We start from the raw sequence: 57,671 nt of genomic DNA on the forward strand, positions 1-57,671 counted from the left end.
ACACTACTTTATGCCACCAGGATAAATCGCATACCAAACGTTTTATCACGATCGATCGACTGCTACACTACTTCCATCCTACATTCATGTCACATCTGACCATGGACCGGGAAAAAGCCGCTGCGAGTCTGCGCAGTCTCGCCCTCAACAGCCCCAACCGCAGCAAGGCCGCCCGCCTTCGCGCAGTATTGCCCGATGTCGAAGCGGCCCTCTCCGCTGGCGTCCCGTCAGCGGAAATCATCACCGCGCTTGCAGAAAATGGGCTGGCGTTCACGCCCCGCACGTTTCATGGCACGCTCTACCGTCTTCGCAAAAACGCCCGCCCGCCAACCCCGCACGCCCCGCGTCCTGCAATGAACGCGGGAGATGCATACGCCCGATCCACTGGCGATGCACCGTCCGCCATTTCGATGACAGGTACAACGGACCGTATCAAGACGATTGAACAACTGCGCGCCGAACACCCCACGATGCCCCAGTTCGAGCTAACAAAGCTGTACGCGCAACAGTACGATCAGCCCGCGTTCACGAGCGCAGACATTGAAGAACTGAAACGGAAATACCCGCCCAGGCCGAAGGCCTGAGCGCATCGCCCCGGCGCACTGCACCGGGTCAGTCCGCTCCCCTATGCTTCCAGCGCGGTTCTCCATGGCCTCGGAACGGGCGCGCGGCGCGCGCATATGCTCAACGTCCACAACCTAGAAGGCTGCTTTCAGAAAAAGGGCGGCTTCAGTGAATCACATGCGGTGCCGTAAACCGGGTTACCCGGCTGGTCACCCGATTAGTCCGGCGTGTGTTAGTGGAGCCGGACGTGCGAGCGGTCCCGGCTCTTTTTTCGGCGAAAGGAAAAGCCGCCCAGGCATTCGCCTGGACGGCTATGTGACAATGAACGCTTACCGGATGTCGGGTCAGGCGGCTTCGGTTTCCTCGGCCTCCCCGTCTGACGGCGAATCGCCCGTCTCGACCGACGCTGTTTCTGTTTCAGCTTCGTCGCTGGTTTCGCCGTCATCGTCCCAGCGTCCGTATGCGTTCCGCTCAGGTACATCGCGGTTACGCAGCACTTCCGGCAACCAGCCCGAGTCCGTCATGCGACGCTCGGCAGCCGCGGCTGCATCACCCTTCTTCATGCCGCGCAGTTCACCCGCAGCCTGAGCCGAAACGGTCTCGCCAACAACGGTCACGATGCGGTCCTTCGGTACGTGCTCGAAGTATCCCGCGCGCGTCGCCTTCCAGTAGCGCGTGAGATCCACTTCAAGCGTGTTCGCCAGTTCGTTGACCGGGTGCGCGCGATCCGCAGGGCTGATGCCGTCCACCGTCGCCGCCACACAGAACGCAAAGAGGCTCGACATCACGTCCGAGTCCTGTTGCAGCAGCCACGGCAGCAGTTCTTCGGTCCGCTTTGGCAGCATCCACGCCCACTTCGCACGTTCGCCTTCAAGCGCATTCCACGCAACGCTGTCGGCCATGTCATCGGCATTGGACACCAGTGCATCGCGCGTCGTATGCACCTCGATTCTTACCGCCTGATCGATATAGGCACGGCCATACACGTCATCAAACACAACGGGAATCATGCGGTACATCAGCGCGGCCAACGCAACACCAGGCTGCCGGGCAAGCTCGATCTGTACGGCTGCGGTTCGGTGTGCAGTCAGCCGCTTGCACAGTTTCTCGCCGTGCAGGGGCCGCTCCTTCGGTGTCCGCTCTCGCGTCGCCGCCTGATGGACGGCGTGCGCACTCGCCGGTTGACCCGGTGCGCTGTCGCGCCGGACCAGTCCCCGCTCGATGCACACCTGTCCGTCATCATCGAGATAGACGAATGCCCCGCCCCTATCATGTCGTCCGCATCGAACGATTCGAACCTTTCCGCATACTGGTCAACGGCATAGGTCGCAGCGGTAACAGCAGCATCGAGCCGGTCCTGCCTGGCTTCATCCGGTTCGCCGTCCTCGTCGTAGTACGCGTTAAGTTCCATATGCGCGGCATCCCGTTTTGCGACCAGCGCCGCAAGTTCGTCCGCTTCCGCCTGCGTCGGCTGGCGTGTGGTCGAGGGGATGCGATCGTGACGCATGATCTCCAAAGCTTCATATCGCGTCCTCGTTTCGACCCAGCCCCAGCCTTCGGCGCAAAGGCCCTGGGACAGTTCGATCAGGCGATCCGTCGCGAGCCGGTGCAGCAGATCGGCATCTTCGATGTATCCGGCGTTGTGGTCGTCACTGAACAGATCGCGTCGAATGTACCCGCCAGCCGCCTCATAGGCCTCCAGGCCGACAAATTTCGCCAGCGCATTGTCGCGCGCGTCTATTGCGGCGGTCGTGATCGCCGCACGCAACTCCGAAGGGCGTTGTTGCCACGCGTTGTGTGCGTCGTTCCATACACGCTCCTGTGTCACGTGATCGTCGGCCAGGACAAGCACCTTCGCCTGTTCATAGTCGAGCCTGTCGTCACGCAACAGGTCAAGCAGTACCGGCGACAGGTTCGCGATTTTCAACGCGCGACGCACCGCAATGTCTGGCACCTTGAACAGTGCCGCGATGTGCGCCACGCTCTTGCCCTCCTCCGTCAGCAGCCGGAACGCCACGCATTCGTCCGCGATATGCATCGCCTCGCGTTCGCGGTTCTCGATCAGCGACGCGGCCAGCGCTTCGCCTTCGCTCACGGTTAGCACCGGCACCAGGTAATCCTTTGTGATGCGCCCCTGCTCACACAGCAGATCGAGCGCAGCCAGGCGGCGCTGACCCGCACATACGCCGAGTTTCGGCACCTTCGTCCGGCCTTTTATCTCATGTGCGACCAGGTTCTGCATGACGCCCTTAGCGTCAATGGTTTCGGCAAGAGACTCGATGCCCGTCGGCTGCCTTTTGCGCACATTCAGCGGCGACAGGCACAGCCTCCAGTATGGCACGTACGCAATCTGCGTTTTTGCTTCGTCGGCCATTTCGGAAGTTATTTTCGCAATATTGTTTGTAACGTCTTTACGCACGGTTATCTCCGGTTCGAGCCGCAGCGGTGTGCCGGGCATCACTAACTACATTAGGTTCTTTAAACCTAATTACAAGCATAATGTTTTATCGTTTTTATGCGGCACGCGTTTGTTTATTAGGTGTTTTTAACCTAATATAAAGGCGTTGCCCGGCACACCGCTGTGGCTCAAACCGGAGATAACTGTGAGTACTACTGATTGCATCATCACCTCGTCTGTGGTTCCCGACGAACTTCGCCTGAATGTGCTGCCTTGCTATCTCGGTCGCCACTACATTATCGGCGAATCGATGGTCTATGACTGGGCTGCGCGCCTGTGCAGCAGTTACGAGGGCGGATACTGGAACTTCTTCACGCTGTCCAATGGTGGTTTTTACATGGCCCCGTCGAACATGGGTCGTGTGCATGTCCGCTGGCACATGAACGGCTACAGCGACATGATGGGTGCGGACGCCTTCGGCATTACCGTCACCCTGTTCGCGCTTTGCCACCTCGCGGAACATACGCTCGATGACGTCATCGTCACGCGCTATCACCAGTTGCGGGAGTTCGCCGTGCATCACGCGGAAGCGGCCAACATCCTCCGCGCTATCGACTGATTAACTGGCCCCGGCCTGCGGGCCGGGACTGCTCCTTCTCTGGAGACGTCAATGAATATGCTTGCAAGCCGTTTTAGCCGTAACGCCCTCGCCCTGCGCTCGGATCACCCCCTCTCGAATGACGAAATTGCCGAGGTTGCTCCTTCCATCCTTGCGCACTCTGCGCACGAAAGCCGGTCAGAGCGGTACAGCTACATTCCGACCGTTGATGTCCTCGATGCCCTGCGCAAGGAAGGTTTTCAGCCGTTCATGGTTTGCCAGACCCGCGTGCGGGACGATGGCAGACGTGCATATACGAAGCACATGCTTCGCCTGCGTCACGCAGACCAGATCAGCGGATCTGAGGCGAACGAGATCATCCTCCTGAACAGTCACGATGGTACGAGCAGCTACCAGATGATTGCGGGCATGTTCCGGTACGTCTGCAAGAACGGCATGGTGTGCGGCGACAACGTGAGCGATATCCGCGTGCCGCACAAGGGCGATGTGGTCGGTCAGGTGATCGACGGGGCATTCAAGGTACTGGACAGCTTCGAGGGCGTGAAGCAGCAGCGCGAAGGCATGGCGACGACGATGCTCGATGAGGGCGAGCAGACGGCCTTCGCCCGAGCAGCACTCGCCCTGCGCTATGACGACGACAAACCCGCGCCGATCACCGAACGGCAGCTTCTCGCACCACGTCGCGTTGAGGATCATGCATCCGATCTCTGGAGGACCTTCCAACGGGTTCAGGAAAATATGCTCCGTGGTGGCCTTCACGGTCGCAACCCGAACGGCAGGGTGACCACGACCCGCGCGGTCACCGGCATTGACCAGAACATCCGTCTTAACCGCGCCCTGTGGGTGCTCGCCGATGAACTGCGCCGCCTGCGCGGCTAACCGGTTTCCCCGGCCTGCGGGCCGGGGCATCCCGACCAGGAGACATTCATGAATACGCTCAATATCCGGCCGACATGGCTAGCTGCCCTTCTCCCCTTGCTGGCGATGTGGCAGTACGGAGACCGGAATATCGTTCGGGGCGAACTGTATCGCATGGCGCTGTCGGCTGATGCGGCAGCACAGTCAGCCGACGCACTCAGGCGCATTGCTAGCATGCTGGATCGTGACGGCAACGCCATCGACATGCACCGCGAAGAGTTGCGTTCGATTGCCCGGACCGCTCTGGCGGAGTTCGACCGCGTGCCGCCCTCCGCACCCGCTGCGATGCTCGTCGAACATAGTGTCTACCTTCAATAAGGCACGCGAGACCGACTGACATGTAACGCCCGCGAGGTCTACAGCGCGGGTTTTCGAGGCTTCCACAACGACAAGCTTTGACCATGGCCGAACGCGAACAGACCTCAACTGCCGGTGCGCCCGGCAGGCTCCCGAGACGGCTGAGGCGTCATGCGCGAGGGCGTGTCTGCTGGCTGACGTTTACGGGACTGGTGACCTACGAGCATTCATCGCGTTTATCGAGGTGTCACAATCCACCCGCTGCATAGAGAGACGCCATTCGCGTGTCGCTGTATCGCCGGCAACTGCCGCTGCGACGGTGCCTCGGGTCGTCAGCGGTGCTCGTCACAGAGCTGTAGATCAACCCAAGTGATCCTGGCAGTCGCGCGGCACCCGCCCTACCGTTCCTCCTGCGAGCCCGAAGTCGGATAATCACGGGTGCGTCGCGCGCGCCGCGCGCCCGGATCGAGGCACACAGGGACCCGCGCGGGACGCGTGGGGAGCGTGCCGGCGCGCCGCGGATCGCGGCGGGACGATCCGGCTTCGGACGAAGGCGGACCGCAGGTTGGGGTCGTCAAGCGTCCGGAGGACGCGTGTATCCCCCGCAGCGATGCCGTGGGGGCTCGATAACAATGTAAGGGAAACCGATGAGCGATCAACCACGTGTCGAGATCCGCGATGAATGCTTGCGGCCGGCAATCTACTGGAGTCAACCGACCGGCGCGGAGGTGCAGGAAGTATTGCGACGCGCCGGATTCACCGGCAGGCTCGGCGCCGACTACCTTGATCTCGCCGACAAAAGTGGACGGCAGGTCCGTAAGTGGATCAGTGGAGAAACCCGAATTCCCTACGCTGCGTGGGCGCTGCTGTGTTACGCAGCAGACCTCGGTACGATCTGGCAGATCGATACGGATGAAATGCGCAGCTTCAGGCGCGCGCATCCAGCCGAAAAGAAAAACCTGCGTCGGGACGGACCAGATGACCCGGCGGGTCACGATGAACCGGTCGCGTGAGCTGAAATACAAATGTGCAAGCGATATGATCTATAGTCCAACAGATCCGAGCCCGAGGTACCTTGGACGGCGCGATGGGATGATGAAAGCTTCCCGCCAACCTATGGCAGCGCGGAGGCCGTCTTCTTCAGTGAAACGGCTCGAGGAGCTCCTCAAGTCTTTGTTTCAAGAGGAAACGAAAGAATTGGACTAGCGACTCTTGCCAGTCCTTGACCTGTTGAACACATAGCCAGCGAATCCGTCTTTCAGATCGGGAAACTTCTGAATCATGGCCTCGGATAGATCAGTCATTGGATCAATGCCCAAACGACGCAGCGTCAGCTTGCCAGCCGGCGTCCCTTTGTAGGTACGTCGCCAGTCCTCCCGCTGCTTAGAAGTCGCAGCTTCGTATGCGTCCCAACCACGGCGGATTTCGTCCACCATTCGATCCTGTGCATGCACGTCCTGCGCGGCGATCCGCAACGCCGTATGAGTTTGAGCCTGTTCTTTTGCTTCCAACTCACGTTTCTCCGTCAGAGCAAGCCCCTCCTGAATCTGGACCATCTGGCGCTCGGCGTCGGAAACGATCCACTGTTCCTTCAATGCCTTCATGAAGAATCCCGCCGGGCTCTTCGATATATTGCCCAGCTTCAGACTAAAACGAGTGCGCTCGATCGCCTGTTCCAAGCGTTCATCCGTGTATGTGTCCCGATCCGCCGCAATCTGATTGAGCTGCGCGCTGGACAAGCCGAACTCCTGCTTCAAAGTCTTGTAAAGTGCTTGGGCTTGTTCGTGTGTTTGTAATGCACGCTCGGCCAACTGTTTCCGCTCGATGCGAAACCGTAGGCGCCCGATCTTGCGAGAGCCCGGCTCGTTTCGAGTCTCATATGAAAGCGTCAGGTCAGAAACTTCATTGATCTGCTCCACGGCCGGTGCGAGCCAATCTCGCTTGAAATACTTGAATTCGTGCGCCTTGGTGCCCATTGCCCCTTGCCAGGCGCGCAACTCGTCGAGTTCGAACCAGTCGGTAATACCCCCATCTGCGTAAGGCAGAAGGTGGTCATACATCACTCGCGCATAGCTGAGCGTAAACAGCGAGGTTATTCGCAGGCTTAGCCAGTGCGACTTGCCTGGACCACGGATTATTCCGATCAGATCTGGCGGAACACGGAACTGGAAGCGTCCACCCGCGTAGGAAATCCGGCCGATCAACTGCACCGAACCAAATGGCTTCGATCCGTCGGCATCCGGTGTTGTGGTCGCTTGGATCAGTGCTCTTTGCGCCTCGGTGATGACCTGTTCAAGGTGAGTGTTGTTACGGCTCGAGTAGCGCATGAGCCACTTGAAATAGTCCAACTCCACGTCGTACAGGTCGCGAACTTGCGCTTCCTGCGCGACGATGAAATAAGCGGCGTCAATCAAGCGTCGAGCGGCAACGCCCAAATCAATAATGCGGATTAAGACGTTCTTTCGGGCGAAACCTATGTCCGAGCGGGCGGCATCAACGGGCAAGTCTTCGGCGTTCGCATCGTCGAATAAGGCCAGTGCCAGTTGCCTGGACGTGGTCACTTGCCCTGCTGTCGCCATTCGGCCTCCCGCCTTGTTCTTCGTTGATATGGAGCGGTAAGGTACCGATCGCAAGGTGCCATGTCAACACAGTTCACCTCACCTTGCCTGCGCCCCGACACAAAACGTCTCACCTTTGCGCCCGTCCAAACTCAATTCACCTCACCTACTACCGCCCAAATACCTCACCTTTCCAACAAATGGACTCACCTACCAGTGGTAAACACCTCACCCAAGTGCTCAATTAACAGCACCTGTAACACAGAACGCCTCACTTTGTGCGCATAAGTCTCTGATTTTTAAAAAATATTCTTTCTCCGTTAGTGGTGGGTTGGTTCTATCGTTTATAAAACACAACGAACCCAGTCAAGCCGATTTGTAGAAAAAGACGGATTGTCCACGAAGACGACAAGGACGGGGCACGGATTTTTACTTAAGACATGCGGAGGCAAGTGCCGGATTCGCGGGACGTGAGGAAGGTGAGGAAGGTGAGGCGAATTGTGTTTGTCCCAGGATGCGTGTCAAATGTGTTGGCTTTCCCGAGTCCAAGGTGAGGCTTTCTGTGATGGTCCTTTGCAGCGAAAAGCGTTCGGATCTGTCCCTCTTCGATCAAAGGTTTCGTGCTGAGACGCTTCAAATCATTGAATGCATGAGACTTCTCGCCCGACGCGCGGCAAAGTGCGGGTCCTACTAGATTCCGATAGCTATTCTTCGATGTGGCGAGTATTCTACGGTTCGGCAGTTATCACGCCAGAAACCGTAGAAATGAATGGTGAGCGTCGACAAAACATCTCACCGTCGACAAAAAGGAACGTCCTAAATGAACTTGAGCGAGTTGCCCGGCATCGACCGACGCGTGAAGCTCTCCAACCTTGGGGAGTTTGCTGAACGCCTGTCAGTTATGACGAACGAGCTGCGCGATCAAATCTTAGCACCCCGGCCGCGCAAGACACCTCCAGTATTCACGATCGGCGAGCTGTCAGAGCTCTGCGGCATCGACCGTCAGAAAATTAACTATCTGGCAACGAAGGAACGAGGCGATCTGCCGCCGGGTGAAGCTCACGGTTCCGGAAGAGCGCGCATATTTTCTCTGAAAGACGTACGTACTTGGGTGCAGCAGGTATCCGATATCTACCAGACTCCGCTGGTCACAGGTACGCGTGAGCATCGTGGGCGCGTCTTGATCACGGCCAACTTCAAAGGTGGCTCGTGCAAGACAACAACAACGATGTGCATCGGACAAGGTCTGAGCCTTCGCGGTCGCAAAGTACTCGTGATCGACCTCGATCCACAGGCCTCTTTGTCGGAACTGTGCGGGTTGTATGCGGAGAAGGACGTGACGTGGGAGGACACCGTGCTCCCGTACATCTATGACCCGACGATTGAGGGCGGGCTCGATTCAAAAGTGCAAAGCACGTATTGGGATGGGCTCGACGTTATTCCCGCGCATAACTACCTACACGACGCAGAGTTCCATCTGCCGACAGCCCAAAAAACGAACCCGGGTTTCGAGTTCTGGTCCGTGTTGCGCAAAGGAATCGAGCCGTTGCGCGCACAATATGACTACATCATCCTTGACACTGCGCCCTCTCTCTCTTACATGACTCTCAACGGGTTGATGGCTGCGGATTCGATGGTAATGCCTCTGGTCCCTGAGAGTCTTGACTTCATTTCATCGGTGTCGTTTTGGTCGCTGTTCGCTGAAGTTGCGAATGGTTTCGTGGAACATGAAGTAGATAAGACCTACGACTTCATCTCCGTTCTTCTGTCGAGAGTGGACTACGGCACTACGTCATCAGCGCCCGTTGTGCGCTCTTGGTCCCAGCGCGCATATGGCGATTGGCTTCATACAACCGAAGTTCCGGCAAGTTCCGTGATGAGCAATGGTGCCTTGGCATTTTCGACGGTTTTTGATTTGTCGCGGTCTGATGCCGTGGCAAAGACGTTAGCGCGGATCAAGCAACCGCTGCTGGACTATTGCCAATGGATCGATGACCAGTACGTGGCGCAATGGAGGGCCGGACAATGAGTAACATGCGCGAACGCATGATGAACAAGACGGCCGAGGTTCGGGCAGCAAAAGATATTAAGCTCGAGCCGCAGCAAGACAGACCGACTAGTCCACGTACTGCCCCAGGCATGGCGGGCGCGTTGGCCCAAGCGCAGCAACGCATCGTTGAACTCGAAAAGGCAGGTGCGGCGTCAGAGGTTCGGGTGACGGATATCGTTCCAAATCCGTGGCAACCACGCCAGCTGTTCAATGAAGCGAAACTAACGCAACTCGCGGAGTCGATTCGTGAAGCTGGTCTGGTTCAACCGATTGTGGTGCGGCGTGCGGCGCACGGTTATCAGATTGTGGCTGGTGAGCGGCGCTGGCGCGCGCATAAGATGATCGGCAAAGAGACGATCAAGGTTGTCATTATCGAACTCTCAGACGAAGAGATGGCGATGTTGGCACTCGTGGAGAATGTAGCGCGTGAAGACTTGTCGGACTATGAGATTTCGCGCTCTATCCGAAGAACCGAAAAAGAATTTCCAAACCGTAAGCGCATGGCGGAAGCTATGGGAGTCTCACGCTCGGAACTCTATCGATACTTGGCATTTGGCGATTTGCCGGACTTCGTGATCCACGATTTGGACATCCAGCCGCGGCTGATGGGTGCGCACGCCGCGGAAGACGTGGTGTCAGTGCTGCGCGACAAGAATGCACAGGCGTTTGAAATTGCGCGTGGGGTTTGGGCGAGAGTTGTAGCTGGCGACTTGGATCAAACCAAGTTAGCGAGAGTTATCAAACAGGCTATCGAAAGTGACAACAACTCCTCCGGCGGCGTCAGCGACCGGAGCATCGAGAAGATCTTTTCGGGCAAGAGTCAGGCGGGGTCGATTACGAAGGACGCTGTCGGCTTTACCGTCAAGATCAAAGCGGGAATGCTGTCTGCGGACAAGGAGCAAAAGATACGGACGCTTATCGCGCAGCTTTTTTCGGCGGGCAGCGCTGGCGGGGAGTAATTGCGTGTCCCCATTGGGGACACGCGTACTGTACGCGGCGGACAGGGCGCTGGCACATTACCCACCGATTCATCTCTCGTGTCCCCATTGGGGACACCCCGATCCCTACGTCTGAACTCCTCCACGAAACGAATCACCTATTCCACGTTCCAAGTGGGGACGCCTCGATCTCGCGCCCGCCGTCCGTCTAACTGATAGAAAATTCATACTGACTGTCAATTCGGAAGGGCGCTCTCGAAACCCGGTCGACGAACTATATCTGTCAGTCAATTGACTGTGCTTACAGGACGATGCTAAGCCCGGTGAGCCCACTACGTGCAATACGGCGTTCCTGATTGCCGTTTCAGGGCATGAGGGACCCGCAAACGGTTCGTGTGCAAGAAGGGCACGCGCCGTCGGCGGACATTCGCCTGCTGGCACAGGGGATAGTGTGCTTGCGTCCCCTCTCAACCATGCGGGCCCTCCGAGAGCGCGATGCCCCGTAGCGACTCACCGCGGAAGGGGGCACTGACTGTGCGACCTGCGGAAGGAAGCTATACATCAGCAGGTCGCGGGAAAGTTTGGCCTCCCGGTCCTCACGCGCAAGCTCGGCCGTTGGGTTGATCGAGGATGCCGCGTCTCCCAAAATATGGGCGCGCTTTCAAGGCGCATGCCGTTGGCGACCAGATGCGACACGAACGTGTGCTGCAGCCTGTGAGGCTGACCGCAGCAACGCCGCGTGTACGCATGGAGGCGTCGCGCAGGGCCACAAGCATTCGCTTTCTCGATGATGCGCTCGATTGCCATGTAGATCTGGTTGCGGTGGGTTGGTCCTCTCCAGTTGGCGAGGGCGTTCAGCGCTTCGCCCAGTCGGTGCCGTGCGCCCTAAATATCCGGCCGGGTCCAACGAGGACGGTGGGCGACGGAACCGGGAGTGACTAGTGGGCGCAGCGAAGCCACGGATCTAAGGAGTGCACCCGGACGAAGAAAGTATGAGCGTTTGCGACGTCACCGACGAATTCGGCATCCGATAGGCAGGCGGCGATTGGGACTTGATCCCACTACGCCGTGTCGTTGGCAAGAATGCGAAGGAGTTAAGCTCGTATGCGGACCGCGTCGTAAAGAGTCGGGCGGGGCGTATCTCGTTACCATGACATTCATCATAGGCTAGCGGCGCGCCAAACTGTACGGAACCGTCGGCAAAAGCGTTCCGATCTTTGAGAAGGCGTTGGGGTCAAGGCGCTGCCGTATTGACAAGATCGCAGAGAATTTTCTTCAGGTTATCAGTGCAACTTGGCAGCGCTTGAGTGCTATTACTTGTTCTTCGTTTCTGGTTGCGGTCCGCGCCGCTCGATCCGTTTAGGTCTGGGAATCAGGAAATCCTTCAATGGCACGACCGCCCGTGACAGCCTCACGGTCCTGCCGTAGCACAGTAAGCCCGCGCTCCGACGGATGCGGCAGCGCACGCCGTAAGATTTTCAGGTCATCGACGACGTGATAGTGTTGCAGCGACGCGGTGATACGACGCGCTGTTGTCGCCAAGGCGCGACGGTGCCGGTACGAGCCGATCGTCAACATCACGGTGTCGGACAGGCGTTGCGGCCGTCGCGGCTGACCTCTGCTTGGCGCTGAACACTTCGAGGAATTCCTTCTCCGTAAGGCATCAGGATTGTGCGGGCGGCGAATTTGTGCAGCGATGGCGTGCCGGATTCATATGGCTATCGGCCGGGCAAGTCGGCTAAACAGGCGATTGCCGTGACGCGTACGCGTTGCTGGAGATATGACTGGGTTGTCGAGTTTGACATCAAGGCAGCATTCGACCAGATCGACCATGCGTTGCTGATGAAAGCGGTGCGACGCCATATCAGCGCGAAGTTCTGGCGTTTGCGCGCCGTTGCGACAAGGGCCACCACCAGCCAGCTGCCCGTGGATGATGTCCCCGTTGATTCAGCACTCGTATGGCCACGATGGAAGCCGTTTAGTTTGATATGCGGAGCGAGCGACGAAGGCGTCCTTCTGCTTGCGTTCGCTGCCTCTCGATCGAAGGGAGCTAGCCCTTTCCAGAGCCATTGATGTATAGACGTATAGACATCTACACCAACTTTTGAAGAAACGCGTGAAATGTCGCGTGTGTCAGGATCAATCAATCGTGAAACATTCCCTTGAATTCGCCTATTTCAACGAGAGCCAATAGATACGGGTGTTTGAGGGCAATTCCCACGAGCCTTTGGATAATGTTTCACACGCAAGAACGTTATGTGCGCGCCGGAACCCTTGTGGATTATCCTGACGCGCGCTTGCTCCACCCTTTGTGGTGGGAATGTAGTAAACGTTACGTATTTCGTAACCCGCTTACCAATTCATATGTTTTCGCCCCAAAAGGAATCCCCTTGACGCGCGTTGTGAGCGCGGATTAGCAGAGGCATACTTGGGTGCAATCAACCTCCCATTAGTCAACAACGTGTGGTCGCGCTGCGCGGTCTACGAAAACAGCCCGCGACGAACAGATCTCTAATCCGATTTCCTCCGGATACCGTCAAATTGTGGATAACTGACCCGAAAGGAATAGGGTCATTTCTCCACGTTAAAACTCGTAACAAACGTCGCGACATAGCGGGAAGAAAATGTAGTTTTCGTCGGATGATAGAACCTGACGATGACGTGCTCTCTTTGATGAGAGCCCAATTTGGGACTTCCAGTCCACGTTGGAGGCTCGCTGCGGATAGCGATGCGTTGGAGCTGAGTCCCCTCACCGGTCCTGCCGCCCAAGCGATCGCGCTTCAATCCGGGCAGGCTGCGCGTGTGCGCACAATCGGGGGTGTGACAGGCAGCGTCACCGTTGATACCCGACTGTTTGGCCACAATCTCCGGCTTCATCTTGTCGGCCGCAAGGTCGACCGTGGTGTATGGGCCGGTACCTGTTCTCCGAGCGTCAGTTCCGAGAGCGTCGCCATTGACCTTGCACGCGGGCTTTCCTTTGCAGAGACTATTCTCTCTGAAGTCAATTCGCTCGTAGTCGTTCTTACACGCGATGGACGTATTCAACGTTTCAACCGTGTGGCTGAAGAGCTTGCTGGGCTCAAGGAAGAGGACGTTATCGGAAAGAGCGCGTGGGATCTCTTCATGAGCGATGAGGAAGCGCATGCATCCCGCAAGAATATTGAAGCGTTTTTTGAATGCGGAGATCCATACCAGGTCGAGCGCGTCGTCAAAACGGTAAAAGGTCCAAGGCTCTTTCTCTTCCGCAACAAGTTTGTACGGACGGGCGCCGGCGAAGATGAGAAATTCCTGGTGTGCTCAGGCGCGGACATCACTGAGGAACGCCACGCTCAGCAGCGGCTCGCAAGGCTCGCAAATGTCGATGGTCTGACGGGACTGGGCAACCGGAACTATCTGCTTGGAAAACTGCATGCGCTACTCGCCGACTCACGCATTGTCGGTACGTTGGCGATTCTTTATGTGGACCTCGATAACTTCAAGCGCGTCAACGATACCCTCGGACACCAAGACGGCGATGTTCTCTTGAAGAAGGTCGCCAGACGTCTTCAGCATCTCCTTGAGTCGGGGCAAGAACTGACGCGGATCAGTGGCGATGAATTTGTCATCCTGTTGCAGGGTGCGTTTGCGCACTACATGGCAAGCGATCTGGCCAACAGAATTATCAGAGACTTTGAGCTCGCATACGTGCTTCGTAGCAGCAACTACCGCATGCGCGCGAGCATCGGCATTGCAGAACACGTACAACATGGGACGTCCTCGTTTGACCTGCTAAAGCAGGCAGATCTTGCGATGTACGCAGCAAAGGCTGAGGGCAAAAACCGAGACGTCAGCGTCGTTCGGCGCTTCACGCCTGATCTTGCCGACAAGGCGACGCAGCGTCTTCAGGTCTACCAGTCATTGCAGTACGCGTTTCTAAGAAGAGAAATCTGCTCGCGCTTCGACTGCTTCCTGTCGTGCGACGGAAGGACACGAGGACTCCGGGCATCTCCTCAATGGGCGCGGCCAGACGGCACACAAATCGCCGGTGCTCAACTGATCGATCTTGCCGAATCGGCCGGGTTCGGTGTCCAGTTAGGTGAGTTTCAGCTGGCCGATGCAAGCAAACGCCTTCGCGCGTGTAAAGATGAAGACCTTGGAATTCAGTACGTCTCGGTGACAGTTCCCCTGTCGCAGGTACTTGACGGAGACTTGGCGGGGTGTGCGTTCAGTTGCCTTAGAGAGTACCGTCTTGATCCGGGAGCGTTACGAATTGTTGTGCCGCACGGCATTGATCAAGCGTCACAGTCTGTCCTGGACAAACTCGCGGCCCTGAGATCAACAGGGGTGCGTGTGCTGGCAGAAATCAGCGGTCACTCTGCGTTTCCAAATCTCGGAACTCTTCCCATCGATGGCCTTTGTATTACTGAGGATCTAACCGCACGCCTGCCCGGTGATCCGGTGACGCGCGCAGTTATCACAGGGATCGTCAATGTATGCGGGGAGATGAGCCTCGATGTTCTTGCCTACGGGGTCGAACGTCCTGACCAGCGGGAATGGTTCAAGCCGTTCAGGCACGTTGATGCGCAAGGAAACTTCTTGCGCGAAGAGGCGCACCAGAGCCAGTGAAGAACCCGGGTACCACGATGGAGTTTCGATTCACTGAAGCCACCAGCAGCAGGATCCTGCATGAGGCTTCCTATCGCGTCTTTGACGAGCGCGTGGATTTTTGCCTCGCGTTAGACAAGATCTGCGTTCTCGTTCGGCGATTGGTGCGCCAGGACGGCGCGGCCTTCAGCCAGGTGCTCGAGGCAGAAAGCGAGTCCTTGTTCGAACTGGCGACCGCTGATCTCTACGAGCAGAGGCTGGAATCATGCTACTCGATGCTGTCAAGAAAGTGTGAGGCGGCGGCCGCCGACGTCGATCGCTCAGTTCCACACGTCACCGATCCGGGCGATGCCATAGATGGTCTGAACGGGTGCGTCGGCGAGGGGGAGTTGCTTGCTCGTGTGCGCGCAATCGTACATCGTCTGGGCGCTACCCAATTTACGTATCAGTGGTTGCGCTTCGATGGCGTGTCCCCGACAAGTGGTGATCTCGTGGAGGCTCGTTACCTGGTTGGCTGCAGGCCAGCATGGATGCAGCAATATATCGCGCGGCTCTGGTATATGAACGATCCTTACGTGATATATGCACGCAGCAACATCGCGCCTGCCTTGAAATCGCATGTTGCCGTACATCGTGCTGACCACTGGCTGTACGCCGAGGCGCAGGCACATGGATTCTCGAACACACTTGTCGCGCCGGTCCATCACCATGGACATGGAATGATTGGCCTGCTTCAGGTGGGAAACGACATCGGTGGGATCGATGGTGAGAGGTTGCTCTGGGGACACCGGCGCCATTTCAGGGCGCTGTCATCGGAGCTGCTTGACTGGTACACCGAGCAGGCCCGTCGGCAGGCAGTTAGTGAGTTCCAATTGAGCGAGTCGGAAACAGATGTCCTGCGGACCCTTCGGGACGGAGGGCAGGCGAAACATATCGCGGACCAACTCGGCGTATCCATACACACCGTCTATAAGAGCGTATTTCCCAGTATCAACAAAAAACTTGGGGCAGGGCGTATCACCGAGGCTGTCGAGATAGCAGGTGGGTACGGCCTGCTAGACTGAGCGTCCTGAAAAATAACTCCCTTCATCAATATTCATACGTACTGCGAAGGATACTAATTCCCGCCCTTGAATTGGTATCGACTGGTAGTTCATAGTGTCATTAATCCAGTTGGGGGCGATACGCGACGTCACGCCGGCCGACGTGGACTTGGGTCACATCTCGTGCTCGCACGCAACTGAGCTCTGCCGACACGCGGGTCGGTGGAATTTGCGTTTCGCCGGCGGTGCCCGAGTTTGTGGTTACGGTGGCCCGGCATGGTTGGTTCATGCGAGAAGGTCAATAGCCTTCTGCACAACGAGGGGATCGACCGAGCCAGTTTCGGATGATGCCTGGTAGATAAGGGAACACAGCCGCGCTTTACTGTTCACGTCCAAGGCGCAGTTCGTCGACTGCAGACACGCTTCGATCGCGGTTAATACGCTGCACAAGAGTTCTATGTCGATCGCTCCATAGCGGGAAGTCCGCTTTGCTGTGAGCAGGTATGACACGTCGAAGTCATGCTCCAGCAGGGTCATGAGATAACGTGCATCTGGATATCGCTGGTCCTTTTCATATGCCGATTGGGTTCTTCTATTGATATCGGTCCATTCGCAAATGTTGGTCTGCGTAAGTCCGAGCCGGTCGCGCTCCTCAAGAAGGCGCGAGCCAAAGGTTGATGTCATAAAAATTGGTCGTAAAGCTTGAAAATGTGATAAAAATATCCCATTATTATCGCAGGTCGCTTCAGGCAAACAGTATACGGGTCACCATATGGCACTGAAAACGATGGTGAAGATCCTCGTAGAATTTGACGGGTGACCTGTCGACTCTGACGGAGGACAGACAATGGTGAAACTTGCATCGCTGGTCGTTCGACGCTGACAGGCGAAATCATGCTCGATTTCGCCATCTTGGCCCAACAATGCGCACCGGCCGTTCACCCCGTAACATTGCGGGCGATCGTCCGCGCGGAGTCTGGCTTCAACCCGAACGCGATTGGTGTGGTGGACGGTCATCTGACGCGTCAACCACGTAATCGTGATGAAGCCGTTGCTACCGCAAAAACCCTCGCTGCTCAAGGCATTAATTTCAGCATAGGGCTTGGCCAGATCAACAAGGCGAACCTCGCCCGCTACGACTTGACCTACGAGACTGCCTTCGATCCGTGCGCAAACCTTCGGGCCGGCAGTGCAATTCTCCACGACTGTTACGAAAGGGCATCTGTAGCGATGGGAGAGAGGGCAAACGCGCTCCGTGCAGCGATCAGTTGTTACTACAGCGGCAATCTCACGCGTGGTCTGACAGCGGACTCTGACGGAACAAGCTATGTCCAGCGAGTGGTCGCCAACGCTCCGCCGTCAGCTGACTCCACCAGTGTCGTCCCGGCAATTCCTGTTGTTATGGGGCGCACTTCCCATGTTCCGGGGCGCGCTACCCATGAAACAGTCCTAATGCCCGGCATGAGGAAGACAGCAGCCTCAAGCGGTAAGCGCGGTGATCCACACCCGGTATGGGATGCCTTTGGCGACTACCAATGCGACGGTGAATCGTGCAAGTGATGTAGCCGGCCCTCCGAGCGCCGGTTTGAAATGACAAGCCGATGGAGAAATTATGTATCGATATACGAAGTCTTCGATTATGCAATTAGCACAACTTAGAAATGGCGCGTTGTGCGTCTGGGCGCACCGCTTGAGCGAGGCAGTGAGCAAAGCATGTCTGGCGGGCACGATCGTCGGCCCACAATTCGCGTTCGCCGGCGGCGGTCTGGATTCGGCGACGCAGGGTGTCAATACCTTCAGGATCTGGCTCTACACCTTCCTTGGGGTCTGCGCGTCGTGTGTGTTGCTATGGAAAGGCGCCGAGTGCTGGGCGGACCGCGCGCACTGGAGCGAATTCATCACGCTCGGGGGCAAGGTCGCGGTCGTAGGCGCCGTAGTTGGAGTGCTCGCGCCCTATCTCTGGAATCTGTTCACCTGAGCACCTGCCATGCTGGACGAAAAAGCCCGCTATCCTGGCTTCAACGGTCTTGGCCGCACCGCGACCATCTGGGGCGTTCCCTACATGGCGATGCTGGTGGTGGTCGTATCGTCGATGTTCGCTGGTGTGCTCACCGCCCTTATTGTCGGCCCCGGCGGCCTGCTGTTCGTGTTTCTCGGTGTGCCGGTGCTGATGTACTTCAAGCACATCTGTGAGACGGACGACCAGGGCCTGCGCATCATGTGGCTCGAAATGCGCTGCCGTTTCTATTTCCGGATGCTGAAGGTTCGCGCGTTCACCAACGCCAACCGGTTCGCACCGCGCTTTGGCAATACGGCAACGCTTGCACCCCTTCGCTATGGTCGGCAGCGGCGGGTCTACCGCAATTTCATCGAACCCGTGTCTGGCGGCATGCGTCGCCTGCGCGAGCTTGAGCCGGAAGAGTCATGACACGCAAATCTGAAATATCGAGCGAGGTGCTCGGCAGCCTCGGCGCAATCGAAGACTGGATGCCGAAGTTTGGTCATCCGGTGACGAAGCACGTGCAGCATCTCGAGGGAACACGCTTCATGGTGACGCTTGTCAAGAGAGGCGTGCCGTTTGAAGTGCATGAGAACGTCGCGATCGAGCGCATGTTCGACCGCGACACCGAAACGTACAGCAAGCTCGGACGTGACCTTGGTGGGCGCCTGGGTTATCACGCCACCTTTACCCGCCGGCGCGTAAGGTTCGACCGCGTGTACAGATTCAGTCCTCGTTTCATGAAGTGGTTCTCGCGGGAATATGTCGGGCGGTTCAATGAAGACAGGTTCTACGAAAACCGCTACTACCTGTCGCTGATCCTGAAATACGACGACTTCGATGACGGACTGAAGGAAATCGAATCTCTTGCGCAGCAGGCGCTGCTGCAGTTTGCGGACTACGAGGCTGAGCTGCTGGAAGTATACGAGCGTCAGCACATGAACGGCATGAAGATGCTGTTCTCAAGGCACTACGGTTTTGTGAGCGATCTGGTTAACGCCGCGTGGACTGATGTGCCGGTCGCTGCCGAACCGGGTACCGATGTGATCCCGTCCAGCTGGCTGCATTTCGGCTATAACACGGTCGCGATCCGTGGGCCTGGCGTCTCGGCGTCTCGGCAGTTTGCGACCTGCCATGACCTGCGTGGTTTTCCAGACAAACCAGGCTGGGGACAGTTGAATCCGTTGCTGACGCTGCCGTTGGAATTCACGATCACGCAGTCCTTTAACTGCCTGACCGGGTTCGAGGCCAACCGCACCATCGATTCCGCGATTAACAAACTGGAGTCCGCGGGCGACAAGGCGAGGCATCAGGTCAGGGAACTGCGCGAAGCGCAGGGGTATGTCAATACGGGCGAACTGAGCTTCGGCGAGTATCACGGAGCGGCGGTGATTTATGGCGAGACGGCGAAGGAAGCGATCGCGAATGGCGATCTGTTCACGTCCCGCTCGCTGAATGAGTGCGGCGTCGAATGGATGGCCGCGACCGGTTCGGCGCCGTTCACGTATTTTTCCCAGGTGCCCGGTGCTAAGGTCAAATCGCGGCCGAAGGTTCAGTCGTCGCGCAACTTCGCCGCGATGCATGCGTGTCACGACTATTCGACAGGCAAGGCTGAGGGCAATCCGGTCGGTGACGGTTCGGCAATCATTCCATTTCGCACCAACGCTGGCAATGTCTTCAATTTCAACTTCCATGCAACCCGGCTCGGTGACGTCAACGTAACCGAGAAGCTAGCCGGACACTTCGAAGCCAAAGGAACGACGGGCACAGGCAAGACAACGCTCATCGCAGCCGCCATCGCGATGCTGTTCCGGTTCGAGCCGCTGCTCTATGTGCTGGACAAGGGACGCGGCTGGGAAGTGTTTATCCGCGCGATGGGCGGTGCGTATGTGTATCTGGAAAAGGGCAAGCCTACGGGCTGGGCACCGTTCGAGCTGGCCGATACGCCCGAGAATCGCGAATTTCTTTACGGTCTGGTCGAACTGTGTGGCCGCAGGAATGGTGTCGACCACCAGGGCAAGCCGATCAGGATCGACCTGAGCGCCGCTGAGAAAATGCAGTGTCGCAACGCGGTCGACGCCGTGATGGACATCGAGGACGTGCGTCTGCGCCGCTTCAGCCTCCTGTTGGACAGCATTCCGGACGAGGGCGACGACAGCCTGCGCGCGCGGCTGTCGATCTGGTGCAAGTCGGAAGGGGGACGCTTCTGGTGGGTGTTCGACAACCCGCCCAACCTGTCGCTGAACATGAGCGGGCAGCGCTGCATCGGCTTCGACGTCGAGGCGTTCCTTGTCGAGAACTATGAACCGTCCGAACCTGCGTTCGCCTGGCTGTTCCACCTGAAGAGGCTGATGCGCCAGGAAGGCGCGCTGATGGCGACGATCATCGAGGAATACTGGCTGCCGATCCGGTTTCGCCCGATCCGGGAGCAGATCGAGGAGACCCTCGCCAGCGGACGTAAGGAAGGCGAGTTCATCGGCCTGGTTACGCAGCAGCCGGAGCAGGCGCAAAAGGCAGCGGACCTGTATCCGGCGCTACGCAGCCTCGTCGCCACGAAGATCTATCTCGCGGACCCGGCCGCCGAAGAGGCGCCGTATCTGCGCGATGGCATGACGCGAAAGGAATTCCGGGAGTTCAGGAAACTCACGCCGCAGTCGCGCCGCTTCCTGATCAAGCAGGGCAACCAGTCGACCTTCGCCAGTTTCGACCTGAGTGGCCTTGATGATGCGATCGCGGTCTTCTCGGGCGACCGGGAAAACGTGCTGATCCTCGACGGCGTGCGCGTCGAGATGGGCGACGACCCGGATGCGTGGCTGCCGGTGTACCTGCTACGGGTATTCGAGCGCAGGCAACGCACGCGTCTGACCGCAAAGCACGGTGCTGATGAGCAACTTTGGATGAATGAATTGCGGCACGCGCTCGAGCGTAAGCGTGCTGAACTCGCCGCGATCTATCCGCCTGTGAATCAGGAGGTGGCCGCTGTGGCTGTCGTCTGAACCTCTAACCTGATGGAGGGAGCTGTGAAACCCATCCTCGCTGTGCCGGCCATGTGCCGGACCATCTTTCGCCGCATAGTTGCGGCAGCATCAGTCTTCTGCGCGGCGGCGACTGCGCATGCCCAAGGCGTGCCAACCATCTCGCCAGCCGAGCTTGCACAGCTGATGGTGATGGTGCAGCAACTGATCCAGCAGGTCCAGAATCAGGAAGCGCAATTCCAGGCCCTCACCGGTAACAGCGGGCTGGGCATGATCAACAACAATCCGGCACTGCGCAACTACCTGCCCGAGGAATGGCAGGACGTCTACATCCAGGCGAAGCGCGGCGGGCTATCGGGCGTCAGCTCGTCGATGCGGGTCATCGAGCAGCAGGAAGGAATGACGGGCGCATCGACCGTTGGACAGCAACGTTACTACGACACGCTGGCAACCAACAAGGCGATGAACGAGCAGGCGTACACCGCGATCATGGCACGTTTCAACAACATCCAGTCGCTCATGCAGCAGTCGAACCTGACCCAGGACCCCGCGCAGAAGGCTGATCTGCAGAACCGCATGGCAGCTGAGGAGGCGATGGTCACGAACGACCAGACGCGGCTGCAGCTGACTGCACGTTTGCAGGAGGACGAACTCGGGCTCGCACAGGAGCAACGCGACCGTGAATTTGACAACTCTTTTTTGGGGAAAACCAATGGTCAATAAGACACTTCTCTCCGCCATAGTCGCCTTGCTCGTCGCGGTCGCGGGCTATCTGGGCTACCTCGCCTGGGATCGTCACCAGCACAACCTGCAGGAAGAGGCCCAGCAGCAGAAGGAGCTCGAGTTCGATGCTGCGATGCTGGGGAAAACTCCGACGCAGCTAGCTGCAGAGCGCAAGGCACAGAGGATTAACGCGTCGAGTGAAGACGCTGAGGCAAGCGCAGCCGGTCTGAAGTGATAGGTTGCATGCGTACAGAACACTGAGTGAAGGGGAATGACTGTGGCGGATGTGCACATTTTTTCTTTAATGGTCAGCTATTTTGACCAGAACGTAGTGAACACAATCAGCACCGGATCGACGCGCATTATTTCCTTGATCTCGCCACTAATGGCAGTGTGCTTCAGTATCTACGTACTGCTCATTCTTTGGACGTACTGGCAGGGTAGGAACGACGAGCCAATCAACGACTTCCTGATGCGGATGGCAACATGGGCGGTCATCCTGACGGCTGGGATGAATATCCAATTCTATACGGAACACGTAGTCCCGTTCTTCAACGATCTTGGCGAACAGCTCGCTGGTGCGGTGACGGGCGGAGGCAACGAAGTCTCGGGACTCGACAGCCTGCTAAACGCGTACGTTAATGCGGCGCAGGCGATCTACGCTCAAGCCAGTGGGATCAAGATAATCGCCGCGATCTGGACGATTGCCCTGATGATCATCTTTGGTGGACCGTTTATGGCGATCGGCATTGCCTACATCATTCTCGCGAAGTTCGCGCTGGAACTTCTGCTGACGCTGGGACCGCTGTTCATCTCTGCGGCGCTGTTTCCGCCGTCGCGACAATTCTTCTGGAACTGGGTCGGGCAGTGCATGAACTACGTTCTACTCGTCACGTTGTTCGCTGCGGCATGCGCGCTAGAGGTGAATTTTGCGATGGGGATCATTCCAGTGAACAATGGTTCACCATCGATCGCGCAGATTATAGAGCTCGACATCATGGGACTTTCGTTCTGGGTCATTTCTCTGAACCTGCCGGGTCTCGCGTCGGCTCTCGCTGGAGGGGTTGGCATCTCTACGATGGTTGGCAGGCTCGGCGGGGTGGCGAGAATGGCAATGTCGCTCGCGAAATCCGGCGGGGGTGGTTCCCGCGCAACGGGTGGTCGTATCAGTGCATGAGGGGGAGGAAATCTCATGTCTCGATTGCTTACAAGACTGGGCCGCCTGTGGCTGATGGCGGCGATCATCGCCACCATAGGGGCGATGATGTCGATTAAGCTCTTTAGCTGACTGTCATTCTCCGAAGTTAGGCGCATCAAGGTCGCAGAGGGAAGTATTGAAACAGGTGGACATGACCATGAAATCGAGAATCGCGATCCTGGTAGTAGCAGTTGGATTGCAGGCTTGCAGCTCGCCGCCTAAACCACCTGAACCCACCGGCCAATGGATACCCGTTAACCAGCCCGCGCCACAACTGAGCCGCGCGGAATCGAAGTGAGGATGCAATGCCGGCACTGATCAGACAGTGGTTTGCCGCAGCGACGACCGGACGCCGCCGGTTGCCGGTCAGCGCACCGGCTGTCACCACGGAGCAGCTGCAGGCGAAGGTGACTGCCGACGAGCGCGATGCAGTAATGTGGTATCTGAAACAGGCGCAGGATTTCGAACGGTCCAAAGTGCAGGCTGCTGAAGAGAAGGCCCGAATTGCGGACCGGCGCTCGATACTCTCGGGTGGCATTGCGCTCGCGGCTGTTTTTGGCATGGGTGCATTAGGACTACTAAAGCGACCCAATCCGCCCGCCGTGCTGCGGGTCAACGATGTCACCGGCAAGGTAGACGTACTGCCCACCACGGCAAACGGCCGCGTTTCCTTCACCGAAAAAACGGACCGTCACGACCTGCACACGTATGTCGAGTTGCGAGAGAGCTACGACTGGGAGACGATCCAGGACGCCCACAGCGCCGTCATGCTGATGAGCGCTGACCAGGAGAAGAGCGCCTACGACACGTTTATTCGTGGACCGTCGGGACCGCTCAAGATGCTGAAGGACAAGTGGCGCGTGATCGCAAAGGTGGGATCCATCACCTTCGTCGGTTCGACCGCGCAGGTTTTCTTTTCCCGGCAGGCGATTCCGTTGAACGTCGCGGTCCGCCGTCCCGATCCGACGTACTGGATTGCGACGGTCGCCTTTGCACGTGTGAATGTGCCGGAAAAGCAGGATGAGCAGGACATTGATCCGGATGGCTTTCGCTGTACGAGCTACACCGTCACACGGGACTGGACACGTGCACCTGCCGATGCAACTCCCGACGGCGCGGCTTCGGGGGCGGCAACTGCGCCGCCGGCCGGAGGCGCGACATGACGATGTACCCGCTTTCCGCCCGAACTGCGATCGCGTTGGTCGTTACCGCCGGCGTCGCCGCGACCAGTCCGTCCGCTCTGGCACTCGATACGCCACGCAGTTGCGGCGCTGACCCACATGTCCAATGCGCATCCTACGACCCCGACCAGGTGTATCGGGTGGCGACCATGCCTGGACGTGCGGTAATGATCCAGTTCGAGCCGGGTGAGCACATCGTCGACCACGGCGCGGGCATCGGTGACGCAAAGGCGTGGCACATGGCGATGAACGAAAGCGGTGCGCTGCTGAAGCCTGGCGCCATGCAGCCGGAAACCAATCTTGTGCTGGTCACCAACCGACGCACCTACACGCTGTCTCTCGCCGACGTATCGACATTGCAGCCCGCCACGTGGGTCTTGCGTTTCGACTATCCGGACACGCGCGCGAGGGCCTCTGCCGCGCAGTTGCGGCGACAGCAGGCCGTGAGTGCGGCGCTCGCCGGCAGTGTGGCGAAAGTGCCGCCGTCGGCGGAGCCAGCTGCAATGCCGCCGGCAGCCGCAGCGAACGCACCAACCGCACCGACCACAGCAGGCGGCAACGCGACACAGACGTCAGTAATGGGCAACAGCGCGAACATGCAATACATGATGCGCGGCGATCGCGCGCTTGCGCCGACGGCACTGTGGGACGACGGGCGCTTTACCTATTTCAAATACGCGACCGCGCGAGATCTGCCCACCATCTTTACGAAACTCCCGGACGGGGGTGAGGCGGCCGTGAACTTCCACATGGAGGGCGACACCGTGGTCGTGCACGAGGTCTCAAGGGATTTTGTGGTCCGTTACGGTCAGTCGGTGCTGGGCATCCGCAATGATGGATACGCGCCGGATGGCCGTTACAACGGATCCGGCTCATCCCTGCCCGGGACCGCGCGTCTGCCGCGTGACCATGCCGGATCCGGTAGTGCCAATGCCGGTAGCTGATCACGGACGAATGAACATGAATGAACCCAACGAACTCTCGAACGCATCACCGCCCGACACCGTGCCTCAGGCATCACTCGATCTGCCGGGACGCCGCAAGACCCGGGTCGGCAAGGTGCGGCTCGCACTCGTGGCGCTCGCGGTCATCGCACTGGGCGCATCGGGCGTGACGATTTACCTGCAGCGTCTGTTTCAGCAGCATCAGGACGCGAAGCAGGCGGCGCTGAACAAACCGAAAGATTCAGCGAGCAGCGAGATGGGCGCGGATCTCGAGACGCAGAAGGCGCGCATCAAGCGCGATGAGCAGGAGCACGACCGTGAGGCCTCGGAAGCGGCGGCGGCTGCTGCTGCCGCGTCGGCCGCGCGAGCGAGCCTCGCGGTACCCGCGGGTGCGCCCTCGCAACCGTCTGCGATTGGCGTTCAGATGAACACGAATAATCAGCCGCGACCGCAGACGCCAGCGGAGCGGCGTCTGAGCGGCAGTGTGCTCGCGTCCCGGTCAGATGATGCCGGCGCCGATCGCGCGGATGGTGCTGAAAGTGCTGAGGGCAGCGGCCCGGTTGCGTCCGACGAAGGGCGCGGCGGTTCGGGCGGCGGAGGCGGCGATGCGGGAGCTGACAGTGGGCTACAGGGCATGGCCAGGTCGATGGGTCTGTCCGCGCTGCGTGGTGGATCCGGACGGGGCGCGAATGCCGATGCCCGTGGAAGTACCACCCGCAGTCACGGCAGCAGTAATGGCAGCAGCGACAGCAAGGGCACGTCGTTCGACCAGTCCCTGCAGCCTTCGAAACTGCAGCCAATGCAGGCTTCGTTCCGCCCTGACCGGCACTACCTGATCAGCCGTAACACGATGATCCGCTGCGGGCAGGCCACGGCGATCCGGACTGACCGGCCCGGCCTGATTGGCTGCCCGATCGCACAGGATGTCTGGTCGGACGACGGAACGACCTTGCTCGTACGCAAGGGAGCATTGGCCAAGGGTGAACAGCGCGATGCGGTCATACAGGGACAGGGCGTGATCGGTGCAATCTGGGACGAGATCGACGATGGCGATGTCCGTATTCCCCTGAATTCGCCGGCGACTGATCCGCTTGGCGCGGCCGGGATTCCTGCCTACGTCGACGAACACTTCTGGCAGCGCTTCAAGGGCGCGCTGATGGTGAGCCTCATCGGCGACTTCGGTCAGGCATTGGCCAACAAGGCGATCGGAGCGGGACAGACGATCAACTTCTCGAACAGTTCGAACGCCACGCAGGATGTCGCTGCCGAGACGCTTCGCAGCACCATCAACATTCCGCCGACCGCGTATTCGAATCAGGGCTCGGTGATCAACATCTTTGTTGCGCGCGACGTTGACCTGCGCAGTGTGTACCAGAACGTGGGTCTTGACGGAAACGAGATTGGCCGGACGAACCAGCAATGAGCACGGGCGAGGACATGACGATGCAATCGCACATCCATTTTCCGGAGAACTTCCCGCTCCGCGGCATTGAGCGCGACGCGTTCGACACGAAGCTACGCAACGCCCTGTACGGCCTGTTCGACGGCAGCCGCGTGAGGCAGTTCGCCGACCAGGTCGATGCACGCCGGTCGTTCCACTCCCCCGGCGTGCTGCCGCTGTGCCGCATCGGTGACGGGTACACATTCGAGCAATGCATGGCGCTCGACTGTTGCACGTTTGGTGATGTGCCGGCGGCGCTGTGCCGCTTCATCGTGCGCGCCGTCCGCGCGCGTCCGGGCCTCGATCTGACAGAGCCACACTTTGCAGCGGACCGGGTTAGCGAAGAGGGTGATGCAACTAACCGTCTGTCGCCATCGTCGCTCTCAAACAACGTCCAGCATCCACGGGCAGACGAGCCAACAAAACCCGGTCGCGCAGTGATGCTCGCGGCAACGGCTGGCGGTGCTGCGGGAGGGGGATGCGCGACCCGTCGCGGCGCCGATGGTTGGGACGGTGGTCTCCACGTCGCCCGCCCAGACGCTACGCGCATTCGCGGGCAGCGCGCCGGATGCCCGGCGGCCGCATCGCATATCAGTGAGGGTTGAGCCACAGGTCAACGTACCGGCGGCGCACTGACGGGTCTTCAGTGTCATTCATTCCGGTTGTTATGAAACCAACGAAAAGGACTACTGATGAGTGCAGTTGTTATCGATGTGATAGAGAAAGGGACGGTCGCCCGCAACTTTCTGAAGCAGATGGGCATTGCAAATTTCTTCGATGGCAGTCTGACCGAAGTAGCGATCAACCGACCGGGCGAGATCTGGACGCAGGGTTCCAGTGGATGGAAACGGCACGACGCGCCCGCCTGCACGCTCGATGCGTGCTTCAAGCTGGCCAATGCGCTGACGGTCATGAAGGGTGGCAAGTTTTCCACAAAGGAGCCCGTCCACCCGGTGGTGTTGCCAGATGGCCAGCGCGCACACGTGTTGATGCAGCCGGCATGCGAGCGGGACACGATCTCGATCACGATCCGTATTCCGCCGAGCGCGCGCTTTTCTGTCCATGAGTATGAGCGCAACGGCTGGTTTCAGGGGTTTCGCGACGTGTCGCCGCGTCGCACCGTTCCTGACGGTGTGGACCTGCAGCCATTCGAGGTCGAGATGATCGACGCGAAGTCGCGGCGCGACGTCACCCGCATGCTTGAACTTGCCGTGGCCAACCGGCTGAACATCGTGCTGGCGGGTGGTACCGGCTCGGGCAAGACGACGCTGAACAAGGCGCTGTCCGATCTCGTGCCGTCCTGTGAGCGGATTGGCACGATCGAGGACACACCGGAGCTGTCGCTGCCGAACCACCCGAACCGCGTGCACATGTTCTTCAGTGACACGTTACCCGCGAAGGAAATCGTGCGCTCAACGTTGCGCATGAAGTTCGACCGCGTACTGCTTGCCGAACTCCGGGGCGACGAGACGTGGGACTACATGACGCTGCTGAACACGGGCACGCCGGGCGGCATCACCACGATCCACTGCAACGATGCGCGGTCCGCGGCTTCGCGTGCCGCGACGCTCATCAAGCAGAGCGCCGTTGGCCAGACGCTCGAATGGAAATTCATTCTGGACCAGGTGCGCATGACGATGGACCTCGTGCTCTTCATGCGCGAAAAGCGGCTCGCTGAAATCTGGTACGACCCAGTCGGGAAATGGGAACTGCTGGGCGGACAGGTACGCGGAGGTATGGCATGAATGCGAACCCAGACATGCAGGTTGTCGAGCAGTCCCTGATCGGCGTGTGCGGTGCGCTCGCCGTCTTCCTGTCGCAGGACAGTCGTCCACGCTGGCGACGCTGGGCCTGCATTTTCGGGCTGGCCGCGCAGCCGTTCTGGTTCGACATGGCGTGGCGTGCACATCAGTATGGTGTGCTGGCGCTGAGCGTTGTCTACGCCGCGTCATGGGCGCGTGGCCTCGCGGCGCACTGGCTCGTGCGCGGGGAGGGGCGGTCATGAACTACGCGATCAGAGACATCGAAGCCGCAATCGGGGGATGGCGCCTGCGTGCAGCGTCCGACGAAGCGTTCGCCGCGAGTGCGGAGGCCTGTGCGCTCGCACGGCTTTACGGCGCCGTGATCGTGTATGGCTGTGAGGCACTCGCCGATGTTGAACTCGACGATGCACAGCGCGACGCCTTGCGCATTCTGTCCACACCGCCCATCGGTAAATCGTCACCTTCAACGCACTGAGATCCGTCATGCCGAAATATCTCCGCATCCTGATCCCATGCCTCGTGGTGCTGGTACTCGTCGCCGGGGCCACGGCCCTCGGCCAGTATCTCGGCGGCCTGCTGTTCGCCCGCATGCAGAAGCTGCCGCAGGACACCGTGGGTGTGTTCACGCTGTTCGACTACTGGCAGGCGTATGGCGATGTGCCGGCAGTCAAGCGCGCACTGTCGGTCTGCACGCTCCTGTCGGCCGTCATTGGCGGGATGCCCGCCGTAGTAATCACGATGGCGCTGCTGAAAGCTCGCGGACGCATCGCGCAGTTCGGCAACGCGCGCTTCGCCACACGCCGCGACATCGTGAAAGCGGGCCTGCTGGAAAAGTGAACGTGATGAACACCGTGGCCGTCAGTCTGACCGGCCTTCAGTTCGCACTTCGAGAGAACACATGTCACACATGTATCCACCGTTCATTGTCGGCAAGTACAAGGGCGAATACCTGAAGTACCGCGGCCAGGATTTTCTGATGCTGGCGGCCGGCACACGCTCGGGCAAGGGCGTCTCGATGGTGGTCCCGAATCTTCTCACCTATCCCGATTCAGTCGTCGTCGAGGACATCAAGGAAGAGAACTACCTGTACACGTCCGGCTACCGTCGCAGATGCGGTCAGGAAACCTACCTCTGGTCGCCGTTTTCGGAAAATGGCCGCTCGCACGCCTACAACCCGCTCGAATTCATCCAGCGCAGGTCGCCTTACACGCGGGTCGGCGACGTGCTGACGGTTGGGGAGCACCTGTATCCGTCGAGCGTGGACGCGAGGCTGAAATACTGGAACGACAACGCGCGCAATCTCTTTACTGGCATTGTGCTGTACCTGCTCGAGACGCCGTCCCTGCCGTGCACATTTGGTGAGGTATTGCGCCAGGCCTCGGGCAAGGGGAGGGCCGTGCGCGAGCACATCTCTTCCATCGTCAGCACGCGCTCGCATGCGACGGACGCGCTGCCACCGCTGAGCTTTGAATGTCTGGATGCACTTAACCGGTTTCTGTCGCAATCGAAGGAAGCGTTCGCCAATATCGTGTCCACGATGACGGCGCCGCTCAATGTGTTCAGCAACCCGATCGTCGACGCGGCGACGAGCCGCTCGGACTTCGACCTGGGGGACGTACGCAGGAAGCCCATGTCGATCTATGTGGGCATCAAGCCGGGCGACCTGAAGGCGGGTGCGCTGCTCATCAACCTGTTCTTCTCGCAGCTGATCGACTTGAATACCCGCGAGCAGCCCGCGGAGAATCCGGAGCTGAAATACCAGTGCGCGCTGATGATGGACGAGTTTGCCGCACCGGGCAAGATCGACATCATCGACACGGCCAATGCATTCATTGCGGGCTTCAACCTGCGGCTGATGCTGATCTTTCACGGCATGTCGCAGCTTGAAGATCCGAAGCTGTATGGCAGGCATGGTGCGGAAACGCTCGCCATCAACTGCAAAATGCGCAGCCTCTTTGCGCCGCGCACGCTCAAGGATTCGGAGGAGTACTCGAAGCTGCTGGGGACCTTTACTCACCTGTCGCGCTCGCGCAGCCGAAGCCGCGGCCGCAGTGCCTCAACCAGCACGAACGAGACCGAACACAGCCGGGCGTTGATGCTGCCGCAGGAACTGCGGGCACTGCCCGGCCGCCAACAGATCATCACGATGGACGGGTGCGAGCCGATCCTGTGCGAGAAGGCGTACTTCTACGAAGACCCGGAACTGGTCGACCGGCTGGTCCAGCAAAGCCCCTACCTGCAAGGCGTGATGGCGAAGCTCGAGAAGACCAATCGCCGACGCGCGTGCTTCGGCTTCGGACCGAAGCTGCCCGATGAAGAGCAGATGAAGCACGCCGCGTTCGTCGCACGTGAATTGAGTGCCCCCGTGCCGCAGATCGATGTCGAGCGGTGGTGGCAGGCACAGAACGCCGCCCGCCGCGCACAGGGTACGGCGGCGCCCCCGGCTACTCCGGTGACAAACATCGTGCGTGACGTCCGCGAACACGAGATCGGCGTGCTGGGTGCCGCCCACTTCGCCAACCGGTCCCGCATTCGCGCATCGCTCTTCGAGCTGATGCCCTATCTGCGGGAAGTGCTATCCGAGCCATCGTCCGATACATCATCCGACAGATCAGGCGAGGGTAACCCTGCTTCTCCATCCATCCCTGAAGGAGCTGCATCATGAACGAGATTGAATTCACGAACGGTCTGCCCGATTACCGCGAGATCGAGGCCGCCAATGCTGATGACGCCTCGTCGATCCGGGCCCGCGCGACACCGCCGGCGAACGAGGCGAGCGCGTCGAATGCGCGCGCGGTGCCGCGCAATCCGGAGACGGGCCTGGATGAAGCGACGCAGGCGAGGATGAAGAAGATCCGCGAAACCAGCCGCAAGAAGTACGAGGGTGGCCTCAGACCGGATACATCCGCTGACGAGGGCGTTCAGCCGGCGGCCGGCCTCGGCAAGCCGATCGGCAGCACGGGGAACAGTAACAACAGCAATATGAGCGGGAACGCGATCCGGCCGAAGCCGATCTTTGAGAAGAGTGGCTACGACATACCGAAGTCGGTCAGCGACCGGTATGTGGCGTTTGAAGGGAAATACCTCGATCGCAAAAGCGAGGCGGTGCATTTCGAGGACAAGGGGCGCTCGCTGGCCACGGCCAGTGAAGATCGCGATGTGATCGCGCACATGGTCGCGGTCGCACAGGCGAAGCACTGGGGCGAGTTGCAGCTGAAGGGGAGCGAGGAATTCCGCCGGCAGGCGTGGATTGCCGCCGAACTTGCGGACATGCCCACGCGCGGATTCAAACCCGATGCACAGGATCGCGCGATGCTGCAGGCCGCGCGCGAGGCCATGCGTATTGCTACCGGCGAGCGATCGGCGACTCTGGATCCCGCTCGCACGAACACGGTGGAAGCCACGCCTGTGAACGGGCCAAAGCAGCATCAGCCGGACCAGCCTGGTCAGCCCGGCGATAGCCGCAAGGCGGTAACCGTTGAGGCACCAGGCGAGGATACGTCAGGTCCCGGCGGGGCATCGCCAGGCGGGGGCAGACGACGGAGAAGTCCGCGCCCTTCGAAACCCGGGCCGGCAGGGAGCCAGCCGTCGGCATCCTCTGAAGCGAAGACTGCACCGGAAGGTCCGGACCAGGCGCAGCTACCTCTGGACACCGGTAGTATGCCGTCGCAACAGACATCAACACGGACACCGTCACGGACAGCGCCACGGACGGCATCGGGCGAAGCGGCGCGCAAAAAAGCTGGCCCCGGCACGCAGAAGCCCCCGACCGTTACGGCGGGCGTACTGGTGGAACACGGCGCGGCACGCTTTCATCACGATCCGAAGGAGAACGCGAGCTACTACGCGACCGTGCGCACGGAGTCGGGCGACCGCACGGTGTGGGGGCTCGACCTCGAGCGCGCGATTGGCGAGAGCGGCCTGCAGCCTGGTCAACGCATTGAGCTCGAACGGGGCGGCAGCAAGGTCGTGACCGTCACGCAGCGGCAGTTCGATGAAAGCGGCAAGGAACTGGCGCCCAAAGAGGTGGAAAGCCGTCGCAACGAATGGCGCGTCTCGTCACCTGACGTGCCGGGAATGCCGACCCGCGAGCAGCGGGCGGAAATCGAAGCCATGCGTCGCGAGGTCGATGAGCGCCGGCGCATTAAGGAGGCGCGTGAGCGGTTCCTGAACGACGAGTGGCAATACACGAAGGCGCAGCAGGCTACGCTTGATGCCGCGCGCGAACGGATCAAGGAACAGGCCGCGCGCGAGGTGCTGGAAGACGAAATCAGGGGGCTGCCCGACGAGCAGCAGGAGCAGCTGCGGGGGGAGTTCGAAAGCGCCGTGGCCGAGGCGCGTGCGGATAACCGGCCACTCAATGTCCCGATGCCGCAGGTGAGCGAGGCGACGATCCAAGCCATGCGCGAACAGATCGTGCGGGAGCGAGCCGGTCAGAGCGTGCGGCAGCAACAGAACGACGCGGACCACGGACAGCAGCAACCCACGCACGAGGCAGGTCATGACGCGCCGACACTCGAAATCGATCCGTAACCCGACAACCGGACTGGCCCGCGGCCACGCGGATGCCGCAGCCGTCATCGCCAACCATCCACCGGAGGGACAAGCCATGAAAATCGTCGTACTGAGCCACTCGGGCAATGTCGGCAAGACGACCGTCTCTGATCATCTGCTGGCGCCACGCCTGGAAGGCGCCGAGGTCATTTCTGTCGAGTCGATCAACGCGGACGGCAAGGAGGCGGCCGCGCTACGCGGCAACCAGTTTGCCGAGTTGCAGGACCGGCTCTTGACGATCGGCAACGCCGTCGTGGATGTCGGCGCCTCGAATGTCGAGGATTTCCTGATGCTGATGCAACGCTATGACGGCTCGCATCATGACTTCGACCGGTTTGTTGTGCCAACCGTCTATGGTTCGAAGCAGCAGGTCGACACCATTTCGACGCTCCAGTCCCTGCAGGCGATTGGGGTACCGTCCAGCAAGATCCGGGTTGTGTTCAACATGGTTGACCCGAAACAGGATCTCGTGCGCTCCTTTGCGAGGCTGTTTGACGCCGTCGGCCGTAACGGCTGGTTTGCTCTTGACACCAGCGCGGTGATTCACGAGAACCCCATTTTCGAAAAGATCAAGGGCACAGGCAAGACGATTGCCGACATCTCGCTCGACCAGACGGACTACCTGGCCATGAATGCGGAGGCAATCGAGTCCGGCGCGCCCGAGGAGCAGCGCGCCCATATCCGGCAGATGGTTGCACTCAAACGGCTCGCGGGTCGGGTGACGTCGGAGCTCGACGCGGTTTTCAAGGCCGTGGTGCACTGAGATGGGCGCCAAGGACGACGCGATCCGTGAGGAACTGATCGGCGCGGTGCTGGGCGAGCTGTCACTCCTGCGCCGCGACGTGAAGCAACTGTCGCAACAGCTCGAGGCGAGCGGCAAGCAATTCAGGGACGACGGCGAGCTAACGCTGCTGCGATTCGCTGCACGCTACGAGCAGTTTCTCGGGGAGTTTTCTGAATCAACGGTTGACGTGCTCGCCAAGGCAGCCAGTTTCGACGAGGCCCGCGACCAGCTGCTCGGCGAGATATCGCTACGGCATTACGACGAAGCCAACGGCCGCGGCCGCGAGCTGCTTCGTGATGTGCTGCGTGAGGAGCGAGGGCGCGTGGGTGCCATCAGTCGCAGGGAGCTCGCCGTCTGGTCCGTGTGCACTGCGATCGGCGCGGCGCTGCTCTCGGGCGCGATCGCGGCACTTCATCTCTTTGGCACATAGGGAGCATGAAATGGAACGACAGGTGAGGGCGCTCGTGCTGGTCTGCACGGTTATGATCCCGGGCATGGTGGCCACTTCGCCGACGCGCGCGAATGACGATAACGAGAATGCGTGTGGTGCGGTGCTCTGTCTTGCCGGACTGATACAGGGCGGCAATGGCGGGCGTGAGTGCAGCCAGTATGAGGCGAAGTACTTTTCCATCATGCGTTACCACCACGGCCACTTCGATCTGAGTGGCACGTCCAACGCACGGGGCGAATTCCTGAATCAATGTCGCTCGGTCGACAGTGGTCAGAAAAGCGCAGTCAACTCGAAGTATGGCAGTGTCGAGAACGGGCCTTGAGACGATCCTGCTTTTCCGATGACCAGTGCGTTCGCACCAACTGGATCGTAGATTTGGGAGGTGCCGGCCGGCATCTCGCACGTCACGTTGATACAATGATGAGCCCGCGAATCCGGCGTCGGCCCGGTGCCGGCCGTCAAGGCCGAACAGCGGCGCGGCACGTTGGGGTTCATTGAGAAGCGTCGGTGACCATTGACAAGATCCGGCAAGACGTAACCCCACAAGCTTGTGCTCGCGGTGAAATCGTCGCGCCTCGTTGGCGAAGGGCCGAAATAGACGTGCAGACGCGCAAGCAGCATAAGGGCAGGCATGACTGATCTCACATCCCACAACATCGAATATGGCACGTTTCATGGCGACATCGTCGCCCTGTTGGATGCCGCTCGCCGCGCAGCCGCACGCAGCGTCGACGCGCTGATGACGGGCACCTACTGGGAAAGTGGTCGACGCATCGTCGAGTTTGATCAAGGCGGTGCTGGACGGGCAGGCTATGGGCAAGCTCTGCTCAAACGCTTGTCGGCAGACCTGTCGGTACGATTCGGGCGAGGTTTTGGCACCGATAATCTGGAGCAGATGCGCCTGTTCTATCTGGCATACCCGCCCGACCGGATTTCCGAGACACTGTCTCGGAAATTGCCAGCGAAGCCCGTGTCTGAAAAATCCCAGACGCCGTCTCGGAAATTGAGCCTTTAGCAGATGGCCTCGGTTTTTCCGCTCTCCTGGTCGCACTACGTCCATCTGGTGCGCTGCAGCCGTTCGGTGGAAGAGCGTGAATTCTACGAAGGCTACGGCGCGGTCTTCAACTGTAGCGGGGAGTTCGCTGATCGAGACGGTATCGCGAATTCGGCCGTGATCGCCAGTCTTCTGGGTGTAATGGCGCGAACGACGCATCGCGGCGCGCGTGCGTCGCAAATGCTCGAGCAACTCCTTTTTGAGCGCACCACGAGCCTGAATGAAGAGGCTGCGATAGATGGTCTCATGCGACACGTGGTAGTCCTCGTTGCCCGGATGGGCTCGCTTTAGCCACCCTGCAATCTGCTGCGGTGACCACTGCAACTGAAGCCTGGCCGCGACGACGTTCGCCAACATTGGGTATTCAACCAGTTTACAAGCTTTGAGACGCTTCGCCCGATCCCAGGCTAGCTGGTCGGCATGGCTTGCCCTGTACCCATTCGGCCCGCCGTTGCGCTTGATCTCACGGCAGATGGTGGAGGGAGCTCGCGCAAGTCGTGTTGCAATCGATTGGATCGAATCCCCTGCCACGAGGGCGCGCGATATCTCTTCGCGCTCAGCGAGCGTCAACGCCAGTCGGGAGCGACGCCTTTGTGGCGGCCGGATCCCGCCAGTCTCGGCCAGAATTCTCTGCACCGACGAATGGTTCCGATCGAAAAGCTGGCGATCTTCTGCAGAGATTCACCTTTCTGCCAACGATCCCACATCAGTGCCTTCTGGGTCTCGCTGTAATAGATCCGGCGTCGCCGCTGCATATGCAACACTCGTACTGCTTGCGCAGTCGCTAGTGTGTTGCATCGACCGGTTGAATCCGCATTGCTTTGCCGGACATGCTCAGTTCGGTGCGTAAATGTAGCGGCGCGACCACGGAAGCTTGCTGGCTCGGGTACCCGCCTTGCGGGCGACGATCTGGTAAATGGCGACGTCGTCGTTTTCGAATGCGTAGGCACAGCCAGCGAGATAGATTCGCCAGATGCGGAACGTCTTCTCGTCGACCAGTTCGCGCAGCTTCGCCGCGTTCGCCTCGTAGTTGGCGCTCCATAGCCGCAACGTTTGCGCGTAGTGCCGGCGAAGATTTTCCACGTCGAAGGCTTCGAGCCCGCCTTCCTGCATTGCATTCAGCGCGAGACTCAGATGAGGCAACTCGCCATCGGGGAACACGTATTTGTCGATAAACACGCCGCCGCCGTATGCCGTCTCGCCGCTTTCGTGGTCCGTCGACGTAATGCCGTGGTTCATCACGACACCATCTTCGGCAAGAAGGTCCTGCACGTGCTTGAAGTACTCGGGAAGGTTCCGGCAGCCCACATGCTCGAACATGCCGACGCTGGTGATCCGATCGAAGCGTCCGGTTACGTCGCGGTAATCCTGCAAGCGGATCTCGACGCGGTCCGACAGACCGGCCGCGTTGACCAGTTCAGTCGCCCACTCGAACTGGTTTTTGGACAGCGTAATGCCGACACACCGCGCGCCGTACTTGCGCGCGGCGCGAATGACGAGCGCGCCCCAGCCGCAACCGATGTCGAGCAACGTTTGACCAGGCCGAAGCTGGATCTTCGCGAGGATATGGTCGATCTTCTTTTGCTGGGCCGTCGCCAGATCCTCGTTGCCATTCTCGAAGTACGCGCACGAATAGACCATGCGGCGGTCCAGCCACAACCGGTAAAAGTCGTTTGAGACATCGTAGTGATACTGGATCGCGCGCTCGTCGGATGCCTTCGAATGGCTGAAATAGCGTGCGGCGCGATGCAGCTTTCCGTGAACATCCGGCGACGTCATCGCGAGCGCATAGCCGAAATTCACGATGTCATTCAGGTTGCCTTCGATGTCGATTTTTCCCTGCACGTAGGCTTCTCCCAGACTGTCGAGCCGATGCGACAGCAGCAACGGCATGGCGGCCGCCGATTTCGCGTGCAGCGTGACGGCCGGCTGCCGGAAGGTGCCAAGGTCATGCGACTGGCCGTTCCACAGTGAAACGCGTGCGGGAAGATTGGTCCGCTCGCGCACATCGGCCGCCCACGAGGCCAGCTTTCTTTCCCAAAACATCAACTTCTCCTTCATGGACCACACGAACCCGTATCGCGGATGCAGTCAGCGCAACGCGCCGGATCAACGGTTGAAATCCCGTCCTGTACGGACGGCATCGACGTAGCCCGCGCGGATGACGAAGTCTCCGAAGTGCTCGTGCTCGCGACGCTCGCGCGCGAAGTGACCGAGCGTCGTATCGAGTGCTTCGAGAATCGCCTCTTCGCCGACGTTCTCGAGATATAGGCGATTGAGTCTCTCGCCGTGAAAGCCGCCGCCGAGATAGAGGTTGTATTTTCCCGGTGCGCGTCCCGATAGCCCGATCTCGGCGATGTAAGGCCGGGAACAGCCGTTCGGGCAACCGCTCATGCGCATCGTGATCGGCACGTCCGTGAGCCGGTGCCGTTCGAGCAAAGCTTCGATCTTCGTGACGAGAGAGGGCAGGTAGCGCTCGCTTTCGGCCATCGCCAGACCGCACGTCGGCAGTGCGACGCAGGCCATCGAGTTCACTCTCAGCGCGCTGCCATAAGCGCGAGCGAGCAGACCATATTCTTCGGCGAGCCGCTCGATCTGCTGGCGGTTCGCGTCGGGTATCTGCGAAATCACGATGTTCTGATTGGGCGTCAGCCGGAACGTGCCGTCGTGCACTCGCGCGATCGCGCGCAAGCCGTCGAGCAGCGCATGGCCCGAACGATTGCTCAGGCGGCCGTTCTCGACGAAGAGCGTGAGGTGATGCGTGCCGTCTTCGCCCGTGTGCCAGCCAGGCGAGTCGCCGTTCGATGTGAACACATACGGGCGCGCGGCGTCGAGTGCGAAGCCGAGCCGGCGTTCGATTTCTGTTTTGATCCAGTCGAGACCGCGATCGTCGATCGTGTACTTGAAGCGTGCATGCGCGCGATCCAGACGGTCGCCATAATCGCGCTGAACCCCCATCACGGCTTCGCAGGCGGCAAGCACCTTATCGGGCGTGACGAAGCCGATCACATCGGCGAGCCGCGGATAAGTCGCTGCCGATTGATCGCTGCGGCCCATGCCGCCGCCTATAGCGACGTTGAATCCCTTCAGTTCGCCGTCCTCGGCGATGGCGATGAATCCCAGGTCCTGTGAGTAGACATCGATGTCGTTGACGGGTGGAACCGCGAAGCCGATCTTGAACTTGCGCGGCATGTACGTCTTGCCGTAGAACGGCTCTTCGGGCTGCGCAGCTTGCCCGCGCGCCTCGCCGTACCAGATCTCGCGATAGGCGGGCATGCGTGGAATCGCCTGATCGCTGGCGCGGTGCGCGAGGTCGTACACGGCGGCATGCAACGACGACAGATGCGGATTGACCGAGCACATCACGCCGCGTGCGTCGTCGCCGCAGGCGGAGATCGTATCGAGCTGCACTTCGCGCAAGCCCTCGATGACGGAGCGCAGATCATGCTTGAGCACCCAGTGGAACTGGACCGTCTGCCGCGTCGTCAGCCGCAATGTTTCGCCGCCGCTCGCGCGCGCAAGCTCGTCGAGTTTGAGCCACTGCGTGGGCGTGCAGACGCCGCCTGGCATCCGCACGCGGATCATGAACTGAAACGCCGCCTCCAGCTTCTGCCGCCGACGCTCGTCGCGCAGATCGCGATCGTCCTGCTGATAGATGCCATGAAATTTCAGCAGCTTCGTGTCGGTTTCGGAGACAGCGCCCGTCAGGGGATCGGCGAGTCCCTCGCGAATCGTGCCGCGCAACTGATCACTCGCGGCTTTCAGGCGCTCGTCGGCGCTCAACCGTTCGACGGGCTGTGACAGGTCGCGGCTGCGATCAGGGTCAGTAGGTGTATTGCTCATCGTGGTACTCAGTAGACGTCGCGCTGGTAGCGCCCGTCGCGTTGCAACTGTTGCAGGTACGCTTGCGCGCACTCGGTATCGAGTCCACCCTCGCTGCCGACGATGTCGAGCAGCGCGTGATGGACATCGGGAGCGAGGCGGCTTGCATCGCCGCAGACATACAGATGCGCGCCTTCCTCGAGCCACGCGAAGACATCGCGGGCATGGGCCTGCATACGATGCTGGACGTAGACTTTCGCTGTGCCGTTCGCGCGACCGTCGCGCGAGAACGCAACGTCCATGCGCGTCAGTGCCTTGTCTTTCAGCAGCCGTTGCCACTCCGTCTGATAGAGAAAATCGGTGCGGAAGTTGCGCTCCCCGAAGAAGAGCCACGATCGTCCGTTCGCACCGCGTACCTCGCGCTCCTGCATGAAGGCGCGGAACGGAGCAACGCCTGTGCCCGCACCGATCATGATGATCGGCATGTCGTCGTCGGGCAGTCTGAAGTTCGAGTTACGGTGTACATACACGGGCAATTCGGTATCGAGCTCGACGCGATCGGACAGTTGACCCGATGCCACGCCCGCCCGCCGTTCTCCGTGCAGCTCATAACGCAAGGCCGATACGGTCAGATGCACTTCGTCGGGCGCGGCGGCCAGGCTCGATGCAATCGAATAGAGGCGCGGTTGCAAAGGCCTCAGTGCAGCGAGGAAGTGCCCGGCATCGATACCGCTGACGGGGAATTGCCGCATCACGTCGATGATGTGGTGGCCGCGCATGTAGGCGGCCCGCTCGCCGGCATGTTCGTCGCTTGTCAGGCGTTCGAGCGCGTGCGCACCGGAAAGCCGTGCCCAATGCTCGAGAAAGCGCGGCGTCAGCGCGGTGACTTCGAAGCTCGCGCCGAGCGCATCGCCGAGCGAGATGTCTTTGCCTTTCACATTGACGATCTGCGACCCGTCGAGATCGAGCGCGCGCAGAACGGCATCGACCACGGAAGGGTCGTTCGTCGGCACGACGCCCAACGCGTCGCCCGGTTCGAAGCTGAGCCCCGAATCTTCGAGCGACAACTCGATATGCCGCGTTTCTTTCGACGATCCGCGCCCTGTCAGCGCGATGTTCTCGATGACGCGCGCGTAAAACGGGCTGTGCCTGTCGATGGCCGCTCGTTGCGGCGACGAAGCGGGAGAGGGCGCACGCTGCGCTGTGCTTCGCACATGGCCGCTCGCGGACAAACTCTTTTCGAGGATCGCGAGGGCTTCTTCGATCCACGCATGCGCCGGTTGCTCGTAGTCGACGTCGCAGTCGACTCTCGGCGTAAGACGCTCGGCGCCGAGTTCTTCGAAACGGCGGTCGATGCGCTTGCCGGCCTCGCAGTAGCGTTCATAGGTCGAGTCGCCCAGCGCAAGCACTGCAAATCGAAGGCCGGACAGCTTCGGTGCCTTGCGTCCTTCGATGAACTCGAAAAAGCCCGCTGCCGGCTGCGGCGGATCACCTTCGCCATATGTGCTCGCGACGACGAGAAGATCCTGCTCATCCTTCAGTTCGCGCACTTTGTAGCTGGCCATGTCATGCAGCGATACGACGAGGCCGCGTTGCGCCGCGCGCTCGGCGAGCGTGCGGGCGAGCGCCGCGCTGTTGCCGGTTTCGCTGCCGTAGAGTACGGTCAGCCGACGTGCGGCCGTACCGCCCGTGTCGCCGACAGCAGCAGGCAGTTGGGATGCTGCTGCTTGTGATTCTGCGCTAGCGTTTTCGAACCCTGCTAAAAATCCGCTGACCCACGTGAGCTGCCTGGAATCCAGCGAGTGGGTGAGGGCCTTGATGTGTTCCCATTGGGCGTCGGTCAGCCCCGGGCCCCGAAATTCCGCAACAGTCATCTCTCGTGTCGGCTCCCGATGTGCACGCCGCGCAGGCCCGTGCCAGTACGAATTCACGCGCGTCTGCACAGTGCAGCATGCGTCGTTCCATGGCCATTTTCCGGCAGCCGTTCTCAGCATGCAAATTCATTGTCATTGCAAATGAATGCAAAAAAGTTGATATGAAAGGACGGCTTTCAGGAGGTCTCGTCAGGCTATCGGCGTATGCGGCCCGCTGGAGTGTCTGGGCGTCAGGCGCATGAAAGGGCTCGCGGGAGGTGTAGCCGGTGGTGCAGCAAGCGGCGCTGAAGATTTCGCGGACCACGAGTTACCGGAGATAATGGGCCAGAAACAATCGACTTAAGAAGGGGAGTAGGGATGGACAAGCAGGGCTTCACCACAGGCATCGTTCACGGCGACAGGATCGCGGGCACTGAGCACGGCGGCGTGCATCAACCGATTCATACGTCCGTGCAATACGGTTTCGAGCGCGTCGAGGATCTGATCGGCGTATTCCAGGGCACGAAGAAGGGCGGCTTCAATTACGCGCGGCAGGGCACCCCCACGACGGCCGCGCTCGAACGCAAGATCACGAGCCTCGAAGAAGGTGTCGGCACGGTCTGCTTCAGTACCGGCATGGCCGCAATCACGGCTACGTTCCTTACGCTGCTGCGCGCAGGCGATCATCTGGTATCGAGCCGATACGTGTTCGGCAATACCAACAGCCTGTTCGGCACATTGAGGATGCTCGGCATCGAAGTCTCGACTGTCGATGCATGCGATGTCGAGAATGTGAAGAACGCAATCGGGCCGAATACACGCATGGTGTTCGTCGAAACCATCGCCAATCCGGGCACGCAGATTCCAGACCTGCAGGGCATCGGCGACGTGTGCCGCGAACGTGGCATCGCGTATGTCGTCGACAACACGATCACCTCCCCGGCCTTGTTCAAGCCGAAGGCGGTCGGTGCGAGCCTCGTCATCAACTCCCTGACGAAGACGATCGCGGGCCATGGCACTGCGCTCGGCGGAGCGGTGACAGATACGGGCCTGTTCGACTGGAGCGCGTATCCGAACATCGCCGATGACTATCGGCGTTCGGCTGCAAAGGAGCAGGGGCTTTTGCAGATCCGCAAGAAGGGGTTGCGCGACATGGGCGCGTCGTTGTCGTCCGAGCAGGCGCACTCCATCGCGATGGGCGCGGAAACGCTCGCCTTGCGCGTGAAGCAAAGCAGCGACAACGCGCTCGCACTGGCGCAGTTTCTGGAAGGACACGAAGCCATCGGCAAGGTGTTCTATCCTGGCCTGAAGAGCCATCCACAATACGAGATCGCGCAAGCGCTATTCAAGGGCGCGTCATGGCTGTTGTCGTTCGAACTGCTTCACGCGGAGCGCATGATTGAAGTCGTCAACGCGCTCAAACTGCCAATCAAAGCGACGGGTCTCGCCGACACGCGCACGCTAATTATTCCCGTTGCGCCGACAATCTTTTTCGAAGCGGGCCCGGAAACGCGCAAGGCGATGGGCATTTCCGACGGCATGTTGCGTCTGTCGGCGGGCATCGAGGATATCGACGACCTTATCGCGGATTTCTCGCAAGCGCTCAAGCTGGCGGTGTAACGCGTTGTGGGACAGGTTTCGGCCTGTTTCGTTGAAAAACTCTGTGTGGCGGCGGACGACGATGACTCGTGCGTCAGAGTGAGGCGGCCGACAATGCGCGGTAAAAAAGCCGAAAAAAGTGTCCGCCCAGGCAGAAGCCGCAAGAGGGCTGCTTGTGCCGCTGAGCGTTCCACGGCGGTTTCAGGCCCGCGGAATTGTTTTTCGAACACAAGGAACATGCAAGGTGGAACAGTCGATTCTATTCGCTTCACTACTTGCAGCAAACCTTCCGTTGTTTCGAACCCGACACCCGCGTTCATCGCCCGGCAGGTTTGCTCTGGATGTGCAAGGATAGTCGTGCAACTCGCACGTGTCTGTACACGCTAGACAACGCAACCGGGAGGGTAGATGGGAGAAAGCGCCAAGACGCTATTTGTCGCTTCCGAGGACATTGCAGCAGCGTTAAACCTGCTGGAGAGCATTGAGGTTGAGGTCGGGTTCGACAGCAATGACCCTGATAGCATCGAGCAGGCAATTCTCGCAGTCGAGGAGGCGATCAATACTCGCCTGAGCGGCCATCGCGGCGATGCACGTATCGAATCAGCCATTCTTCGCGTCAAGTTGGACTTTCGGTGCGCGATCCTCGATCAAGCCTCGTCCGATGAGGATGACGATGAGACCATCAGCAGCTTCCATACCCTGCATTGATGATTTCTGGCCTAGACCACTCGATCGCCGGTTGGCATCGGGTGAGCCACGTCATGTAGCGCCGAACTGGAATCCGTGGCTGTGACGATGAATATCTCGAACCTCTTGCGCTGCACGTGCTGATGGTGGCGATCGTCCACACGGTTTCGGACAGCAGCGCGCTGATGGGCGCGCTGATGGGCGCGACGACAGACGACAGCAGCAGGATCGCAATCGTGATCGTGCCGGAGAAGTTGCTCGCAATCGGGTGCATGAATTTCGGGTGCATGAATTCGCCGCGCACGGCCGCGGGGTGCCTGATCCACTTGACGAGGCAACCGACGTCGAGCGCGACGAAGACGAGGACGGCGATCGTGCCGATCGTGGCCGAAATGTACGGGCTCGCGCCGAACTCGTGCCGTCACGTATGACGGATTGATCGGATCTCGCGGTGACGGCCGGCCATCGGCGCGAGGCCGTCACGGCGGTCGAGCCGGTCAAGACTGGCAGGCCGCCAAAATCGAAGTGAGCCACGCGTGGCCTGATATTTGCGCGATATAGCGGCAACAACCGGGGCTTGCGAGAGGAAGTCGCGCTCCGGGTTCAGCCGGTAACGGTTCAGGCTCTGATGCGAACATGCAGGCGAGGCGCGACACGCCCCTACGAAGAGTCAAATGACCCGTCATTCGGCACGGAGGGCGCTATGACGTTGACGTTCACGCTGATTGATCTGGCTGGGTCCGTTGCGCTGCTGCTGTGGGGTACCCACATGGTGCAGACGGGCATTCAGCGCGCATTCGGCGCCAGCCTTCGCTCACTGCTCGGTCGTGCTCTGCGCGGGCGACTGAGCGCGTTCATGGCCGGGATGGGTGTCACTGCCGTATTGCAGAGCAGTACGGCGACGGGACTCATGACGGCCGGCTTCGCTGCTGGCGGCCTCGTCGAGTTGATTCCCGCGCTCGCCGTCATGCTCGGCGCGAACGTCGGCACGACCCTGATCGTGCAGGTGCTGTCGTTCGATGTTGCAGCGGCCTCGCCGGCGCTGATACTCGTCGGCGTGCTGATGTTCCGGAAGGCGTCGAATACACGGGCACACGATCTGGGTCGCGCGGTCATCGGGCTGGGCCTGATGCTGCTCGCGCTGCACCAGTTGCTCAGGCTGATGACAGACTACGAGGACGCGCCCAATCTGCGCATGCTCCTGGGTGCCGCATCCACTGTGCCGCTGGTCGACGTGCTGCTGGCGGCAGGTCTGACGTGGGCGGCGCATTCGAGCGTGGCGATCGTTCTGCTCATCATGTCGCTGTGTGCGCAGAACGTGGTGCCGCCCGAGGCCGCATTCGCACTGGTGCTGGGCGCAAATCTCGGCACGGCAGTCAATCCGCTAATCGAAGGGACGACCGCAAGCGATCCGGCGTCGAAGCGGTTGCCGGTGGGCAATTTGCTCTCCCGGGCCGTGGGCGTCGTGATGGTGCTCGCCGTGCTCGGGCCGCTTGGCCAACTCATGGTCGCGATGGAACCGGACAATGCCCGGGTGGTGGCCGATTTTCATACGCTCTTCAACCTGGTGCTCGCCTGCCTGTTCTTGCCGGCGCTATCTCCATACGCGCGACTGCTGGCCCGGCTGCTGCCCCGGCGCGTCGACCCAACCGACCCGTCGCGGCCGCTGTATCTGGACCCGGCCGCACGGCAGATGCCGATGGTGGCGCTGGGCAATGCGGCACGTGAGGCACTGCGTCTGGCCGATGTGCTCGGCGACATGCTGGCGGGTGCCCGCGCCGCGCTGGTGGACGGCGACCGGAAACTGATCGTGGAGACCCGCCGGCGCGATGACATCCTGGATCACCTGAATACCGCGATCAAGACGTACCTGACGTCGCTCGATCCCGAAGAGCTTTCTGAGAACGACCATCGGCGGCTGCACGAGATCCTGACCTTCGTCATCAACATCGAGCAGGCTGGCGACGTGGTGGATCGGAACCTGCTCCCGCACGCTACCAAGCGCGTGAAGCGCGGACTCGCGTTTTCAAAGGAAGGGGAAGCGGAACTGCTGGCCATGCTGGACCGCCTGATGGCCAATCTCCGTACGGCCGCTTCGCTGTTCATGACGGAGGACCCAGGCACGGCACGCATGCTGGCTGACGAAAAGGTGGCCTTCAGGGAAGCGGAATCCACTGTGACGGCTTCGCACTTCGAACGGCTGCGCTCCGGTCGCATCGACACCGCCCAGACCAGCGCATTGCACCTTGATCTGCTGCGTGACCTGAAGCTCATCAATTCACATATCGTGGCTGCCGCCGCGTACCCGGTCCTTGAACGGACGGGAGCCCTGTTGCCCAGCCGGATCGCCGCGAACGAAATGTAGTCCGAAAGAAGCGCGCTCACACGCTGTATGGGATGGCCCGACAGCCCCAGGAGTGAACAAGCCGACGTGAGGGCATGACGGGCGCAGGATGGGCTCGCGACGGCACTCTGATCGCGCCTTCGATCGCGGCGCGAGGCTGCCGCTCGTTCTGCATGATCGGCTATCGGCTGATCGCGGAAGATGCGTCGACAGCGCGCGCGGAGAAAGGTCCGGCGCCGCCGCTTACGCCCCACACATCCGCGCCGCTGCCCTGCACACCCGTTGATCCAGCTTCGTCGAATCGCACTGCGCCAGCGGCCTGCGCGTTTTCGGCTGCCCGAACTCCGCAGTCAGTATTCGGATGAAGTTTTGCGCTGTCTTCCCGTCACGTGGACATCATGAGGGTTTTCCTGTGGTCATGCGCGACGGTCATGCGCGCCATGAAAACTTATCGATTGTTCGGAGTCGCACGAGCCCCAACAATAATCTGGACCACGCACCGTATCCGTTTGGGACGGTACCAACCAGGAACGTGACAGGCGATGAACTTTCCCGAAACTATTGCCCACTTCGATGAAGCGGGAACAAGGCTGCCCGCGCGGCCCGCGACGGATCTGACATGTGGCGAAGCGCTCGTCGCTTTGCTGGAGGGATACGGTGTCCAGTACGTGTTCGGTATCCCTGGCGTACATACGGTCGAACTCTATCGGAGACTCGGTGCTTCGACGATCCGGCACATTACGCCGCGCCACGAACAGGGCGCAGGCTTCATGGCGAACGGATATGCACGTGTGACCGGCAAGCCGGGCGTGTGTTTCGTCATCACCGGGCCTGGCATGACCAACATGGCGACCGCGATCGCGCAGGCTTATGCGGACTCCATTCCGATGCTCGTCATCTCAAGTGTGAACGCGCGACGCCAACTGGGCACAGGGGACGGACGTCTGCACGAATTGCCATCGCAGCAGAATGTGTTCAGCGGGTTTACCGCGTTCTCGCACACGCTGCTCGATGCCGCGGAACTGCCGCAGGTTCTGGCCCGCGCATTCGCGGTTTTCGCGAGTGCCCGACCGCGACCGGTGCACATCGAGATTCCGCTCGACGTGATCGTGGCGCCAGCGCGTGGCATGAATCTCACGCCCACCGCGCCGCCCGCGAAGCCCGCTGCCTGCCCCAATGCCCTGGCTGCGGCTGCGGATCTGCTCGCCGAAGCGCGACGGCCACTGATCCTTGCGGGCGGCGGAGCGTCGGATGCACCCGTCGAACTGCGCGAACTCGCCGAACGCCTGCATGCACCCGTCGCACTGACCATCAATGCCAAAGGCCTTCTGCCCGCTGGTCATCCGCTCCTCATCGGCTCAACACAGTCGTTGGCGCCAACGCGGGCAATGGTTCGCGAAGCGGATGTCGTGCTCGCGGTAGGGACCGAGCTGGGGGAAACCGATTACGACGTGATGTTCGACGGCGGCTTCGCGATCGAGGGCCTGCTGATCCGCATCGATATCGATGGTCAGCAGCTGATGCGCAACCTGCGCCCGGATGTGGCCATCGCGGGCGATGCGCGGCACGCGCTTGGCAGGCTCTCGACGCGACTCCATGAATGCGCCGCACACGCGCCGCAGTCCGACTGGGGCGCTCCGCGTGTTGCGGCCGTGCGTGAGGCCCTGATGGCAGGCTACGACCGGCCGACGCGCTCACAGATGCATCTGATTGACACGATCGTCGGCACGCTGCCGGATGCGATCATTGCAGGCGACTCGACGAGTCCCGTCTATGCGGGCAACTTCGCATACGACGCTCCGGCTCCGCGTTCCTGGTTCAATTCGTCGACCGGTTATGGCACGCTTGGCTACGGTCTGCCCGCTGCAATCGGCGCGAAGCTCGCGGCGCCCGAGCGCCCCGTCGTATGTCTGATCGGCGACGGCGGCCTGCAGTTCACCTTGCCTGAGCTTGCGAGCTCCGTCGAAGCCCGGGTTCCCGCGATCGTGCTGCTGTGGAACAACTTCGGCTACGGTGAGATCCGCAAGTACATGGCCGCACGCGGCATTGTTCCTGTCGGCGTCGACATTCACACACCGGACTTCATGGCGCTGGCGCGCGGTTTCGGATGCGCAGCCTGCCGGGCCGACACTCCGGATGCCCTTGCGGCGCAACTGCGTCATGCCGTGCGGCGGGACATCCCGACGGTGATCGAGATCGATGAAGCTGACTGGTTCGCACGGGTGCCTGCATGAAACCCGAAAACCTCCTCCCGTCAGGCATCCCGTTGCGCACCGAACTGTACGTCGATGGCTGCTGGCGCGCAGCAGAAGCGGGACGCCGTCTGTGCGTCGTCAACCCGTCGACGGCGCAGAAGATTGCTGAGGTAGCGGCGGCCGATGCCGCTGACGTCGACTGTGCGGTGCAAGCCGCGGCCCAGGCCCTGCGCAGCTGGAAGAATACGACGGGGGCCGCGCGTGCCGCTCGTCTCCGTGCTATCGCGCGTGGTGTCGAGGCGCGCCGCGCACATCTGGCGGCGCTCCAGTCGCTCAATAACGGCAAGCCGCTGGCCGAAGCGCAGACCGATGTGGGCGATGTCGTTGCCACCTTCGATTACTACGCGGATCTGGCGGACAGCATGGATCAGACGGGCGCATCCAGCGTGGCGATACCGAGCAGCGACTATGACGCGCAGATCAGCCGCGAGCCGGCCGGCGTCGTTGCGCTGATCGTGCCATGGAATTTCCCGATGGTCACCACGGCCTGGAAGCTCGCGCCCGCGCTCGCGGCCGGGTGCACCGTCGTGCTCAAGCCCTCGGAAATAACGCCGCTGCCCGAACTCGAGCTCGCCGCCATCCTGGAGCAAGCAGGTGTGCCGCGCGGTGTGGTGAACGTTCTGACGGGCACGGGCGCAGAGGTCGGCGCACCGCTCGTTGCACATCCACTCGTCGCGAAGGTGTCGTTCACGGGTAGTACCGCGGTGGGCGCGCAGGTGATGAAGACGGCGGCGGACACCATCAAGGGCGTGGGGCTCGAACTGGGCGGCAAGTCGGCCATTATCGTGTTCGCGGACGCGGACCTCGAACTGGCCGCCGATCTGGTCGCGGCCGGCGGATTCTTCAACGCAGGCCAGATGTGTTCTGCCACGTCGCGGGTACTGGTCGAGCGGCCCGTCGCCGACGAGCTTGTCGCACGTCTGGCGCAGCGCGTCACGCAGACCGTGGTGGGCGATCCGTTCGCGGCGGGAGTGCAGATGGGGCCGCTCGCCAACCGCGCCCAGTATGAGCGCGTGCAGCGGTTCATCGCACAGGGCAAGGCCGCCGGCGCACGTCTGGTGATCGAGGGCTCTGCGCCGGCCGGGCCAGGATACTTCGTGAAGCCGACGTTGTTTGTCGATGTCCTGTCCGACAGCGTGTTGTGGCGCGAAGAGATCTTCGGTCCGGTACTTTGCGTGCGCAGTTTCGATACGGAGGACGAGGCAGTCCGGGTCGCCAACGACACTGAGTTCGGCCTCGTTGCAACGGTCGTCACGGAGGACGCGGCGCGCGGCAGCAGAGTCGCCCGCGAACTGGAAGCGGGCGTCGTGTGGATCAATGCACCGCAGCTGATCTTTCCGCAGACCTCGTGGGGTGGCTACAAACGCAGCAGCATCGGCCGTGAACTCGGTCCGTTCGGCCTCGCCGCCTTCCAGGAAATCAAGCAGATCCTGATGCCAAAGGGGCATACACCCGCGGCGCAGCGCATCGGCTGCCCATGAGTTCACGTCATGACGCGCATGCAGAGATTTCGTTTGTTGCGCGTTTTTGACGAACCTACAGTTGATTCACCCACCACGCCGACACGCGGCCACGCGACTGAAACTGGAGACGACCATGCAAGACATCAAACGGGGCAGAAGGCAGGCTATCAAGACCATTGGCGCGGCGCTGGCGGCATCGGCACTGCCCATGCCATTCATCAGTACTGCCAGGGCACAGGAGAAGAACTTCGCGGGCAAGACGCTGCGGCTTCTGACGTGGTCCGACGATACGGGCGCGGCGGCGTTGCGCAACATCGCCAACACGTTTAGCCAGAAGACGGGTGCACAGGTCGTCGCTGACCGCGCGGACGGCACCTCCGGCATGGTTGCGAAGGTGAAGGCTGCCGGCGAGCGGCCCACGTACGATGTGATCACGCTAGCGGGTGTCGGAGCGTCGGGTCTCGCAGACGCGGGCCTGCTGATGAAACCGGATCTGGACAAGCTTCCCAACCTGAAGGACGTCGCCCCGCAGTACCGCACGGGCGCCAATGGCTTTGGCGTCGGCTATCTGCTCTGGTCGGACGGCCTGATCTACAACACATCGACCGTGAAGACGGCGCCCGCAAGCTATGAGGCGCTGTGGGACCCGAAGTACGCTGGCCGGCTTTTCCTGCCGCCGCCGGAATGGGCCGAGGCTGTCGATCTCGCGATCATCGCGGCGAAGATGGCAAGTGACTCGCAGCAGAACATCGAGCCGGGATTCGCGCGGCTCGCGCAATTGAAGGAGCGCGTGCTGACGCTCGGAGAAAACCCGAACCAGGTCGCCGACCTGTTCCGTACGGGTTCGCTCGACATCGGCGGCATCTATGCCCCGGCATTCTTCCCCGACCAGATCCGCAAACCGGAATACCGGATGGGCGTGACCTACGGAATGAAAGAGGGCTTCGCGACGCAGTTGATGTTCACCGTGATTCCAAAAGCACATCCCGGCGATCTCGATCTGATTCATGCGTTCATCAACCATTCGCTCGATGCGGGCGTCCAGGGGCGCATGGCCGCAGACGTGCTCAACGGTCCCGTCAACGGGAAGGCCGTCATCCCGGCTCAGAGCCGGGCGTTCGTGCCGTCGCCGCAGCAGATCGCCGAGAAGGCAATATTGCATGACGACAAGACGCTGGCCACCGTGCAGCCCGCATGGATCAAGCGCTACACCGCGCTCTTTGCGGCGTGATGGACATGCCTGCGCTCTCATCACGCCGCGCCGGGCAGGCGGCATCCGCGGACGAGGCCGCGGGGCAGCGCCGCGTTCCTCCGGCGCTGCCCCGCGTGTCGCCGTGGTTGCTGCTCGCGCCGATCTTCACGTTTCTCGCGGTGCTGGTCGCGGCCGCCATCGCGGTGCTGCGCATGAGTTTCGGCGTGCCTGGCAACGAGTGGCATGCGTTCACGCTGCAAAACTATGTGGACCTGGGGGATGAGTACTTCCTGCATTCCCTGTGGCTGACGCTGCGGCTCGCATTGCAGAGCATGGTCTGTGCGGTCGTGCTCGCGATTCCCGTGGCGCTCGCGCTGGCGCGCACGCAATCGCGCCTCGCGCGGCGGCTTCTGCTTGCTGGCGTGCTGTTGCCGCTGCTGGTCAACCTGCTGCTGCAAGGCTATGGATGGCTCGTGATGCTCGGACCCGCGGGGCTCGTCAATCACGCGCTACTCGCGGCAGGCGTCATCCGGCGGCCGCTGCAGTGGCTGTATCGTGAGAACGGCGTGCTGCTCGGCCTGATCCAGACGGCGTTTCCGCTCGCCGTGCTGCCGATATCGAGCGCGATGCGTGCGATATCGCACTCGTACGAAGAGGCGGCCGCCACACTTGGCGCGACCCGCTGGCAGACGATGCGTCATGTGGTGCTGCCGCTGGCCATGCCGGGGCTCGTGTCCGGGGCGCTGCTCGTGTTCGCCTACAACGCGAGCGCATTTGCGGTGCCGCTGCTGCTCGGCGGACGCCGCGTGCCGATGCTCGCCGTACTGGTGCATGACCAGGTGGCGCCGTTGCTGAACTGGCCCGCTGCATCCGCATCGGGTGTCGTGCTGATGGTGGCGACACTCGCCGTGATGGCCATCTCGCAACGGCTCGTGCGCACGCTGCAACGTCACGGGGAGTCCCGCTCATGAGCGCCTTGCGTATTCCCGCAGCCATGCCCGGCCGGCTCGGCCGGCTAACAGGGCTGCTCGCGACAGTCGTGCTCTTTCTCGCCGCGCTGCCGATCCTGACGATGATCACGATGTCATTCGGCAATTCGGACACGCTCGAATTTCCACCCCAGAGCTTCGGTCTGCACTGGTATCGCGCGGCATGGCATGCGTTCGTGTCGCCCGATGCGGGCGACGTACTGTCGATGGGCGCCGCGCTGACGACGAGCCTTGTAGTTGCCATCTCGACGATGCTGATCGCCACCGCGATATCCGTGCCGGCCGCGTACGCCCTCTCGCGTTACCGCTTCCGGGGCAAGGCGATCATCGAGCAACTGGTTGCGCTGCCGCTCGTCTATCCGCTTGTCATGCTGGGGCTTTCGCTGCTGCTCGTCTTCAACGCATTGCCGGTGGAACTCGGCGTGTTGCGGCTCATCATCGCGCACGTGATTCTCGCGCTGCCGTTCACGGTGAAGAACTGCGCGGCGTCCGTCGCGTCTGTCGGCCCGGAGTTCGAAGAAGCCGCCTGCGTGATGGGGGCAAGCCCGCATCGCGCTCTCTTCGATGTCGTGCTGCCCCTCATGCGCCCGGGCATCCTCGCCGGGATGCTGTTCGCGTTCATCATCTCGTTCAACGAGTTCACGGTGACGTTTTTTCTCTACAGCATCAACACGATGACGCTGCCCGTCTGGCTCTACAGCCGCACGGTCTCGTCGCTGGACCCGACCGTGTTTTCGTTCGCGGTGGTCGTCGTGATGATCGACTTTGCCCTGATCTGGCTGCTCGAAAAGCTCGTCGGCGACGAAGGCGTGGCGCTCTGATCTTCGCCACTACAAGATCACAGGGATAAGGAATGCTCATGACTCATCTGACACTTCAGGCCGTCACCAAGTGCTTTCACAATACGTTCGCCGTCGATCATGTCGATCTGAGCGTGCCTGACGGCAAGCTTGTCTGCTTTCTCGGGCCATCCGGTTGCGGCAAGACGACGTTGCTGAGGATGATTGCCGGGCTCGAAACGCCGACTTCCGGCTCGGTGATGTTTGCGGGCCGCGACCTCACCCATGTGCCGGCGAACCGGCGCGATTTTGGCATGGTGTTCCAGTCGCTCGCGTTGTTTCCTCACATGAGCGTCGCGGAAAACGTCGCGTATCCGTTGCGCTTGCGCCGTGTCGAGCGTGGCGCTCAGGCAAGACGCGTTGCCGAACTGCTCGAACTGATCCAGTTGCCGCATATGGCCAACCGGCCCGTTACCCAGCTCTCAGGTGGACAGCGTCAGCGCGTCGCGATTGCGCGCGCCATTGCATCATCGCCGAAATTGCTGCTGCTCGACGAGCCGCTCTCGGCGCTCGACGCGAAGCTGCGCGAAGCCATGCAGGTGGAGATCCGGATGCTCCAGCAGCGCCTGGGCATTACGACGATCATGGTCACGCATGATCAGCGCGAAGCCATGACGATGGCAGACGAGATTGTCGTGATGGAAAAAGGGCGCATCGCCCAGGTCGGCCGGCCGCTCGATATCTACCGAGATCCCGTGAGCGAGTTCGTGGCGGACTTCATCGGGCTCGGCAACATCCTGCCCGTGACCTTCGATGGTGAGGACAGAATCGGGCTGCCGGGCGGCCGGACGATCGCCGTGCATGCCGCTTCCCGCGTAGCGCGCACAGCGGGCGATATCCGTCTGCTGATCCGGCCGGAGGACGTGTGCGTGCGGCCCATCGACGCAACGCCGGGACCGAACGTTCTTGCCGGCAAGGTCACGTTCGTGCGCGACGTCGGGGCTTCGATCGAGGCCACCATCGACTGCGACGGCTTCACGCTGACAGCGGCTACGACGCCGCGCGAGACGCCATCCCTTGCGGTCGGCGTACGGGTGCTGGCGGAGATGCCGGCCCATGCGTGCCGGCTGATCGCGGCACGCACCACGCACTGAATCGTTTTTCACTTCCTGGGCGCCGCGGCGATGCAAGCCGGGATCGCCCGAGGGAATGGATACGGCGGCAGCACGACATCACGGAAGACAGGTTTCGACATGATTTCCATCAGCAATGTATCGAAGTGGTACGGTCAGTTCCAGGTGCTTGCCGATTGCAGCACCGAAGTGAAGAAAGGCGAAGTGGTGGTGGTATGCGGTCCGTCGGGCTCGGGCAAGTCGACGCTGATCAAGACCGTCAATGGACTCGAGCCGTTCCAGGGCGGCCAGATCACGATCAACGGTGAGTCGGTCGGTGACGCAAAAACGAACCTGTCGAAACTGCGCTCGAAGGTCGGCATGGTCTTTCAGCATTTCGAGCTTTTCCCGCATATGTCGATCACAGACAATCTGACGCTCGCGCAGGTGAAGGTGCTCGGGCGCCGGAGGGACGAGGCGGCCGACAAGGCGCTGCGATTGCTTCACCGGGTCGGCCTGCGTGCCCATGCCGACAAATATCCCGGCCAGCTTTCCGGCGGCCAGCAGCAGCGCGTCGCGATCGCCCGCGCGCTGTCGATGGACCCGGTCGCGATGCTGTTCGACGAGCCGACCTCGGCGCTCGATCCGGAGATGATCAACGAGGTGCTCGACGTGATGGTCGAACTCGCACAGGAAGGCATGACGATGATGTGTGTGACGCACGAAATGGGCTTTGCCCGCAAGGTCGCGCACCGTGTGATATTCATGGATCACGGCCGCATTGTCGAGGATGACCTGAAGGAAGCGTTTTTCGCGAACCCCAGGTCCGAGCGGGCGAGAGATTTTCTGGGCAAGATCCTGCATTAGACGCTTATGGATGGGCGCATGCAGAGTGCTGACGACCCTTCCGGTTTGCTCGCGGGAACTCCGCATCGCGAAACTCCCGTGTTGTGCTTTTGTGCAGAATTGCAATGACGTGACGCCGCCGGACGCGTGAGCACACCCGGTTCGTACGGAATGGCTGCATCCATGAGACGACTTCCTCCATTACACGCACTCCAGGTTTTCGAAATGGTGGCTCGACACCGCAGTTTCACCCGTGCGGCCGAGTATCTATACCTGACGCAAGGGGCCGTCAGCCGCCAGATTCTCGCGCTGGAGGACTATTACCAGTTTCCGCTGTTCATCCGGGGCCCGAAAGGACTCACGCTGACGGCTGAAGGCGAGATGCTGTTGCCGACGGTCAGGGAGAGCTTGGGGCGCATCGAGGAAGTCTCGCTGCGACTCACACGCCAGCGCACGGATGTCGCGTTAAAGGTGCCGACGTGTGTCATGCGATGGATGCTGCCCAGGATCATGCGTTTTCAGCTCGAACATCCCGACCTGCAGCTACAGATCACGACGACCTGGCAACATGACGTCGACTTCCAGGCCGAGCCGTTCGATGCCGCCATCATCTATGGTTCGTCCCCCGGAGTCGATGTTCACGCCGTGCCGCTCTTCGAGGAGCAGATCACACCCGTCTGTGCTCCCGAATTGCTGGGCAAAACGCCACTCAAATGCGTTGACGATCTTGGGCAATTCACTCTGCTGCATCCGACGCGCGACCATCGGGACTGGAAGTTGTGGCTCGGTCATGAGGGCGCATCCGGGGTCGATGCGAACCTCGGGCCGAGTTTCGACACACTCGATCTGGCGACAAACGCGGCCATGCAGGGCTTTGGAGTGGCCATCAGCGACCGGACGCTGGTGAGTGAAGACGTGGCGGCCAGGCGCCTCGTCATGCCGTTCGATATCTTTGTCGAGACGGGGTCGCGCTACTATTTTGCGTATCCTGACTGTGTTGCATGTCAGCCAAAGATGAAGATCCTGAGCGAGTGGATCGCCCTGAACCGGGCGCAACCGGCCCATCCCGTTGACGTAACTGCTTCTCGCAGGAACGCTCACGCCTGAGGTGACGGCAAGGAGAGACGGCGGAGAGACGGCGGGCAAGTCGCGTTGTGCCACGGCTGTGCGACGCGTTTCGATGCCGCTCACCTCCGCACGATGAGATGCGGTCGCCGTTCCTTCTGTTTGAGCGCCTCCTGCGCGCCTTTTCTGGTGTTGTCTCACGCGATCCGTTCATATTGCCAACGCGTGCCATCGCTCCGCAGCAGGCTATGCGGTATGCTCACCGAGCACGATTTTATGAATGTTCGCGGCGTATACCCATTCGCTGGCCTGGCGCTCAATGCAATCCATGAAAGCCGGGGGGCCACTGCAGTAAATCTGCGTGTTGGCATGAGTTGGACCCATTGCGTGAGAACTCTTCTGCGCGAATAGATCGTCGGACAGACCGAAATAATGATAGACCTCACCATGACTTCGCAGCGCGTGAAGCTCTTCCCGTAGAACTGCGCGGTCGGCCGATTGCGCGAAGTTGTGCAGTTCGAACCTTTGCCCCGCCGATGCAAGCCGCTTTGCGATTCCCGCGATCGGTGCTGCGCCTAGCCCACCAGAAAAAAGGATAGATCGCACACGTTCGTCCACAATCGTTGGTGGGCTTTTGGGGATGCCGGCAAATACTTCGTCTCGTTCATTCAACGGGAAATCGGACAGCAAACCATTCGTTCTGCCGTCGCCTCCTTGCCTCGTGCCTACCACGTAACCGCCGGACAGGGACGGAAACGGAAGCAGAGGATAAATCCTTTCCTTGCCGCCAGCGCTATTCAGACGGAGGGTGACGCGCGACCCATCGTCAAATGGCGGAAGCGCCGATTTATGCGTAGGTTGAAGTTCAACGGCATGGTAGCTCTCAGCAATCTGCCATTTCCGGCTTACGATGACGGGAATCAGGTTGTCGTGCATGTCTTCTCCGATAGGGCTGGCATCTTCCGAAACCGGAAGGCATGTCAGTGTATGGATCGCAGAAAATGGCCGACCCGACGACTATTGGAAGGGTGGCTGTTGTCGAGAGTAGGGCGGACGGGAGTCGCGAGCAAGCCGCTGTAGTGGAATATCACTCATACGGTTAGGCTAATAGTTGTTCAATGCTGCTGCGCGCCGTTTTCCACGAACCCGATGCCAGGTCCTTCCATCGAGGAGTCCCTCATGTCAAACGATGAGCGCCCGTCTTGAAGGTGGGCAGCGGCAGTTCCTGGCCGGTCGTACGTGTTCATACAAGCTGCGGGGAAAACCGCCGTTGATTAAATCAACGGCTGCTTTGTAGAATGTTCAGCGGAGCGGTGCAATCGGTCAAAACCGGTCAGTAGATCGCAACATCCGGATCACCGACAATTGACGCATGTGTGCGTCGACTCTCGGACACTGTGACCTGAATCGGTTGCATATAATGGCTTTGAACTCGAACACAACGTTTGCGCGCGACGCAGCGGAAGGCGCCGCATGACATGCCGGGCGTCGGTCGGCACTACAACAGAATTGGTTGCGGCGGTCAGGCAGGCGCGAACGTAAAAAGAAAACATATTCGGGAAAGCGGGGTGGAGATGCAAAATAATCAGCAGGGGACACCGCAGGCTGCTCCAGGTCGAGATCTCTTCGCACCGCGGCTCCTTACGGGCATTTTCCAGGGATTAGTACTGTATCTGCTCATGAGCGCTGCGCATAATCGCAGCGGCATCGCAACTATCCCGCTTCTATTCTTTCCGCTGGTTCTTGTTACCCTATTCATCCCGCCGGCGTTCATCGTGGGGCTGCAACGAATGAGGGGAGTTCGACTCGCGATGTGGGCCGTCGTGCTCGCCGCGGTCGTGGCAATGCTCGGGTGTCACGACGCGTGGCGATCCGCAGGCGCTGAAATTGTCGAAATGCAGCCGTTCGGTCGCGCCGGAGTCCCGCTGCCGTCAATGGCCGTGACCTTCTACAGCGGCGTGATCGTATTCATCGCTTATTGCCTCGTTCTCGCCGGCGAAGCGGCAAGGTCGTGGTTCGCCCCTTACGAGTCGTACTTCGAATTCAGCTGGAAACTCGGGCTCCAGGTCTGGTTGTCCGGGTTGTTCGTATGTGCGCTCTTTCTTGTGCTCTGGCTGGGGGCAGCGCTCTTCCTGTTGCTGAAGCTGAATTTCCTTCAGCAACTCCTGCGCGAATCGTGGTTCAACATTCCTGTGAGCGCGATGGCCTTTGCGTCGGCCCTGCACATCACCGATGTGAGGCCAGACATCATCCGGGGCTCGCGTACGCTTGTGTTGTCGCTACTCTCGTGGCTGCTCCTGGTCCTGGTTGTCATTGTTGGTGGATTCCTCGTATCCCTGCCGCTTACCGGACTCGGAATGTTATGGGCCACGCGGTCTGCTACGTGGATCCTGCTCGGTGTCGCGGCGCTGAAAATAGTCTTCGTGAACGCCGTCTTCAAGGGTGGGCCAGGGTCCGATCCGGCACCGCGAGTGCTGCGTGTCTGTATGAGGATTTCATGCCTGATGCTTCCCGTGCTGGTGATACTTGCGACTTACGCGCTCTCCCTGCGCATTAGGCAGTATGGGTTCACGCCGCACCGCATTTTGGCCTGTGCAGCAACGTTCGTGGCTTACTTCTATGCGATCGG

At 60.5% G+C, this 57,671-nt stretch carries 52 protein-coding genes and 1 pseudogene (1 of these 53 running past the window's edge); 43 read left to right on the forward strand and 10 right to left on the reverse strand.

Annotation, left to right across the window (positions count from 1 at the left end; translation table 11 throughout):
* The first annotated feature begins 86 nt into the window (after nt 1–86).
* Nucleotides 87–584: a hypothetical protein gene (locus tag VSR68_RS24235; RefSeq protein ID WP_342942263.1), complete on the forward strand. Its 498-nt coding sequence runs from the start codon at nt 87–89 to the stop codon at nt 582–584.
* Between the two features lie 324 nt (nt 585–908).
* Here VSR68_RS24235 and VSR68_RS24240 read toward each other — a convergent pair whose 3' ends face one another.
* Both VSR68_RS24240 and VSR68_RS24245 read right to left on the reverse strand, forming a co-directional pair.
* The gene (locus VSR68_RS24240; RefSeq protein ID WP_342942264.1) at nt 909–1,574 is read right to left on the reverse strand and encodes a hypothetical protein; all 666 of its coding nucleotides are present in this window, start codon (nt 1,572–1,574) and stop codon (nt 909–911) included.
* Between the two features lie 77 nt (nt 1,575–1,651).
* Nucleotides 1,652–2,983: a ParB/RepB/Spo0J family partition protein gene (locus tag VSR68_RS24245; protein WP_342942265.1), complete on the reverse strand. Its 1,332-nt coding sequence runs from the start codon at nt 2,981–2,983 to the stop codon at nt 1,652–1,654.
* Between the two features lie 184 nt (nt 2,984–3,167).
* Between VSR68_RS24245 and VSR68_RS24250 the strand changes: the two genes are divergently transcribed.
* From VSR68_RS24250 to VSR68_RS24265, 4 genes are all read left to right on the forward strand, one after another.
* Nucleotides 3,168–3,581, forward strand: a complete 414-nt coding sequence (locus tag VSR68_RS24250) for an antirestriction protein (protein WP_342942266.1) — start codon at nt 3,168–3,170, stop codon at nt 3,579–3,581.
* A 51-nt stretch (nt 3,582–3,632) separates the two neighbouring features.
* On the forward strand, nt 3,633–4,460 hold the full coding sequence (locus VSR68_RS24255; protein ID WP_342942267.1) for a DUF932 domain-containing protein: 828 nt from the start codon (nt 3,633–3,635) through the stop codon (nt 4,458–4,460).
* Between the two features lie 48 nt (nt 4,461–4,508).
* Nucleotides 4,509–4,817 (forward strand): hypothetical protein, encoded by a 309-nt coding sequence (locus tag VSR68_RS24260; protein WP_342942268.1) that lies wholly within the window; start codon nt 4,509–4,511, stop codon nt 4,815–4,817.
* 626 nt (nt 4,818–5,443) lie between these two features.
* Nucleotides 5,444–5,809 carry an XRE family transcriptional regulator gene (locus VSR68_RS24265; RefSeq protein ID WP_428983575.1) on the forward strand — a complete coding sequence of 122 codons (366 nt, stop codon included), beginning with the start codon at nt 5,444–5,446 and terminating at the stop codon, nt 5,807–5,809.
* Nucleotides 5,810–5,998: 189 nt separating this feature from the next.
* Here VSR68_RS24265 and VSR68_RS24270 read toward each other — a convergent pair whose 3' ends face one another.
* Complete coding sequence (locus VSR68_RS24270; RefSeq protein WP_342942269.1) at nt 5,999–7,375, reverse strand: replication initiation protein; 1,377 nt, start codon at nt 7,373–7,375, stop codon at nt 5,999–6,001.
* A gap of 799 nt (nt 7,376–8,174) precedes the next feature.
* Between VSR68_RS24270 and VSR68_RS24275 the strand changes: the two genes are divergently transcribed.
* From VSR68_RS24275 to VSR68_RS24295, 5 genes are all read left to right on the forward strand, one after another.
* Nucleotides 8,175–9,383 carry a ParA family protein gene (locus VSR68_RS24275; protein ID WP_342942270.1) on the forward strand — a complete coding sequence of 403 codons (1,209 nt, stop codon included), beginning with the start codon at nt 8,175–8,177 and terminating at the stop codon, nt 9,381–9,383.
* Complete coding sequence (locus tag VSR68_RS24280) at nt 9,380–10,363, forward strand: ParB/RepB/Spo0J family partition protein (RefSeq protein ID WP_342942271.1); 984 nt, start codon at nt 9,380–9,382, stop codon at nt 10,361–10,363. The genes VSR68_RS24275 and VSR68_RS24280 overlap by 4 nt, the downstream gene beginning before the upstream one ends.
* 1,680 nt (nt 10,364–12,043) lie before the next feature.
* On the forward strand, nt 12,044–12,415 hold the full coding sequence (locus tag VSR68_RS24285) for a reverse transcriptase domain-containing protein (RefSeq protein ID WP_342942272.1): 372 nt from the start codon (nt 12,044–12,046) through the stop codon (nt 12,413–12,415).
* Between the two features lie 660 nt (nt 12,416–13,075).
* On the forward strand, nt 13,076–14,947 hold the full coding sequence (locus VSR68_RS24290; RefSeq protein WP_342942273.1) for a diguanylate cyclase domain-containing protein: 1,872 nt from the start codon (nt 13,076–13,078) through the stop codon (nt 14,945–14,947).
* The gene (locus VSR68_RS24295) at nt 14,944–15,990 is read left to right on the forward strand and encodes a helix-turn-helix transcriptional regulator (protein WP_342942274.1); all 1,047 of its coding nucleotides are present in this window, start codon (nt 14,944–14,946) and stop codon (nt 15,988–15,990) included. Before VSR68_RS24290 ends, VSR68_RS24295 begins: the two co-directional genes overlap by 4 nt.
* Before the next feature lie 264 nt (nt 15,991–16,254).
* Here the strand turns inward: VSR68_RS24295 and VSR68_RS24300 are convergent, their stop codons facing one another.
* Complete coding sequence (locus tag VSR68_RS24300) at nt 16,255–16,653, reverse strand: helix-turn-helix transcriptional regulator (RefSeq protein WP_342942275.1); 399 nt, start codon at nt 16,651–16,653, stop codon at nt 16,255–16,257.
* A 210-nt stretch (nt 16,654–16,863) separates the two neighbouring features.
* Here VSR68_RS24300 and VSR68_RS24305 point away from each other — a divergent pair, with 210 nt between their 5' ends.
* The 21 genes from VSR68_RS24305 to VSR68_RS24405 all read left to right on the forward strand — a co-directional run bounded on the left by VSR68_RS24305 (nt 16,864) and on the right by VSR68_RS24405 (nt 34,997).
* Complete coding sequence (locus VSR68_RS24305; RefSeq protein ID WP_342942276.1) at nt 16,864–17,529, forward strand: lytic transglycosylase domain-containing protein; 666 nt, start codon at nt 16,864–16,866, stop codon at nt 17,527–17,529.
* 142 nt (nt 17,530–17,671) lie between these two features.
* On the forward strand, nt 17,672–17,947 hold the full coding sequence (locus VSR68_RS24310) for a hypothetical protein (RefSeq protein ID WP_342942277.1): 276 nt from the start codon (nt 17,672–17,674) through the stop codon (nt 17,945–17,947).
* Nucleotides 17,948–17,956: 9 nt separating this feature from the next.
* Nucleotides 17,957–18,397, forward strand: coding sequence for a VirB3 family type IV secretion system protein (locus tag VSR68_RS24315; protein ID WP_342942278.1), 441 nt, complete (start codon nt 17,957–17,959; stop codon nt 18,395–18,397).
* A complete protein-coding gene (locus VSR68_RS24320) occupies nt 18,394–20,964 on the forward strand; it encodes a transporter (RefSeq protein ID WP_342942279.1) in 2,571 nt (856 codons plus the stop codon). The genes VSR68_RS24315 and VSR68_RS24320 overlap by 4 nt, the downstream gene beginning before the upstream one ends.
* Nucleotides 20,965–21,015: 51 nt before the next feature.
* On the forward strand, nt 21,016–21,666 hold the full coding sequence (locus tag VSR68_RS24325) for a type IV secretion system protein (protein ID WP_428983581.1): 651 nt from the start codon (nt 21,016–21,018) through the stop codon (nt 21,664–21,666).
* The gene (locus tag VSR68_RS24330) at nt 21,656–21,901 is read left to right on the forward strand and encodes a hypothetical protein (protein WP_342942281.1); all 246 of its coding nucleotides are present in this window, start codon (nt 21,656–21,658) and stop codon (nt 21,899–21,901) included. Before VSR68_RS24325 ends, VSR68_RS24330 begins: the two co-directional genes overlap by 11 nt.
* 36 nt (nt 21,902–21,937) lie before the next feature.
* Nucleotides 21,938–22,843, forward strand: a complete 906-nt coding sequence (locus VSR68_RS24335) for a type IV secretion system protein (protein ID WP_342942282.1) — start codon at nt 21,938–21,940, stop codon at nt 22,841–22,843.
* Between the two features lie 326 nt (nt 22,844–23,169).
* Complete coding sequence (locus tag VSR68_RS24340; protein ID WP_342942283.1) at nt 23,170–24,027, forward strand: type IV secretion system protein; 858 nt, start codon at nt 23,170–23,172, stop codon at nt 24,025–24,027.
* Complete coding sequence (locus tag VSR68_RS24345) at nt 24,024–24,989, forward strand: TrbG/VirB9 family P-type conjugative transfer protein (RefSeq protein WP_342942284.1); 966 nt, start codon at nt 24,024–24,026, stop codon at nt 24,987–24,989. The genes VSR68_RS24340 and VSR68_RS24345 overlap by 4 nt, the downstream gene beginning before the upstream one ends.
* A 10-nt stretch (nt 24,990–24,999) precedes the next feature.
* Entirely contained in the window at nt 25,000–26,412 is a 1,413-nt protein-coding gene (locus tag VSR68_RS24350; RefSeq protein WP_342942285.1) for a TrbI/VirB10 family protein, read from the forward strand.
* Nucleotides 26,409–27,035, forward strand: coding sequence for a hypothetical protein (locus VSR68_RS24355; protein ID WP_342942286.1), 627 nt, complete (start codon nt 26,409–26,411; stop codon nt 27,033–27,035). The genes VSR68_RS24350 and VSR68_RS24355 overlap by 4 nt, the downstream gene beginning before the upstream one ends.
* Nucleotides 27,036–27,122: 87 nt before the next feature.
* Nucleotides 27,123–28,175 carry a P-type DNA transfer ATPase VirB11 gene (gene virB11 / locus VSR68_RS24360; protein WP_342942287.1) on the forward strand — a complete coding sequence of 351 codons (1,053 nt, stop codon included), beginning with the start codon at nt 27,123–27,125 and terminating at the stop codon, nt 28,173–28,175.
* Nucleotides 28,172–28,435 carry a hypothetical protein gene (locus tag VSR68_RS24365; protein WP_342942288.1) on the forward strand — a complete coding sequence of 88 codons (264 nt, stop codon included), beginning with the start codon at nt 28,172–28,174 and terminating at the stop codon, nt 28,433–28,435. The genes virB11 and VSR68_RS24365 overlap by 4 nt, the downstream gene beginning before the upstream one ends.
* Nucleotides 28,432–28,668, forward strand: a complete 237-nt coding sequence (locus tag VSR68_RS24370; protein ID WP_342942289.1) for a DUF3717 domain-containing protein — start codon at nt 28,432–28,434, stop codon at nt 28,666–28,668. Before VSR68_RS24365 ends, VSR68_RS24370 begins: the two co-directional genes overlap by 4 nt.
* A gap of 8 nt (nt 28,669–28,676) precedes the next feature.
* A complete protein-coding gene (locus tag VSR68_RS24375; RefSeq protein ID WP_342942290.1) occupies nt 28,677–29,030 on the forward strand; it encodes a hypothetical protein in 354 nt (117 codons plus the stop codon).
* A 61-nt stretch (nt 29,031–29,091) separates the two neighbouring features.
* Nucleotides 29,092–30,858 (forward strand): type IV secretory system conjugative DNA transfer family protein, encoded by a 1,767-nt coding sequence (locus VSR68_RS24380; RefSeq protein WP_342942291.1) that lies wholly within the window; start codon nt 29,092–29,094, stop codon nt 30,856–30,858.
* Nucleotides 30,855–32,726, forward strand: coding sequence for an LPD7 domain-containing protein (locus tag VSR68_RS24385; protein ID WP_342942292.1), 1,872 nt, complete (start codon nt 30,855–30,857; stop codon nt 32,724–32,726). The genes VSR68_RS24380 and VSR68_RS24385 overlap by 4 nt, the downstream gene beginning before the upstream one ends.
* Entirely contained in the window at nt 32,695–33,510 is an 816-nt protein-coding gene (gene stbB, locus VSR68_RS24390) for a StbB family protein (protein ID WP_342942293.1), read from the forward strand. Before VSR68_RS24385 ends, stbB begins: the two co-directional genes overlap by 32 nt.
* Before the next feature lies 1 nt (nt 33,511).
* Complete coding sequence (locus VSR68_RS24395; RefSeq protein WP_342942294.1) at nt 33,512–33,961, forward strand: hypothetical protein; 450 nt, start codon at nt 33,512–33,514, stop codon at nt 33,959–33,961.
* 10 nt (nt 33,962–33,971) lie between these two features.
* On the forward strand, nt 33,972–34,304 hold the full coding sequence (locus VSR68_RS24400) for a TrbM/KikA/MpfK family conjugal transfer protein (protein ID WP_342942295.1): 333 nt from the start codon (nt 33,972–33,974) through the stop codon (nt 34,302–34,304).
* Between the two features lie 309 nt (nt 34,305–34,613).
* Nucleotides 34,614–34,997: a DUF1016 N-terminal domain-containing protein gene (locus VSR68_RS24405; protein WP_428983576.1), complete on the forward strand. Its 384-nt coding sequence runs from the start codon at nt 34,614–34,616 to the stop codon at nt 34,995–34,997.
* Nucleotides 34,998–35,090: 93 nt separating this feature from the next.
* Here the strand turns inward: VSR68_RS24405 and VSR68_RS24410 are convergent.
* From VSR68_RS24410 to VSR68_RS24425, 4 genes and pseudogenes are all read right to left on the reverse strand, one after another.
* Nucleotides 35,091–35,791 (reverse strand): annotated as a pseudogene (locus VSR68_RS24410) (transposase); the annotation flags it as partial.
* 79 nt (nt 35,792–35,870) lie between these two features.
* Nucleotides 35,871–37,082 (reverse strand): cyclopropane-fatty-acyl-phospholipid synthase family protein, encoded by a 1,212-nt coding sequence (locus VSR68_RS24415; RefSeq protein WP_342942296.1) that lies wholly within the window; start codon nt 37,080–37,082, stop codon nt 35,871–35,873.
* A 63-nt stretch (nt 37,083–37,145) separates the two neighbouring features.
* Nucleotides 37,146–38,879, reverse strand: a complete 1,734-nt coding sequence (locus VSR68_RS24420; RefSeq protein WP_342942297.1) for an NADPH-dependent assimilatory sulfite reductase hemoprotein subunit — start codon at nt 38,877–38,879, stop codon at nt 37,146–37,148.
* Nucleotides 38,880–38,887: 8 nt separating this feature from the next.
* Nucleotides 38,888–40,732: an assimilatory sulfite reductase (NADPH) flavoprotein subunit gene (locus VSR68_RS24425; protein WP_342942298.1), complete on the reverse strand. Its 1,845-nt coding sequence runs from the start codon at nt 40,730–40,732 to the stop codon at nt 38,888–38,890.
* A 357-nt stretch (nt 40,733–41,089) separates the two neighbouring features.
* On the opposite strand from VSR68_RS24425, the gene VSR68_RS24430 reads away from it, so the two are divergent.
* Nucleotides 41,090–42,331, forward strand: coding sequence for a cystathionine gamma-synthase family protein (locus tag VSR68_RS24430; protein WP_342942299.1), 1,242 nt, complete (start codon nt 41,090–41,092; stop codon nt 42,329–42,331).
* A 387-nt stretch (nt 42,332–42,718) separates the two neighbouring features.
* Nucleotides 42,719–43,018 (forward strand): hypothetical protein, encoded by a 300-nt coding sequence (locus tag VSR68_RS24435; protein WP_342942300.1) that lies wholly within the window; start codon nt 42,719–42,721, stop codon nt 43,016–43,018.
* Here VSR68_RS24435 and VSR68_RS24440 read toward each other — a convergent pair.
* Nucleotides 42,993–43,391, reverse strand: coding sequence for a hypothetical protein (locus tag VSR68_RS24440; RefSeq protein ID WP_342942423.1), 399 nt, complete (start codon nt 43,389–43,391; stop codon nt 42,993–42,995). The two genes, VSR68_RS24435 and VSR68_RS24440, sit on opposite strands and share 26 nt — an antisense overlap.
* A 309-nt stretch (nt 43,392–43,700) precedes the next feature.
* On the opposite strand from VSR68_RS24440, the gene VSR68_RS24445 reads away from it, so the two are divergent.
* From VSR68_RS24445 to VSR68_RS24485, 9 genes are all read left to right on the forward strand, one after another.
* Complete coding sequence (locus VSR68_RS24445) at nt 43,701–45,362, forward strand: Na/Pi cotransporter family protein (protein ID WP_342942301.1); 1,662 nt, start codon at nt 43,701–43,703, stop codon at nt 45,360–45,362.
* 521 nt (nt 45,363–45,883) lie between these two features.
* Entirely contained in the window at nt 45,884–47,575 is a 1,692-nt protein-coding gene (locus VSR68_RS24450; RefSeq protein ID WP_342942302.1) for a 5-guanidino-2-oxopentanoate decarboxylase, read from the forward strand.
* On the forward strand, nt 47,572–49,077 hold the full coding sequence (locus tag VSR68_RS24455; protein ID WP_342942303.1) for an aldehyde dehydrogenase family protein: 1,506 nt from the start codon (nt 47,572–47,574) through the stop codon (nt 49,075–49,077). Before VSR68_RS24450 ends, VSR68_RS24455 begins: the two co-directional genes overlap by 4 nt.
* A gap of 115 nt (nt 49,078–49,192) precedes the next feature.
* Nucleotides 49,193–50,290: an ABC transporter substrate-binding protein gene (locus tag VSR68_RS24460; protein ID WP_342942304.1), complete on the forward strand. Its 1,098-nt coding sequence runs from the start codon at nt 49,193–49,195 to the stop codon at nt 50,288–50,290.
* 5 nt (nt 50,291–50,295) lie between these two features.
* Nucleotides 50,296–51,222, forward strand: a complete 927-nt coding sequence (locus tag VSR68_RS24465) for an ABC transporter permease (RefSeq protein WP_342942305.1) — start codon at nt 50,296–50,298, stop codon at nt 51,220–51,222.
* Nucleotides 51,219–52,061, forward strand: coding sequence for an ABC transporter permease (locus tag VSR68_RS24470; RefSeq protein ID WP_342942306.1), 843 nt, complete (start codon nt 51,219–51,221; stop codon nt 52,059–52,061). The genes VSR68_RS24465 and VSR68_RS24470 overlap by 4 nt, the downstream gene beginning before the upstream one ends.
* 38 nt (nt 52,062–52,099) lie before the next feature.
* Nucleotides 52,100–53,173, forward strand: coding sequence for an ABC transporter ATP-binding protein (locus VSR68_RS24475; protein WP_342942307.1), 1,074 nt, complete (start codon nt 52,100–52,102; stop codon nt 53,171–53,173).
* Between the two features lie 99 nt (nt 53,174–53,272).
* A complete protein-coding gene (locus VSR68_RS24480; RefSeq protein WP_342942308.1) occupies nt 53,273–53,998 on the forward strand; it encodes an amino acid ABC transporter ATP-binding protein in 726 nt (241 codons plus the stop codon).
* A gap of 162 nt (nt 53,999–54,160) precedes the next feature.
* Nucleotides 54,161–55,084, forward strand: a complete 924-nt coding sequence (locus VSR68_RS24485; protein ID WP_342942309.1) for a LysR substrate-binding domain-containing protein — start codon at nt 54,161–54,163, stop codon at nt 55,082–55,084.
* Nucleotides 55,085–55,288: 204 nt separating this feature from the next.
* Here the strand turns inward: VSR68_RS24485 and VSR68_RS24490 are convergent, their stop codons facing one another.
* Nucleotides 55,289–55,978, reverse strand: a complete 690-nt coding sequence (locus tag VSR68_RS24490) for an oxidoreductase (RefSeq protein ID WP_342942310.1) — start codon at nt 55,976–55,978, stop codon at nt 55,289–55,291.
* A 542-nt stretch (nt 55,979–56,520) separates the two neighbouring features.
* On the opposite strand from VSR68_RS24490, the gene VSR68_RS24495 reads away from it, so the two are divergent.
* Nucleotides 56,521–57,671: the 5' portion of a DUF4153 domain-containing protein gene (locus tag VSR68_RS24495; RefSeq protein WP_342942311.1), read on the forward strand. Its footprint extends 766 nt past the window's final position; the window shows 1,151 of its 1,917 coding nt (coding positions 1–1,151); its start codon is at nt 56,521–56,523; its stop codon lies off the right edge, out of view.

This window comes from Paraburkholderia phymatum (assembly GCF_038900715.1).
GTDB lineage: Bacteria > Pseudomonadota > Gammaproteobacteria > Burkholderiales > Burkholderiaceae > Paraburkholderia > Paraburkholderia phymatum_A.

Excerpts from the sequence above, each read along its gene's own strand:
- VSR68_RS24260 (WP_342942268.1), top strand. The coding sequence starts at position 4,509 with ATGAATACGCTCAATATCCGGCCGACATGGCTAGCTGCCCTTCTCCCC.
- VSR68_RS24270 (WP_342942269.1), bottom strand. The coding sequence starts at position 7,375 with ATGGCGACAGCAGGGCAAGTGACCACGTCCAGGCAACTGGCACTGGCC.
- VSR68_RS24455 (WP_342942303.1), top strand. The coding sequence starts at position 47,572 with ATGAAACCCGAAAACCTCCTCCCGTCAGGCATCCCGTTGCGCACCGAA.
- VSR68_RS24280 (WP_342942271.1), top strand. The coding sequence starts at position 9,380 with ATGAGTAACATGCGCGAACGCATGATGAACAAGACGGCCGAGGTTCGG.
- VSR68_RS24430 (WP_342942299.1), top strand. The coding sequence starts at position 41,090 with ATGGACAAGCAGGGCTTCACCACAGGCATCGTTCACGGCGACAGGATC.
- VSR68_RS24470 (WP_342942306.1), top strand. The coding sequence starts at position 51,219 with ATGAGCGCCTTGCGTATTCCCGCAGCCATGCCCGGCCGGCTCGGCCGG.
- VSR68_RS24325 (WP_428983581.1), top strand. The coding sequence starts at position 21,016 with ATGTGCCGGACCATCTTTCGCCGCATAGTTGCGGCAGCATCAGTCTTC.
- VSR68_RS24415 (WP_342942296.1), bottom strand. The coding sequence starts at position 37,082 with ATGTTTTGGGAAAGAAAGCTGGCCTCGTGGGCGGCCGATGTGCGCGAG.
- VSR68_RS24305 (WP_342942276.1), top strand. The coding sequence starts at position 16,864 with ATGCTCGATTTCGCCATCTTGGCCCAACAATGCGCACCGGCCGTTCAC.
- VSR68_RS24450 (WP_342942302.1), top strand. The coding sequence starts at position 45,884 with ATGAACTTTCCCGAAACTATTGCCCACTTCGATGAAGCGGGAACAAGG.
- VSR68_RS24300 (WP_342942275.1), bottom strand. The coding sequence starts at position 16,653 with ATGACATCAACCTTTGGCTCGCGCCTTCTTGAGGAGCGCGACCGGCTC.
- VSR68_RS24425 (WP_342942298.1), bottom strand. The coding sequence starts at position 40,732 with ATGACTGTTGCGGAATTTCGGGGCCCGGGGCTGACCGACGCCCAATGG.
- VSR68_RS24350 (WP_342942285.1), top strand. The coding sequence starts at position 25,000 with ATGAACATGAATGAACCCAACGAACTCTCGAACGCATCACCGCCCGAC.
- VSR68_RS24405 (WP_428983576.1), top strand. The coding sequence starts at position 34,614 with ATGACTGATCTCACATCCCACAACATCGAATATGGCACGTTTCATGGC.
- VSR68_RS24320 (WP_342942279.1), top strand. The coding sequence starts at position 18,394 with ATGACACGCAAATCTGAAATATCGAGCGAGGTGCTCGGCAGCCTCGGC.
- VSR68_RS24380 (WP_342942291.1), top strand. The coding sequence starts at position 29,092 with ATGTCACACATGTATCCACCGTTCATTGTCGGCAAGTACAAGGGCGAA.
- VSR68_RS24395 (WP_342942294.1), top strand. The coding sequence starts at position 33,512 with ATGGGCGCCAAGGACGACGCGATCCGTGAGGAACTGATCGGCGCGGTG.
- VSR68_RS24335 (WP_342942282.1), top strand. The coding sequence starts at position 21,938 with ATGACTGTGGCGGATGTGCACATTTTTTCTTTAATGGTCAGCTATTTT.
- VSR68_RS24240 (WP_342942264.1), bottom strand. The coding sequence starts at position 1,574 with ATGATTCCCGTTGTGTTTGATGACGTGTATGGCCGTGCCTATATCGAT.
- VSR68_RS24400 (WP_342942295.1), top strand. The coding sequence starts at position 33,972 with ATGGAACGACAGGTGAGGGCGCTCGTGCTGGTCTGCACGGTTATGATC.
- VSR68_RS24345 (WP_342942284.1), top strand. The coding sequence starts at position 24,024 with ATGACGATGTACCCGCTTTCCGCCCGAACTGCGATCGCGTTGGTCGTT.
- VSR68_RS24485 (WP_342942309.1), top strand. The coding sequence starts at position 54,161 with ATGAGACGACTTCCTCCATTACACGCACTCCAGGTTTTCGAAATGGTG.
- VSR68_RS24420 (WP_342942297.1), bottom strand. The coding sequence starts at position 38,879 with ATGAGCAATACACCTACTGACCCTGATCGCAGCCGCGACCTGTCACAG.
- virB11 (WP_342942287.1), top strand. The coding sequence starts at position 27,123 with ATGAGTGCAGTTGTTATCGATGTGATAGAGAAAGGGACGGTCGCCCGC.
- VSR68_RS24330 (WP_342942281.1), top strand. The coding sequence starts at position 21,656 with ATGGTCAATAAGACACTTCTCTCCGCCATAGTCGCCTTGCTCGTCGCG.
- VSR68_RS24435 (WP_342942300.1), top strand. The coding sequence starts at position 42,719 with ATGGGAGAAAGCGCCAAGACGCTATTTGTCGCTTCCGAGGACATTGCA.
- stbB (WP_342942293.1), top strand. The coding sequence starts at position 32,695 with ATGACGCGCCGACACTCGAAATCGATCCGTAACCCGACAACCGGACTG.
- VSR68_RS24315 (WP_342942278.1), top strand. The coding sequence starts at position 17,957 with ATGCTGGACGAAAAAGCCCGCTATCCTGGCTTCAACGGTCTTGGCCGC.
- VSR68_RS24490 (WP_342942310.1), bottom strand. The coding sequence starts at position 55,978 with ATGCACGACAACCTGATTCCCGTCATCGTAAGCCGGAAATGGCAGATT.
- VSR68_RS24355 (WP_342942286.1), top strand. The coding sequence starts at position 26,409 with ATGAGCACGGGCGAGGACATGACGATGCAATCGCACATCCATTTTCCG.
- VSR68_RS24340 (WP_342942283.1), top strand. The coding sequence starts at position 23,170 with ATGCCGGCACTGATCAGACAGTGGTTTGCCGCAGCGACGACCGGACGC.
- VSR68_RS24235 (WP_342942263.1), top strand. The coding sequence starts at position 87 with ATGTCACATCTGACCATGGACCGGGAAAAAGCCGCTGCGAGTCTGCGC.
- VSR68_RS24385 (WP_342942292.1), top strand. The coding sequence starts at position 30,855 with ATGAACGAGATTGAATTCACGAACGGTCTGCCCGATTACCGCGAGATC.
- VSR68_RS24475 (WP_342942307.1), top strand. The coding sequence starts at position 52,100 with ATGACTCATCTGACACTTCAGGCCGTCACCAAGTGCTTTCACAATACG.
- VSR68_RS24445 (WP_342942301.1), top strand. The coding sequence starts at position 43,701 with ATGACGTTGACGTTCACGCTGATTGATCTGGCTGGGTCCGTTGCGCTG.
- VSR68_RS24465 (WP_342942305.1), top strand. The coding sequence starts at position 50,296 with ATGCCTGCGCTCTCATCACGCCGCGCCGGGCAGGCGGCATCCGCGGAC.
- VSR68_RS24375 (WP_342942290.1), top strand. The coding sequence starts at position 28,677 with ATGCCGAAATATCTCCGCATCCTGATCCCATGCCTCGTGGTGCTGGTA.
- VSR68_RS24460 (WP_342942304.1), top strand. The coding sequence starts at position 49,193 with ATGCAAGACATCAAACGGGGCAGAAGGCAGGCTATCAAGACCATTGGC.
- VSR68_RS24370 (WP_342942289.1), top strand. The coding sequence starts at position 28,432 with ATGAACTACGCGATCAGAGACATCGAAGCCGCAATCGGGGGATGGCGC.
- VSR68_RS24255 (WP_342942267.1), top strand. The coding sequence starts at position 3,633 with ATGAATATGCTTGCAAGCCGTTTTAGCCGTAACGCCCTCGCCCTGCGC.
- VSR68_RS24480 (WP_342942308.1), top strand. The coding sequence starts at position 53,273 with ATGATTTCCATCAGCAATGTATCGAAGTGGTACGGTCAGTTCCAGGTG.
- VSR68_RS24275 (WP_342942270.1), top strand. The coding sequence starts at position 8,175 with ATGAACTTGAGCGAGTTGCCCGGCATCGACCGACGCGTGAAGCTCTCC.
- VSR68_RS24365 (WP_342942288.1), top strand. The coding sequence starts at position 28,172 with ATGAATGCGAACCCAGACATGCAGGTTGTCGAGCAGTCCCTGATCGGC.
- VSR68_RS24265 (WP_428983575.1), top strand. The coding sequence starts at position 5,444 with ATGAGCGATCAACCACGTGTCGAGATCCGCGATGAATGCTTGCGGCCG.